Annotated in this window: 53 protein-coding genes, 4 tRNA genes and 3 pseudogenes (1 of these 60 running past the window's edge); 26 read left to right on the top strand and 34 right to left on the bottom strand. The window is 70.5% G+C overall.

What is annotated here, in order from left to right:
- A protein-coding gene (locus HF519_RS02135) for a hypothetical protein (RefSeq protein ID WP_169409905.1) crosses the window boundary here: on the top strand, nucleotides 1–299 show its 3' portion. It extends 97 nt beyond the left edge of the window; only the last 299 of its 396 coding nucleotides appear in the window; its start codon lies beyond the left edge, outside the window; its stop codon occupies nucleotides 297–299.
- Nucleotides 300–559: 260 nt separating this feature from the next.
- On the opposite strand, the gene HF519_RS02130 is transcribed toward HF519_RS02135, so the two are convergent.
- The 4 genes from HF519_RS02130 to HF519_RS02115 all read right to left on the bottom strand — a co-directional run bounded on the left by HF519_RS02130 (nucleotide 560) and on the right by HF519_RS02115 (nucleotide 1381).
- Nucleotides 560–634: transfer RNA gene (locus tag HF519_RS02130), tRNA-Val, on the bottom strand.
- Between the two features lies 1 nt (nucleotide 635).
- Nucleotides 636–707, bottom strand: a tRNA-Cys gene (locus tag HF519_RS02125).
- Nucleotides 708–773: 66 nt separating this feature from the next.
- Nucleotides 774–846: transfer RNA gene (locus tag HF519_RS02120), tRNA-Gly, on the bottom strand.
- A 103-nt stretch (nucleotides 847–949) separates the two neighbouring features.
- The gene (locus HF519_RS02115; RefSeq protein WP_169409904.1) at nucleotides 950–1381 is read right to left on the bottom strand and encodes an SsgA family sporulation/cell division regulator; all 432 of its coding nucleotides are present in this window, start codon (nucleotides 1379–1381) and stop codon (nucleotides 950–952) included.
- A 253-nt stretch (nucleotides 1382–1634) separates the two neighbouring features.
- Between HF519_RS02115 and HF519_RS02110 the strand changes: the two genes are divergently transcribed.
- From HF519_RS02110 to HF519_RS02095, 4 genes are all read left to right on the top strand, one after another.
- A complete protein-coding gene (locus HF519_RS02110; protein ID WP_169409903.1) occupies nucleotides 1635–2309 on the top strand; it encodes an RNA polymerase sigma factor in 675 nt (224 codons plus the stop codon).
- A gap of 26 nt (nucleotides 2310–2335) precedes the next feature.
- Nucleotides 2336–3163 (top strand): anti-sigma factor, encoded by an 828-nt coding sequence (locus HF519_RS02105; RefSeq protein WP_169409902.1) that lies wholly within the window; start codon nucleotides 2336–2338, stop codon nucleotides 3161–3163.
- Nucleotides 3052–3570 (top strand): TIGR02611 family protein, encoded by a 519-nt coding sequence (locus HF519_RS02100; RefSeq protein WP_312859851.1) that lies wholly within the window; start codon nucleotides 3052–3054, stop codon nucleotides 3568–3570. The genes HF519_RS02105 and HF519_RS02100 overlap by 112 nt, the downstream gene beginning before the upstream one ends.
- 24 nt (nucleotides 3571–3594) lie before the next feature.
- A tRNA-Val gene (locus tag HF519_RS02095) sits at nucleotides 3595–3666 on the top strand.
- A gap of 88 nt (nucleotides 3667–3754) precedes the next feature.
- Here HF519_RS02095 and HF519_RS32645 read toward each other — a convergent pair.
- A complete protein-coding gene (locus tag HF519_RS32645) occupies nucleotides 3755–4000 on the bottom strand; it encodes a tyrosine-type recombinase/integrase (RefSeq protein ID WP_312859844.1) in 246 nt (81 codons plus the stop codon).
- A 791-nt stretch (nucleotides 4001–4791) separates the two neighbouring features.
- On the opposite strand from HF519_RS32645, the gene HF519_RS02085 reads away from it, so the two are divergent.
- The gene (locus HF519_RS02085) at nucleotides 4792–4974 is read left to right on the top strand and encodes a helix-turn-helix domain-containing protein (protein WP_169409901.1); all 183 of its coding nucleotides are present in this window, start codon (nucleotides 4792–4794) and stop codon (nucleotides 4972–4974) included.
- A gap of 41 nt (nucleotides 4975–5015) precedes the next feature.
- On the opposite strand, the gene HF519_RS02080 is transcribed toward HF519_RS02085, so the two are convergent.
- The 15 genes and pseudogenes from HF519_RS02080 to HF519_RS02015 all read right to left on the bottom strand — a co-directional run bounded on the left by HF519_RS02080 (nucleotide 5016) and on the right by HF519_RS02015 (nucleotide 21270).
- Nucleotides 5016–5411 carry an STAS domain-containing protein gene (locus HF519_RS02080; protein WP_246242211.1) on the bottom strand — a complete coding sequence of 132 codons (396 nt, stop codon included), beginning with the start codon at nucleotides 5409–5411 and terminating at the stop codon, nucleotides 5016–5018.
- Nucleotides 5412–5579: 168 nt separating this feature from the next.
- Entirely contained in the window at nucleotides 5580–6608 is a 1029-nt protein-coding gene (locus HF519_RS02075; RefSeq protein WP_211169411.1) for a helix-turn-helix transcriptional regulator, read from the bottom strand.
- Complete coding sequence (locus HF519_RS32130; protein ID WP_281358379.1) at nucleotides 6601–6726, bottom strand: hypothetical protein; 126 nt, start codon at nucleotides 6724–6726, stop codon at nucleotides 6601–6603. The genes HF519_RS02075 and HF519_RS32130 overlap by 8 nt, the downstream gene beginning before the upstream one ends.
- A 628-nt stretch (nucleotides 6727–7354) precedes the next feature.
- Nucleotides 7355–8149: pseudogene (istB, locus tag HF519_RS02070) on the bottom strand (IS21-like element helper ATPase IstB).
- Nucleotides 8146–9684: an IS21 family transposase gene (istA, locus tag HF519_RS02065; protein WP_169409898.1), complete on the bottom strand. Its 1539-nt coding sequence runs from the start codon at nucleotides 9682–9684 to the stop codon at nucleotides 8146–8148. Before istA ends, istB begins: the two are co-directional and overlap by 4 nt.
- A 537-nt stretch (nucleotides 9685–10221) precedes the next feature.
- Entirely contained in the window at nucleotides 10222–11466 is a 1245-nt protein-coding gene (locus HF519_RS30830) for a winged helix-turn-helix transcriptional regulator (RefSeq protein ID WP_169409897.1), read from the bottom strand.
- Nucleotides 11467–11800: 334 nt separating this feature from the next.
- Nucleotides 11801–12310, bottom strand: a complete 510-nt coding sequence (locus HF519_RS02055) for a pyridoxamine 5'-phosphate oxidase family protein (RefSeq protein ID WP_169409896.1) — start codon at nucleotides 12308–12310, stop codon at nucleotides 11801–11803.
- A 64-nt stretch (nucleotides 12311–12374) separates the two neighbouring features.
- Complete coding sequence (locus tag HF519_RS02050) at nucleotides 12375–13361, bottom strand: LLM class flavin-dependent oxidoreductase (RefSeq protein ID WP_169409895.1); 987 nt, start codon at nucleotides 13359–13361, stop codon at nucleotides 12375–12377.
- A 214-nt stretch (nucleotides 13362–13575) separates the two neighbouring features.
- Nucleotides 13576–14793, bottom strand: coding sequence for a fumarylacetoacetase (fahA, locus tag HF519_RS02045; protein ID WP_169409894.1), 1218 nt, complete (start codon nucleotides 14791–14793; stop codon nucleotides 13576–13578).
- Complete coding sequence (locus HF519_RS02040; RefSeq protein ID WP_169409893.1) at nucleotides 14790–15695, bottom strand: hypothetical protein; 906 nt, start codon at nucleotides 15693–15695, stop codon at nucleotides 14790–14792. Before HF519_RS02040 ends, fahA begins: the two co-directional genes overlap by 4 nt.
- Nucleotides 15662–16879: a homogentisate 1,2-dioxygenase gene (locus tag HF519_RS02035; RefSeq protein WP_169409892.1), complete on the bottom strand. Its 1218-nt coding sequence runs from the start codon at nucleotides 16877–16879 to the stop codon at nucleotides 15662–15664. The genes HF519_RS02040 and HF519_RS02035 overlap by 34 nt, the downstream gene beginning before the upstream one ends.
- Nucleotides 16880–17059: 180 nt before the next feature.
- Nucleotides 17060–18268: an acyl-CoA dehydrogenase family protein gene (locus HF519_RS02030; protein ID WP_169409891.1), complete on the bottom strand. Its 1209-nt coding sequence runs from the start codon at nucleotides 18266–18268 to the stop codon at nucleotides 17060–17062.
- Nucleotides 18269–18624: 356 nt separating this feature from the next.
- Nucleotides 18625–19887: a cytochrome P450 gene (locus HF519_RS02025; RefSeq protein ID WP_169409890.1), complete on the bottom strand. Its 1263-nt coding sequence runs from the start codon at nucleotides 19885–19887 to the stop codon at nucleotides 18625–18627.
- A gap of 79 nt (nucleotides 19888–19966) precedes the next feature.
- On the bottom strand, nucleotides 19967–20944 hold the full coding sequence (locus HF519_RS02020) for an AraC family transcriptional regulator (RefSeq protein WP_169409889.1): 978 nt from the start codon (nucleotides 20942–20944) through the stop codon (nucleotides 19967–19969).
- Nucleotides 20926–21270 (bottom strand): FAD-dependent monooxygenase, encoded by a 345-nt coding sequence (locus HF519_RS02015; protein ID WP_169409888.1) that lies wholly within the window; start codon nucleotides 21268–21270, stop codon nucleotides 20926–20928. The genes HF519_RS02020 and HF519_RS02015 overlap by 19 nt, the downstream gene beginning before the upstream one ends.
- 18 nt (nucleotides 21271–21288) lie before the next feature.
- Between HF519_RS02015 and HF519_RS33480 the strand changes: the two are divergent.
- Together HF519_RS33480 and HF519_RS02005 are read left to right on the top strand one after the other, a co-directional pair.
- Nucleotides 21289–21611 (top strand): annotated as a pseudogene (locus tag HF519_RS33480) (DDE-type integrase/transposase/recombinase); the annotation flags it as partial.
- Nucleotides 21612–22075: 464 nt separating this feature from the next.
- Entirely contained in the window at nucleotides 22076–22540 is a 465-nt protein-coding gene (locus HF519_RS02005; protein ID WP_169409887.1) for a hypothetical protein, read from the top strand.
- A 351-nt stretch (nucleotides 22541–22891) separates the two neighbouring features.
- Here the strand turns inward: HF519_RS02005 and katG are convergent, their stop codons facing one another.
- Entirely contained in the window at nucleotides 22892–25084 is a 2193-nt protein-coding gene (gene katG / locus HF519_RS02000) for a catalase/peroxidase HPI (RefSeq protein ID WP_169409886.1), read from the bottom strand.
- A gap of 112 nt (nucleotides 25085–25196) precedes the next feature.
- On the bottom strand, nucleotides 25197–25640 hold the full coding sequence (locus HF519_RS01995) for a Fur family transcriptional regulator (RefSeq protein ID WP_169409885.1): 444 nt from the start codon (nucleotides 25638–25640) through the stop codon (nucleotides 25197–25199).
- A 1104-nt stretch (nucleotides 25641–26744) separates the two neighbouring features.
- On the opposite strand from HF519_RS01995, the gene HF519_RS30825 reads away from it, so the two are divergent.
- The 3 genes from HF519_RS30825 to HF519_RS01980 all read left to right on the top strand — a co-directional run bounded on the left by HF519_RS30825 (nucleotide 26745) and on the right by HF519_RS01980 (nucleotide 28708).
- The gene (locus HF519_RS30825; RefSeq protein ID WP_312859843.1) at nucleotides 26745–27113 is read left to right on the top strand and encodes an epoxide hydrolase N-terminal domain-containing protein; all 369 of its coding nucleotides are present in this window, start codon (nucleotides 26745–26747) and stop codon (nucleotides 27111–27113) included.
- Nucleotides 27114–27610: 497 nt separating this feature from the next.
- A complete protein-coding gene (locus HF519_RS01985; RefSeq protein ID WP_169409884.1) occupies nucleotides 27611–27820 on the top strand; it encodes a dodecin family protein in 210 nt (69 codons plus the stop codon).
- A gap of 132 nt (nucleotides 27821–27952) precedes the next feature.
- Entirely contained in the window at nucleotides 27953–28708 is a 756-nt protein-coding gene (locus HF519_RS01980) for an SDR family oxidoreductase (RefSeq protein WP_169409883.1), read from the top strand.
- 100 nt (nucleotides 28709–28808) lie between these two features.
- Here the strand turns inward: HF519_RS01980 and HF519_RS01975 are convergent, their stop codons facing one another.
- Nucleotides 28809–29111 carry a DUF3303 domain-containing protein gene (locus tag HF519_RS01975; RefSeq protein ID WP_169409882.1) on the bottom strand — a complete coding sequence of 101 codons (303 nt, stop codon included), beginning with the start codon at nucleotides 29109–29111 and terminating at the stop codon, nucleotides 28809–28811.
- A 404-nt stretch (nucleotides 29112–29515) separates the two neighbouring features.
- Between HF519_RS01975 and HF519_RS01970 the strand changes: the two genes are divergently transcribed.
- Nucleotides 29516–30721 (top strand): MarP family serine protease, encoded by a 1206-nt coding sequence (locus HF519_RS01970; RefSeq protein ID WP_169409881.1) that lies wholly within the window; start codon nucleotides 29516–29518, stop codon nucleotides 30719–30721.
- Nucleotides 30722–30809: 88 nt separating this feature from the next.
- On the opposite strand, the gene HF519_RS01965 is transcribed toward HF519_RS01970, so the two are convergent.
- The 3 genes from HF519_RS01965 to HF519_RS01955 form a co-directional block, all read right to left on the bottom strand.
- Nucleotides 30810–31109: an antibiotic biosynthesis monooxygenase family protein gene (locus HF519_RS01965; protein WP_169409880.1), complete on the bottom strand. Its 300-nt coding sequence runs from the start codon at nucleotides 31107–31109 to the stop codon at nucleotides 30810–30812.
- 259 nt (nucleotides 31110–31368) lie between these two features.
- Nucleotides 31369–32265, bottom strand: a complete 897-nt coding sequence (locus HF519_RS01960; protein ID WP_211169410.1) for an alpha/beta fold hydrolase — start codon at nucleotides 32263–32265, stop codon at nucleotides 31369–31371.
- Between the two features lie 410 nt (nucleotides 32266–32675).
- Nucleotides 32676–33170 carry a YciE/YciF ferroxidase family protein gene (locus HF519_RS01955; protein ID WP_169409878.1) on the bottom strand — a complete coding sequence of 165 codons (495 nt, stop codon included), beginning with the start codon at nucleotides 33168–33170 and terminating at the stop codon, nucleotides 32676–32678.
- Nucleotides 33171–33314: 144 nt separating this feature from the next.
- Between HF519_RS01955 and HF519_RS01950 the strand changes: the two genes are divergently transcribed.
- Nucleotides 33315–33560 (top strand): hypothetical protein, encoded by a 246-nt coding sequence (locus HF519_RS01950; RefSeq protein ID WP_169409877.1) that lies wholly within the window; start codon nucleotides 33315–33317, stop codon nucleotides 33558–33560.
- 240 nt (nucleotides 33561–33800) lie between these two features.
- Here the strand turns inward: HF519_RS01950 and HF519_RS33475 are convergent, their stop codons facing one another.
- Nucleotides 33801–34121, bottom strand: a complete 321-nt coding sequence (locus HF519_RS33475; protein WP_438826372.1) for a hypothetical protein — start codon at nucleotides 34119–34121, stop codon at nucleotides 33801–33803.
- A gap of 95 nt (nucleotides 34122–34216) precedes the next feature.
- Here HF519_RS33475 and HF519_RS01940 point away from each other — a divergent pair, with 95 nt between their 5' ends.
- From HF519_RS01940 to HF519_RS01930, 3 genes are all read left to right on the top strand, one after another.
- A complete protein-coding gene (locus HF519_RS01940) occupies nucleotides 34217–34957 on the top strand; it encodes a histidine phosphatase family protein (RefSeq protein ID WP_169409876.1) in 741 nt (246 codons plus the stop codon).
- Complete coding sequence (locus HF519_RS01935) at nucleotides 34935–35819, top strand: NAD(P)H-hydrate dehydratase (protein WP_169409875.1); 885 nt, start codon at nucleotides 34935–34937, stop codon at nucleotides 35817–35819. The genes HF519_RS01940 and HF519_RS01935 overlap by 23 nt, the downstream gene beginning before the upstream one ends.
- Before the next feature lie 522 nt (nucleotides 35820–36341).
- Entirely contained in the window at nucleotides 36342–36623 is a 282-nt protein-coding gene (locus HF519_RS01930; RefSeq protein ID WP_211169409.1) for a hypothetical protein, read from the top strand.
- A 50-nt stretch (nucleotides 36624–36673) separates the two neighbouring features.
- Here the strand turns inward: HF519_RS01930 and HF519_RS01925 are convergent, their stop codons facing one another.
- On the bottom strand, nucleotides 36674–38371 hold the full coding sequence (locus tag HF519_RS01925; RefSeq protein WP_169409873.1) for a formate--tetrahydrofolate ligase: 1698 nt from the start codon (nucleotides 38369–38371) through the stop codon (nucleotides 36674–36676).
- 137 nt (nucleotides 38372–38508) lie between these two features.
- On the opposite strand from HF519_RS01925, the gene HF519_RS01920 reads away from it, so the two are divergent.
- The gene (locus HF519_RS01920) at nucleotides 38509–39402 is read left to right on the top strand and encodes a methylenetetrahydrofolate reductase (protein ID WP_169409872.1); all 894 of its coding nucleotides are present in this window, start codon (nucleotides 38509–38511) and stop codon (nucleotides 39400–39402) included.
- Here the strand turns inward: HF519_RS01920 and HF519_RS01915 are convergent.
- Genes HF519_RS01915 through HF519_RS01895 form a run of 5 tightly spaced genes read right to left on the bottom strand, consistent with a single transcriptional unit; the run spans nucleotide 39382 to nucleotide 44379 of the window.
- A complete protein-coding gene (locus tag HF519_RS01915; protein WP_211169408.1) occupies nucleotides 39382–39966 on the bottom strand; it encodes a DUF1638 domain-containing protein in 585 nt (194 codons plus the stop codon). The two genes, HF519_RS01920 and HF519_RS01915, sit on opposite strands and share 21 nt — an antisense overlap.
- Nucleotides 39967–39991: 25 nt before the next feature.
- Complete coding sequence (locus HF519_RS01910; protein WP_169409870.1) at nucleotides 39992–41956, bottom strand: ASKHA domain-containing protein; 1965 nt, start codon at nucleotides 41954–41956, stop codon at nucleotides 39992–39994.
- Nucleotides 41957–41968: 12 nt separating this feature from the next.
- Complete coding sequence (locus HF519_RS01905; RefSeq protein WP_169409869.1) at nucleotides 41969–42826, bottom strand: dihydropteroate synthase; 858 nt, start codon at nucleotides 42824–42826, stop codon at nucleotides 41969–41971.
- Nucleotides 42795–43520, bottom strand: a complete 726-nt coding sequence (locus HF519_RS01900; RefSeq protein WP_169409868.1) for a corrinoid protein — start codon at nucleotides 43518–43520, stop codon at nucleotides 42795–42797. The genes HF519_RS01905 and HF519_RS01900 overlap by 32 nt, the downstream gene beginning before the upstream one ends.
- Entirely contained in the window at nucleotides 43510–44379 is an 870-nt protein-coding gene (locus tag HF519_RS01895; RefSeq protein WP_169409867.1) for an IclR family transcriptional regulator, read from the bottom strand. Before HF519_RS01895 ends, HF519_RS01900 begins: the two co-directional genes overlap by 11 nt.
- On the opposite strand from HF519_RS01895, the gene HF519_RS01890 reads away from it, so the two are divergent.
- The 6 genes from HF519_RS01890 (at nucleotide 44378) to HF519_RS01870 (ending at nucleotide 53379) form a co-directional block, all read left to right on the top strand.
- Nucleotides 44378–45880, top strand: a complete 1503-nt coding sequence (locus HF519_RS01890; protein ID WP_281358378.1) for a trimethylamine methyltransferase family protein — start codon at nucleotides 44378–44380, stop codon at nucleotides 45878–45880. The genes HF519_RS01895 and HF519_RS01890 overlap by 2 nt on opposite strands.
- Nucleotides 45881–46008: 128 nt before the next feature.
- Nucleotides 46009–48420, top strand: coding sequence for a GcvT family protein (locus tag HF519_RS01885; protein ID WP_169409865.1), 2412 nt, complete (start codon nucleotides 46009–46011; stop codon nucleotides 48418–48420).
- Nucleotides 48417–49622, top strand: coding sequence for a sarcosine oxidase subunit beta family protein (locus HF519_RS01880; protein ID WP_169409864.1), 1206 nt, complete (start codon nucleotides 48417–48419; stop codon nucleotides 49620–49622). The genes HF519_RS01885 and HF519_RS01880 overlap by 4 nt, the downstream gene beginning before the upstream one ends.
- A 10-nt stretch (nucleotides 49623–49632) precedes the next feature.
- On the top strand, nucleotides 49633–49911 hold the full coding sequence (locus tag HF519_RS30185; RefSeq protein WP_211169407.1) for a sarcosine oxidase subunit delta: 279 nt from the start codon (nucleotides 49633–49635) through the stop codon (nucleotides 49909–49911).
- A gap of 44 nt (nucleotides 49912–49955) precedes the next feature.
- Nucleotides 49956–52787, top strand: coding sequence for a 2Fe-2S iron-sulfur cluster-binding protein (locus HF519_RS01875; RefSeq protein WP_312859850.1), 2832 nt, complete (start codon nucleotides 49956–49958; stop codon nucleotides 52785–52787).
- Nucleotides 52780–53379 (top strand): sarcosine oxidase subunit gamma, encoded by a 600-nt coding sequence (locus HF519_RS01870; RefSeq protein ID WP_169409863.1) that lies wholly within the window; start codon nucleotides 52780–52782, stop codon nucleotides 53377–53379. Before HF519_RS01875 ends, HF519_RS01870 begins: the two co-directional genes overlap by 8 nt.
- A 472-nt stretch (nucleotides 53380–53851) precedes the next feature.
- Here HF519_RS01870 and HF519_RS01865 read toward each other — a convergent pair whose 3' ends face one another.
- A complete protein-coding gene (locus HF519_RS01865; RefSeq protein WP_169409862.1) occupies nucleotides 53852–54775 on the bottom strand; it encodes an aldose 1-epimerase family protein in 924 nt (307 codons plus the stop codon).
- Nucleotides 54776–54929: 154 nt separating this feature from the next.
- On the opposite strand from HF519_RS01865, the gene HF519_RS33175 reads away from it, so the two are divergent.
- The 3 genes and pseudogenes from HF519_RS33175 to HF519_RS33170 form a co-directional block, all read left to right on the top strand.
- On the top strand, nucleotides 54930–55214 hold the full coding sequence (locus tag HF519_RS33175) for a sigma factor (RefSeq protein ID WP_369009223.1): 285 nt from the start codon (nucleotides 54930–54932) through the stop codon (nucleotides 55212–55214).
- Nucleotides 55165–55464, top strand: coding sequence for an RNA polymerase sigma factor (locus HF519_RS01855; protein ID WP_169409861.1), 300 nt, complete (start codon nucleotides 55165–55167; stop codon nucleotides 55462–55464). The genes HF519_RS33175 and HF519_RS01855 overlap by 50 nt, the downstream gene beginning before the upstream one ends.
- 1050 nt (nucleotides 55465–56514) lie before the next feature.
- Nucleotides 56515–56645 (top strand): annotated as a pseudogene (locus HF519_RS33170) (hypothetical protein); the annotation flags it as partial.

Genomic DNA, 56645 nt, shown 5'->3' with positions numbered 1-56645 from the left:
CGGGCGAGATGCTTCGCGAGGTCGTCCGCGCGAGCCGGCACGGTGTCCTGGTCTCCACCGGTTGCCTGCTCGGGGCGACCACCTGCCGGCTGCGACCGTCCGCACCGCTGGTTCTGGTGCAGCCCTGTGACGCCGACCGCCGCCCCACCCGGCCGGCTGTGCGGATCGGCCCGCTGCGCACCGCCGCCGACGTCGCGGCGCTGGAGCGCTGGCTGCGCAGCGGCCGGTACGACCCGGCTCTGTTGCCCGCGCACCTGCTGGACGTCCACCGCCGCACGGTGAGGGCCGCGACGAACTGACGCCGTGAGGCCCGGCACGCAACTGAGACCCGGGCCGAGGGCTCGCGGCGAGGTGTTCACCCTCCGGTGCCGGCTGCCGTGGCGATGATCACTGCGCGGCTGCGTTGCAGCCCTTGCGGCTCGACGAGCGTGTCCATCGGTCCACTCTGCGGCGGGGGAGCGGCGGCGTGTCCTTCGTCTCACCCTCCAAGCACGGGGCGGAGCACACATCGAAATGCCGAAAAGGCCCCCGACCATTGCGGTCGGGGGCCTTTTCGGTGTGGTGGGCGATACTGGGATTGAACCAGTGACCTCTTCCGTGTCAAGGAAGCGCTCTCCCACTGAGCTAATCGCCCGAGGCGGAGGCGGGAATCGAACCCGCGTACAGGGCTTTGCAGGCCCTTGCCTAAGCCACTCGGCCACTCCGCCTGATCCTTCGGATGGAGCCCGAAGTTTCGAGACCTGGAGGTCCGGCGTAGACCCGAGGTTCCTCCGAGCGGACGACGGGATTCGAACCCGCGACCCTCACCTTGGCAAGGTGATGCGCTACCAGCTGCGCTACGTCCGCATGTGCACCGTGTCGGTGCGTTGTGGAGAACATTAGCGCAGGCCCCTCGGGGGCTCCAAACCGGCCCCCCTCGACACCTGCGCCAGGCCCCCCGGCGCCCGCGTCAGTCGCGGGCGCGGTCGTTGTCGAGCAGGTCGGACAGGGCGTCGTCGAAGTCGAGCCACGAGTACTCGGTGCTCGGCGGGACGGCCTCGAAGGTGCGGTCCAGGAAGTCGGCCAGCGTCGCGGCACAGGTCGTGAACACCGCGTGGCCCGACGGCGAGGTGAGCTCGAGCTCGATCCGACCTGCATCGTGTGGCACCGGCTGCACCCGGACGTCGCCGGTGCCGGCCGGGCCGAGCAGCCCGTCGGCGAGCAGGTCGCGGGCGAAGACCCAGTCGACCGCACTGCCGTGGCCGGTCCGGAACGAGGCCTGCACCGCATACGGGTCGCGGCTGGAGTACGACAGCTCCACCTTGACGGGCACGACCGGGGCATCGGGGGCGATCAATTCGAACATCGCCGGTGAGCAGATGATCGTGTGCTCGTCGCGCATCCTGCATCCTCTTTCGTGGTCCCGCGTGGTCCGTCATGCACAAAAACGAGCGTGTCGCGAAGATGTGACGGGTCGGGGGACAGACTCCGCCCGGTTGATTCCGCCGCCGGCTCCCGGGATGACCCGTAAGTGGAGGTCCGCAGGCGTGTCGCCGGCTCCGAGATCGCGGCGAGTGTGAGCAGGGTTCCAGGCTGCCACTAGCCTGAACCGGGCGCTGGAGTGCAGCGAAGACACTGATGTGAGGATCCCGCTGGTGGCCGAAGTCGCCGACGCATCGGACGCGCCGAGCAGGCGTGGGCGGACGCCGGCCGGGGCCGCGCCGGGCACGCGTGGTCACGACCCCGCCGACGAGCAACTCGTCCGCCGGATCGTCGAGGGCGACTCGACGGCCCTCGGTGCGCTGTACGACCGCCACGGCCGGCCCGCCTACTCGCTCGCGCGGCGCATCTGTGCCGACGACGGGATCGCCGAGGACGTCGTGCAGGAGGTGTTCCTCGCCTTCTGGCGTGATCCGCAGCGCTTCGACCCCGGCCGCGGTTCGTTCGGAACCTGGTTGATGACCCTGGTCCACCACAAGTCGGTGGACGCGGTCCGGCGCGAGAGCACGATCCGGCGCCGGACGGTGCCCGCGGCCGAGGACGGTGACGAGTGGTCGGCCCCGCCCGGGCCGGGCGCGGACCAGGCCGCTCTCGGCGCCGTCGTGGCCGGCCAGGTGCGCGATGCGCTCGGCCGGCTGCCGATCGAGCAGCGCCAGGCCCTCGCACTCGCCTACTACGGTGGGTACACCCAGCGCGAGGTCGCGGCGCTGACCGGAGTGCCGCTGGGCACGGTCAAATCGAGGATGTTCACAGGAGTGCAGCGGTTGCGCGGGGTGCTGGGCCCGCTGCTCGGCGAGTTCGCCACGGACCACGGCGGGGGCGCGCGGTGAACACGCCGGAATCGCGAACGTGTCCGGTGACCGAGCAGGCCATCGGATGGGCGTTGCACGCCCTGGAACCCGACGAGGAGATGCAGGTCCTCCGCCACCTGCCCTCCTGCCCCACGTGCCGGGAGGCCGTCAAGGAGGCGGAGGAGGTGCTCTCCGGGTTGGGCGGCGCGGTCGAGCAGATCGACCCGCCCGCCCGGCTCCGCGACGACCTGCTCGCCGCCGCGGCGGACACCCCGCAGCAGGCCCCGGCGCAGCGTCCGCGCCCCGGGAACGACGACCCTGAGCCCGTGGCCCCTCCGGCGCGGCCCCGCCGCACCTCGTCGCGGCCACCGACCGCCGGGCCGTCCCGGCCCGGCCGGCTCTCCACCCGAGGCCGCAAGCTGGCTGCGGTCTCCCTCGCGCTGGTCGCCGCCGTCGGCATCGGCGGACTGGCCGTGCGGACCGCCCAGCTGCAGGCCGAACGGGACGCGCAGACCGTCCAGGCGCAGAGCATCTTCGACATGGTCGCCCAGTTCGACCAGCCCGGCACCAAGCACGCCTGGCTGCACTCCGACCCGGCGGCGCCACCGGTGGCCGCGGTCCTGGTCAACGGCGAGGGCCAGAAGCTCATGACGGTCGGGCTGCCGGCGAACTCCGTCGACCGGGAGACGTACGTGTTGTGGGGGATCCCCGCCGCCGGCACACCACGGCCGATCGGCACCTTCGACGTCGTGTCGACCGCCGGTGGCCCGCACGACGTAGGATCGGCACCGGAGGTTGGTGGATTCTCCGGCTACGCGATCTCGATCGAGCCCGGCCGGACCGCTCCGACCTCGCCGTCCACGGTGGTCGCGAGCGGGCAGGTGGAGACCTGAGCAATACCAATGAGCGGCAGCGGACCGGACTCCGCGCCCGCATCCATGAGAAGCCGACGCTGCGCAGGACCTACCGCATCTGTGTCGGCATCGTCGGCACGCTCGTCCTTGCCGCGGGCATCATCGCCATCCCGTACCCCGGCCCAGGCTGGCTGATCGTCTTCGCCGGCCTGGCGATCCTGGCGAGTGAGTTCGAGTGGGCGCAACGGGTGCTGCACTACGCCCGGGGGAAGTACGACGCCTGGACCGACTGGCTGGGTCGGCAGAGCCTCCTGGTGCGCCTGACCGTCCTGGCCGCCACCGGCCTCGTCGTGATGGCGACGCTGTACCTGCTCAACGCCTTCTACCTGGTCGCCGGCTGGGTCGGACTCGAAGAGTGGACCTGGCTGCAGAGCCCGTTCTTCTGATCGTGTAGTGTCTGCGACGGCAGCGGGCGATTAGCTCAGGGGGAGAGCGCTTCGTTCACACCGAAGAGGTCACTGGTTCGATCCCAGTATCGCCCACCGCCGAACGGCCTGGTCAGAGGCTCACACAGAGCCTGACGACCAGGCCGTTCGTCGTTGTGGCGTCCCGAGAGGCAGCAGAAAGGCATCACGCGGGCACCAGCGCGCCGCCTGCGTCGTCGTCCGGGTCCTCGTCGTCGAGCGCCCGCAGGATGCGCGACGAGTCCTCGGTGCGGCGGGTGTAGAGGTCGAGTGTGGTGGACGAGCGCTCGTGGCCCATGACCCGCTGGACCATGTTCGGTGGGACCCCGTCGTCGACGAGCCAGGTGGCGTAGGAGTGGCGCAGATCATGGAAGCGCAGCCCGCCCGCCTGGTTCCGCGCGACGTGGTGCACGGCCGCGGCCTCGGTGGGCAGACCTCGGTGTGCTTGACGCCGTCGGCGTCGGTCCACTGCGCCTCGAACCCGCCGTCGACGGTGACCACGGCGCCGAGCATCCCGGCGCGGACGAGCGACGGACGCCAGATCCCGGTCCGGAACAGGGTCCGCCGCAGCGGGGCGCGGACCTCGTTGGCGAAGACCGGGGCGGAGGGCTGGGTCGGCCAGTTGACGAGGTGGGCACGGATGATCGTCCCGAGCCACCCGGGCAGCGGCACGGTGCGACGTCCGGCCCGGGGCTTCGGGTGCGGCTTGAACGACAGCAACCGTGACGCCAACCCACCGACACACCCGTCCGCCCCCGGACCCCGATGAACCCTGGACGGCCAGAACCCGACCCGACGTGCCGCCCGGCACAGCTTGAAAGCGAGCAGTGGGAAGCCACTCGGGGTTTCGAATCCCTCCGCTTCCGCCAGGCCACGGGGCCGCAGGCCGATCTTGCTCATTACGCGGGAGCGGGCTGACGGCAACCGGCCGGGACGAGGAACGAGCCGGCGGGCCGGATCGGTAGATCTGCCCATAGACGCCGACCAGGGGACGGGGCAGCCTCGCTGGTGTCGGAGCCGTTGGGCCCGGGCCGCGCCTGCACCGCTGCAGCTGCGAGCGGCTCTCGCCGTCGACGTCCCGAACTTCAGGAGGTATCGATCGTGGCATCGCGAGATACGCGCGACCGGTTGGGGTGGCCCACGAACGGACAGGTGGGCAGACACCCGGCACCGGTCCAACCGGACGAGCACTTGGCGGTGTTGATGCGTACGTTGTGGGGATATCACGGGCTGGGCTGCGACCTCGCCCGTACCGCGGTCGCTCTGGGTAAGCATCGCAGCACGGTTCGGTATCGCCTCTACCGCGTCCGCGAACTCACCGGGCTCGAACCGGAAGATCCGAGATCGGCGGAGGCGCTGCTGGAGATCGCGGGCCTGCACGCATAGCCGGGGACCCGGGTGCGTGGAGCGGGAAGCATCTGTCGTGGTTACTGCGGTTGGCCCATGGTGCGGAGCGCGCTGTCGATGTCGGGATGGATCTCGAAGAGTCGGTGCACGCTGGCGGCGGCGAGGACATGCGCCACCACAGGGTCGGTGGTAACCAGATACAGGCCGATGTCCGCATCGCCGGCGACATAGGCCAGTTCGACCAGGGCCGGCACGGCGTCGGGAGCCAGGTCGGTCAGCGCGCGCAGGTCCAGCACGACCGCCCACGGGGATGTGGCCAGCACCTCGAGGACGAACTTCTGGACCGCGGGCGCGGTGGTGTGGTCGAGGCGGCCCTGCACGTGTACGACCGGCACCGCGGGCCGGAGGTGTACGACTCGAACCAGGGAACCTCTCCCACATGGTGCCCACTCGTCGCCGTCGGCATCGGCGCCCATCTGAGCCACCTCCTCGAAGCTCCCGTCGCCGTTCGACACCCCTCACTACCTCTCGGGATTACCCGCGGTCGATGCCCTCGGCACAGCAGCACGGCCGCTCGTTCCCCGACGTCCGCCGGGGCGGGCGTGATATCGGCCGCGGGACCGCGACCCGCACCGCCGCCCTTGTCACGGCCAAATGCCGGTCAGCTCGGGCGGCACATACAGGCCCTGGCCCAGGGCGCGGACCGCGGCCAGGGCCCGGGTCCCGGCATCCAGCTTGGCCAGGATATGTTCCACGTGGGCGGCGACCGTGCGCGGCGCCACCACCAGTTCGGCGGCGATGCGCGCGTTGGTCCAGCCCTCGATGAGCAGCCCGAGGATCTGCAGCTCGCGGGGGGTCAGTCCGCGCAGGTCCGGCGCTGGGGCCAGCACCACGGCCGCCACCAGGTGGTGCGGGGACTGGGTGGGGCAGCCCAGCACGGTGACCCGCACGTGCCCGCCGGCGGGGTCCGGCCCGGCGAGTGGGCACAGGAACACGGCGTGCGCGCGGCCGTCGGCCAGCCGGGCGGCCACCGCGAGCAGCCCCGAGCCCGCGCCCAGCAGCGGGTGGGCGCCCAGCCCGGGCAGCGGCAGCGCCTGCCCGCTGCGGGTGAGCACCACCCCGGCGGTCGCGCCCCGCACCAGCCCCGCCGCCGCGGTGATCGTGCGCAGCGGGTCGACCGCATGCGCGATCATCGGGGCGAGAGTGCCGATCAGGTCGCGGGCGGCGTCGGTGGGATTCGCCGCGCTCTCCGTGTTCAGGGTCAGCTGCCCCAGGTAACGGCCGTCCGGGGCGAACAGGCCGACCCCGAGGCCCTCCCGGAACCCCGCCGGGCGCAGGTACTCCGCCCAGCCGCGCACCTCGGCGGGCGGGACGGGGAAATCGCGTAGGCGCATCGGCGGGCGCGCCCGGTCCAGGCCGAGCAGTTCGATCTCTGCGACGCTCGCCGGGCTGGTGAGGTAGGCACGCGCCGTGTCGTCGTAGCCCGGGCTCGCCAGGGGTACCATCCGGCAGCGCTCCGGGTCGAGCAGGGCGATCCAGCCGGCCTGGAACGGCACCACCGGGTACAGCGACCCCAGCAGCGCGGCCGCCCGTTCCTCGAAGCTGGCCGGCGCGGCCGCGATCCCGGCCACCTCGGCCACGACCTGCGGCCCGCCCGGGGGCAGCTCAGCCACGGCCCACCCCGGCGCGCCCGGACCGGGCCTGCTCGCCGCGGTCCCCGCCAGGTTCGCCCAGCGCCGGCCCGGCCTCGGGGAGCACCCCGGGCCTGCCGTAGTCGGTGCCTGTGTCCACGGCCTGTGTCGCCTCTGCCCTGTGACCAGGTCGGGGAGGTGGCGAGAAGCCCCGGCCGGCCTGCTGCCAGCTTGGCACGGTCGGGCTCGGACCGAATCGGTCATCCGGCGGCATGGGCAGCGCGGGTTGCTTGTGCCGAAGCAGGCCCGGAGCTGACGCAAGCGTTCATGGACGGTTGCAGTCCTGGTTGCAGTTGCTGCAGGCCCTGCCCGGCCATGCGACTTCCCTGCCGCGAATGACCTGCGTGATGCGCGCCCGTGGACCTCGGCGATCAAGCGGTCTAGACCTTGAAATCGAGAGGGCGCTTTTCACCGGCCCGCTGGCTCAGACAGCCGCTCCGCTCGGTCCCTAGGCCGTCCGGGCCGTCTCTGGGCCGTGAAAGGCCACCCGACAACGAGAAACGACGCTGACCGACGGAGAGCTATCCCCGCTGGTCAGGTCACCTGCTTGGTCTACCAGGAGATCTTGTCGATGTGAGTGCAGTTGCTGACGGGCGACGACACGAGCTATTGCTCACGGGCTTTCCACGTCTCGATGACGCTCAACCAATGCAGCGATACTCCTGCTGTCAACGGCCAAGTAGTGGTCCCCGTTGGTGGCCAGGTGAAAGTCCCCGGTCCGGGGTTGTTCAGCTGGCTTTGATGGCGGCTCCCTTCGCGTTGCGGGCTTCGCGCATGCGGTAGGAGTCGCCGCTGGTGACGACGACCTGGGCGTGGTGCAGGAGGCGGTCGAGGAGGCTGACTGCGGTGGTGTGTTCGGGCATGAACCGTCCCCATTGGTCGAAGGGCTAGTGGGAGCTGATGGCGAGGCTGCGGCGTTCGTAGGCGGCGGCGACGAGGCGGAACAGCAGTTGGGCCGCGGTGTCGTCGAGTGGGGCGAACCCGATCTCGTCGATGATGATCAGGTCGTGGCGCAGCGTGTGGTCGATGAGCCGGCCGACGGAGTTGTCGGCCAGCCCGCGGTAGAGGGCTTCGACCAGGTCGGCGGCGGTGAAGTAGCGGACCCGGTGTCCGGCCTCGACAGCCGCCGCGCCGAGCGCGACGAGCAGATGGGACTTTCCGGTCCCGGGCGGCCCGACCAGGGCCAGGTTCTCCGCGCCCCGAACCCATTCCAGGCTGGCGAGGTAGTCGAACGTGGCCTTCGGGATCGAGGAGGCGGACAGGTCGAACTCGTCGAGGGTCTTGGTGACGGGGAACCCTGCGGCTTTGCGCCGGTTGGCGATGTTGGAGGCGTCGCGGGCGGCGACCTCGGCCTCGATGAGGACCCGCAGCAGCTCCTCGGGTCGCCAGCGCTGGGTGCGGGCGGTGAGCAGCAGCTCCGGCGCCATCCGCCGCATCGCAGCGAGCTTGAGCCGTTTGAGCCCGGCCTCGAGGTCGGCGTCGAGCTCGGGGACCTTGCCCGAGATCTTGCTCGCGGTCGTCATGAGGCGTCGCCCTCGACATCGGTGGTGATCGCGTAGTCGGCCAGCGAGCGCGTCGGGACCGCGGGCAGCTCGACGACCAGGGCTGTTCCCGCCTGCTGTGGTCGGGGTGCGGCGGCGCCGGCGGCGAGGATGGAGCGGACGTCCTCGGCCCGCCACCGCCGGAACGCCGTGGCGCGGGCCAGTGCGTCGAGCAGCACCTGCTCGCCGTGGGCGTGACCGAGGCCCAGGAGCTCGCCCAGCTCGGCCCCCAGGCGAGTCGATCCAGCCGCGGCAGCACCGGTCAGGAACGCCTGCGCAGTGGGGCCGAGGGCGCAGAACGCCTTCTCGTCGACGGTCTTCGGGCGGACCGCCCTGACCGGGGCGTTGGGTCGTGGCCCGCCGTAGTGGGCGTCGATCACCGAGGCCTCACCCGGCCCGACCAGGCGATGCTCGGCCAGAACCACCCCGGCGGGCCCGTCCTTGCCGATGGTGGTGGTCAGGATGGTGAGTCGGTCGGCGTGGGTGCGGACCTCGACCCGGGTGCCGATGGCGGTGGTCGGGACCGAGTAGCGGGCGGAGCCGAACCTCACGCAGGAGAGCCGGTCGACCTTGCGCATCACCGCCGGGCCGGTGATCCGCGGCCGCAGCGACGGCAACCCGCCCAACACGGCCAGCTCGTGCTCGGCCAGACGTCGGGCCGGGACCGCGGCGATCTCGGAGTGCGTAGCCGCGTTGACCTCGGCGCACCACTGCCGAGCTGCGGCGTTGGCCACGGCCAGATCGACCGGACGTCCGTCCTGCCCGGTGTCGAGGCCAGTGACAAGACCACAGCCGATGATCAGGTCGGACTTGGCATAGCCGACGAGGTTCTCCACGATGCCCTTGGACTCCGGATCGTTGCCCTGGCAGAAGTCCGGGCGGAACCGGTAGTGGCTCGCGAAGCGCACGTAGTCCGCCGTCGGAACCACCCGGTCGGCGACCACAGCGGCTTTGAGGCAGCCCATCCGGTCGGCGAGCACGACCTTCGGGACCCCACCGATCGTCTCGAAGCACTCGGCCAGCATGTTCAGGGTGGTCTCGGCGCGTTCGTCGACCGCGAAGCGGACGAACCGCACCCTCGACCAGGCCAGCACCGCGCAGAACACGTGCAGCCCGGCGATCACGCCCCAGTCGATTACCAGGCGCTCGCCCGGGGACCACACCGCCGGACGCCGCCCGCGGTGATGATCGCGGCGCCAGTCCGCCTTCGTCGTCGCGACCAGGCGGCGGAAGTTGCGGGCCGAGCCCTCATAGCCGGCGGCGCGGGCCTCGGGCAGCAGCCGCTTCGCCGAGATCCTGCCCTTGGTCTTCTCCACTCGCCCCACGACCAGCTCGGCGACCGACTCATAGTTCCGGGACCGTGGTTTGCGTTGCGGGACAACACCTCCCGCCTCGTGACGCTCGATGACCCGACGCACGGTCTTCGGTGTCGTGGCGCAGATCGCGGCCGCGCCACGATAAGAGCCGACATCCCGATAGGCCGAAATGATGTCCATACGTTCCCTCGCAGACTTCAATGGGAGACCCCTGGGTGGTGCGGCGGCTGGCTTCGACAACCGCCACCGTCACCGCCCAGGGTCTCAACCCGGCGTACGACACGACGAGGGACCGGGGACTTCTAACTGGCCACCAGCGGGGACCTCACACGGCCACCCGCGGGGACTTTTTCATGGCCACGGACACCTGCATGCCCTGCGGCATCGAGCTGAGTCGCGACCAGATGACCTGCCCCGAGTGCGGCAGCACGTCTCGGTCGTGAGAACGACTACTACGTCCATGAGTGGCGCGACCGGGAAACCGACGAGGTCGTATGGCGAAAAGAAGGCTGGTTGAGCGACCCTGACATGCACGGCGTATCAGCTCGGCGACCTCGGCAGGAGTCGAGTGACCAACGCGGGTAGCCGCGGAGTGCCCGGGCGCGCAGGCGGGCAGACTGATTGCGCCGGGGCGCTGCGCAGTCGGGGTGTTGCCAGGTCGGCGGGGATGCCGCAGCTTGCGACGCGGTGACGGCGACTGGGGCTGGGCCGTGCAACTAGCGTGCAACTTGGCCGTGCTTACAGTATTTGCTCGTCCGCAGTACCGCGGGTGGACGAACAGCTGTTCGCGTATCTGGGAATGTGGCTGGCGTAGACCGCCAGTGTGGACCGGAAGTAGGACAGCGTCGCCGCACTGTATGGCTGGCCGGAACGGCGGAGGACACCCATGCTGCCCCAGCAGTGCCGGCCGAGGTGGATCGGCATGAACACGCCGACGTCGAGGTTCTCGCGGCTGAGCAGCGCGGCGGTGCCGGAGTACTTCGGACGGTTCGCTGACATCCGCGAGAACTGTGCCAGTTCCTTGGTGCGTGCCGCATAAACGCTCGCGTAGCTCGATTCCAGCGGCAGCCCGGGGTCCATCGCCGACTCCCACGCTCGGGACAACCCATCCTGTGCGAGCAGCCACAGACGTCCGTTCATGACCCGCAGGATCGCGGCGGCGTCGGTGGTGCCCTCCTCCACCAGCGAAGCAACGATCATCTGCGCTGCGCTCACGGCGTCCGAGCAGGTCATGGTGGCCTCGGCCAGTCGAGAGACCGAGTCGAGTAGCAGCGCCTGTTCGTTAGCCCGCACCGCTCCGGCGCCTTCATCACCTTGTTCGACAACCGGGGCCGCGAAACAGTAGCCCCGACCACGTACCGAGGTGACGAACCGCGGACGGCGGGCGTCGTCACCGAGCTGGCGGCGCAACCGCCCCACGAAGATCCGCAACGTGTTCAGGCCATCCCCGCCCGCCCAGCCCCATACCCGGCCCAGGATCTGAGCAGCTGGCACCACGCGGCCTGCGTTCCTCATCAAGTACGCCAAGAGCTTGTATTCGGTGGGCGAGAGGTTCAGCGGTCGCCCGTCCAGGGTGGCCGACTCGGCCCAGAGGTCGATGCGGAGGATCTCGGCCTGCAGGTAGCGCACGCCGGGGTCGTGGGCTGCCGAGGTGCGGCGCACCAGAGCCAGTAGGCGGGCGAAGATCTCATCATCATGATCCGAATCGGTGATGACGACGTCAGTGCCGGCATGCAGGGCGCTCACGACGCGGGACGTGGGCAGCTCCCCGACCAGGGCGACCGCGGCGGTGGTGGCCTGTCGGGCGGCGGCCAGCACGTCGCGGGTCCACGCCTCCCGCCCGGCGACGACCACCACCGCCAAGGGCTTGTGCACCGAGGCGACCCACCTCACGCGGGTCTCGTCGGTCACCAGCAGACACGGCCACCCCCTGCACTCCAGCAGGGCCTGCAGACGTTCGGTGACGCTGGCACGTTCGGACACGATGACTACCGGCCCGTGAGGCTGCACCCCGGCCGTTGCACCACACAGCGACACGCAGGCCCCCTCTGTCCGCAGCTAGCGGCTGTCCGCCTCGATCACGATTATGTCCTGCATCACACGGCGAGAGAATCTCCAACGGCCGCCACCAGGCCCTCGACCGGGGGAACCGCAGCCACGACCGAGCCCGCCCCGCAGCTCACGGCTCACTCGGTGATCACGTTCCATCCCGTCGTCTCGAGCCTCACCGCCCGTCCGGCAGCGTCGTGCGTGCTGCCGGACCGAACTGCATGCCCCCCATTCGGGCCCCTGGGGACGCCCTCTCGAGCGCGCGTTGTCAGTCGTGCAGGCCGGGCCGGCTGTCGGTCACCACCTCGGGACGGCGTACGTAACCGTAGTGTCCGGCCCGTAGCTCGGCGAGGATCGCCTCCTCCACGGTCGCCCGGTGCGCCTTGCGTTCGGAGTAGCGGTACCTCGGTCCGGCGAATTCCACATCGGGCAGGGTCTGGTCGACCACGAGGTCCACATCCACATGGATGCTGGCCATCGGGAACGGCGGGTACTGCATCTCCTCGAGCGCGACGCGGGCTGTCCCGGCGATGGAGAAGATCTCCGTGTCGCAGAAGAACAGCAGGCTTACGCGGGGGTTCTCCCGGCTGATGTTCTCGTAGTGCCGCGACCGCCGGTCAACTGCTATCGCGCAGGTCCGGGCGTCCAAGGACCGGAACCACGAGACGACCGACGTGTGGGGCCGGCCATGCCGGTCCACGGTCGTGAGCCCCCCGATCGACTGACCCTCGGTCATGCTGCGTTGACAGCCGAGCGGCATCTGGGACGTCCTCGACATCGCTATCCCCTTCTGTTCTATCGGTGCTCGCGGCGGATCTCGCGGGCTCCCCGAGCCCATCGACTCAGAGCGTCGCCGGGGCGACGTCTGCGGCGAACCGCTCGAGCGATTCGGTGCAGCGCTTGGCATTCATCGCACCGAAGTTCCCGAGCAGCATCAGGTGGTTGACGCCCACGTCGGCCAGCGCCATGACCCGCTTCGCCACGGTCTCGGGCCCGCCGATGAGGATCAGCTCGGCCGCGTTCAGGTCGTCGAAACGCCGCTTGCTGCGGCTGTAGAGCCGGGTGTCGACGTAGCGGTCCAGTGCGGGTTCGGCCTCCGCTCGGGCGGAGGCGTCGTTGACCCCGACGTAGGTGTGCAGCGCCGCGGCCACATCGGCGGGGCCCTCGTGCCCGGCCTCCTGCCGCCCCCGCTGGTACTCCTGGACGGTCTGCCGGAGTTCGTCCATGGTGCTGGCGGTGGCATAGGGGATCAGCATCAGGTTGCGGCCCTGACGCCCGACGTAGTAGGCGGCCTCTGGCCGGATCACCGCCACCCACGTGGGCGGTGGCTGCTGGATCGGCGTGATCGCGATCCGGGTGTTCTGAACGTGGTGGTAGAGACCGTGGTAGGAAAAAGGTTCGCCGGTCCATGCGCGCTCGATGATCTCGATGGCTTCATCGAACCGTGCACGCTTTTCCCAGGGGCCCAGGTTGAATCCGTCGAACTCGTGCTTCAGATAGCCAGAACCAACGCCCATCGCGAGCCGACCGTCGCTGAGCTGATCCAGCATCGCATAGTCCTGGGCGACCACCAGCGGGTTGTGGAAAGGAAGGACCGACACCGCCACACCCAGGCCGATCGTTGTTGTCCGGCCTGCCGCTGCGGCCAGCAAGGTCGTCGGGGACGATACGACACCGTACTCATGAAAGTGGTGCTCTGCGACGAAGTAATTTCTGAACCCGAGTCGCTCCGCAAGGACGATCTCATCGAGGATCTCACCGTAGAAATCACGGATCGTTCGCGGCTCGTTCGGATAGTGGTCAGTCACCGAGAATCCACTGAACTGCATTTCTGCTCCTTGAATCAGATAGTGCGTACGTTACTTTTCTCGCCATCGCGGTCCGGCTCGTCAGCGGCTCGGATCAAATGCTGAGAACCGCCACGCGACTCGACCACTGTGGCACTTGGGCAGGTCCCAACGACACCGATACGAAAGCTTTGACATATTCTCGACATCCGCCCGGGCTCGATGGCGTCTTTGTGTCGCGGCCCCGAGCCGGAGCTCATTTTGGTGGGACTGAAGCGATCGGCGGGGCAATGCGCCCGATCACCTCTCCTAGCCCGAGACGGGCCCCGTCGGGGGAGCACGCGGCACCTGTAATTCGCACGGTGTCTCCGTCGAGGAGGTAGCTACGACTGGTGCCGTCCGGCAATGTCAACGGCTCGGTCCCGGCGCGGGTGAGTTCGATGAGGGAGCCTGACGTGCCCGGGTCGGGACCGGACACGGTGCCCGAGGCAAATAGATCGCCGGTCCGCAGGCTTGCCCCGTTGGATGTCATATGCGCCAGCATCTGCGCCGGTGACCAGTACATCTGCGCGTAGGGTGGTCGCGAGACGATCTGGCCATTCAGCTCCAGTTGCAACCGAAGATCGAGGCCCCACGGTTCCGACTCGGCTAGATTGGGTAGCGGCGGTGGCTCCTGGATCGGAGTCGACACCCGCGCGCCGTCCAGGGCGCTCAGCGGCACCACCCAGGGTGAGATCGAGGTGGCGAACGACTTGCCGAGGAAGGGCCCGAGCGGGACGTACTCCCACGACTGGATGTCGCGTGCCGACCAGTCGTTGAGCAGCACCACGCCGAACACGTGCTGCGCGAAGTCTCCCACCGCGACGGGCGTGCCGAGCGCACTCGGCACCCCGACCACGAACCCGATCTCGACTTCGACGTCCAGGCGAAGGCTCGGACCGAAGCTGGGGGCCGCGTCGGGGGCCGTCCGGCGCTGACCAGTGGGGCGAACCACCGGGGTGCCGGACACGATCACGGTGCCCGCCCGCCCGTGGTAGCCGACCGGGAGATGCTTCCAGTTCGCTGGCAGCGACGGACCATCCGGGCGGAACAGTCGCCCGAGATTGCGGGCGTGGTGTTCTGATGCATAGAAGTCTGCGTAATCGGCCACCTCGATCGGCAACCTCAGCCGGACGTCTGCGATGGGGTGTAGATGCGCCCGGACAGCGCGCGCCGAGCGCGGCTCGCTCAGCAACTCGGTCACCTGTTCGCGCGTGTCCGCCCACACCGAGGGGCCACCGGCCATGAATGCATTCAGCGAGGGTGCGGTGAATACCTCCGCGCCGAGCGCACCCGCCAGGTCCAGCACGTGTTTACCGATGGCGACGCCTACCCGCCACGCCTGCGGTGTACCTGCGGGGGCGAATACGCCGTAGGGCAGGTTGGCCAGGGTGAAGTCCGAGCCCGGCGGAACGGGCACCCAGGAGGCCTTCATCGCGCCCGCTGCTGCTCGACGAGCAGCCCCATGGCGGCAGCTTCCCGCACTGGTCTCCGTGTGCTGCACGAGCCGTAGGCGACGAACGCCGAACGCACCGCGGACGCGGTTTCCGGGTCCAGACCTCGAGCCTGCCTCGCCACGTCGCCGGCACCGGCCGCCTCGAGCGCGGCAACGGCCTCGGCTGGGCCGCCGCCGCGGACGAACGCTGTTACCGCCAGTAGCAGGTTGAGGAACCCGAAGTGGGTGAACCCCGTCGCGGGGTCGACATGGCGCACGGCGCGGTGCAGCCCCGCGGTTGCCTTGATCGGCACACCGGCGGCGACCGCGGAGCCGAGTGCTCGCGCGAGAGCCGGAGCAGCTGGGAACAGTTCGGGACGGATCCCACCGCACCGGATCTTTGCACCGACCGTGCCGCAACTGGAGAGTCCGGCGATCGCTCGCACCATTGCTGGCACCTGGTCGACGGACCGGGCTTCGAGATACACCGGTACTCCCGTGGGCTCGGAGATGCACCGCACGGTTTCGACGATCTCGCCGACTGCCTGGCCTGGATCAACTGCCTTCGATGCGGACAGCGGGACCTCCAACGAGTCCAGTTCGATGGCCGGCGCGGTGGCGACGACACGGACCGACTCAGTCACTGCGTCGAGCCGGGTTCCGGCGATCAACACGACGCGGAAACGATCGGCACCGCGCAGCTCGGCGAGGAGCTCATGAAGCCGGGCGGCGGGGCAGAGAAGGCGGTCGGTGAGCATCGGCGATTGCGCGGCGAGGTCGTCGCGGTGACGAGCGACGGCGGCCGTCATCGACAGCGACGCCGGGGGGAACAGGACCGCGTCATCCACCAGGCGAGCAAGCAAACCGCTCATCGCACAGGTCCCCGACCCGCCCATGTCCACGCGTAGTCGGGGTCCTCCCCGTCCCGGCCGCCCACGCCGAGCTCGAGCGGACGGAAAGTGTCGACCATGACCGCGAGTTCGTCGAAGTACTCGGCACCGATACCGCCCTCGTAAGCATCCGGTTGCGGGCCGTGCGAATGGCCACCGGGATGCAGAGAGACTGAGCCCTGCCCGACACCCGAGCCCTTCCGCGCTTCGTAGTCTCCGCCGCAGTAGAACATGACTTCGTCGGAGTCAACATTGGAGTGATAATAAGGAACCGGAATCGACAGCGGGTGGTAGTCGACCTTGCGGGGAACGAAGTTGCAGACGACGAAGTTCTTTCCCTCGAAGACCTGGTGTACCGGCGGCGGCTGATGCACTCGACCGGTGATCGGCTCGAAGTCGGCGACGTTGAAAGTATAGGGGTACAGACAGCCGTCCCAGCCGACGACATCGAAGGGGTGTCGCGGGTAGGTGAACACCGTGCCCGCGATACCGTCATTACCTGGAGTCCGGTGCTTGACATAGACCTGGGCGTCGGCGTCACCCTCTTCAGTAGCGATGAGTAACGGCGCATCCGGTCCGTGCAAGTCACGCTCGCAGTACGGCGAATGCTCGAGGAACTGTCCATGCTTTGACAGGTAGCGCTTGGGTGGCGTGATATGGCTGCTGGCCTCGATCACGTAGGTGCGCAGAGGTTCACCTGGCTCGGGAAGCCACCGGTGCGTGGTTCCGCGCGGGATGACGACGTAATCGCCAGGCCGGGCGATCAGCGCACCGAAGATGGTTTCGACTGCTGCGCCGCCGGCCTCGATATAGACGCACTCGTCGCCGACCGCATTGCGGTACAACGGCGAATCGGCCAGCCCTACAGCGTAGGAGATTCGGACATCGGCGTTGCCCAGAATCAGACGTCGCCCGGTGACCGCGTCCACGGCCTTGACCTCGGTTTCGTCGAACAGGGCGTGCAGCCGGAAGTGTCGGGGCAGCAGTGGGACGTTCGGTGTGGTGTGCAGTCCCGATAGCTCCCAGACGCGGGCATCCACGATCGCTGACGGGATATTGTGATGGTACAGCAGCGAGGAATCGGAGCCGAAGCCTTCCTCGCCTATCAGTTCTTCGAGATACAGCGAACCGTCAGGCTGGCGGAACTGTGTATGGCGCTTCGGCGGCAGGTCGCCGACTGATCGGTAGTACGGCATCTCATTCCTCTTCTGGAGTCACCCGGTTCAAACGCGCGACCTGGTATCCATTCCCCCGGTGGCCTGAAGGTAGCCGGGAGCTGCATCCCAGCGCCTTGCCGGGGAGAGCTGCATCAGCAGGAACGGACAAGATGTGCCCGCTGGCCACTCGCCAGCGGGCAAATCTTGAGGCTCGTTATCTCATCGGAATGCGGTCATCTGCTGTTCGTCGGCCCCGAGCAGGGAGCGTCCGTAGATTTCGTGCTTGACCCCGGCCGCGTTGAACCCGTGCCGGCTGCAAGCGTTCAGATCCCGCCAGATTCGCTGCAGCGGGTTCGCCAGCGCGAAGGCCCCCGCCCCCTGGACATCGAGCAGAAGATCCACCGCTCCACGACACAACCGAACCATATTCGCCGATCGCATGATGTTGCGGTGGCGGTCCGCCGGGGCCAGGTGCTGCCCGGTTCTCGATTGCGCGTCGATCTCGTCGGCGGCGGCACGGGCCTGCAGGGTGGCGGCATCGATCATTATCGCAGCCTGAGCGATGTTGAACTGCACGGACGGGGCCCGCGTCGCATCTTGGTAAAACGTGTACGTGATGGGCTTCGGCTTGGCGGTCATGCGCTCCTGGGTAAGCTCGAGCGCAGCCTGCGCAAGGCCGAGAATCGACGGATGAACGCATGTCCAGAAGGTGGCCGCAGGGTCGCTGAGGAACATGTGCTCTTCCGGATGCGACGTCGGGTAGTTGTTGCTCAGCGGACCCGACATGTCCATCGTCAAATTGTCCGGCACGAACGCATCATCGACCACCAGGGTGTTGCTTCCGGTGCCCGACATGCCAATCACATTCCAGGTGTCCTTGATCGTGATCTCGCTCATCGGGACCAAGGCCACCGCGCTGTCCACGATGTTGTCGGCGTCATCGAGGACCGGGAAGCCCAGCAGCGCCCAACTGGCATGCATGCAGCCGGAGGTGTAGCCCCATTCGCCACTGAGTCGCACTCCACCTGGTACCCGGCGAGCCTTCCAGCCGGGCGACGGCGTGAGCGGACAACACACCACGTTGTCCGGGCTGTCTCCCCACACGGCGTCCTGCGCTTCCTGGTGCATTCCGCCGACGATCCAGTCGGTCATATTGAGAATGAAGCCGTACCACGAGGACGCCCCACAACCACTTCTGGCGAGCTCGGCAACCACGTCAAGGTAAGTACGGTGCCCTGCCTCCAGTCCGCCATAACGGCGGGGGGTGCACAGGCGCAGCATCCCCGCCTCCACTAGCGCCTTGAAGTTCTCGTCGGGCAGAGAACGCTGCTTCTCGGCCTCGTCCGCATTCTTCGCGAGCAGGGGATGGAGCGCCGTCGCTTTTTCGATGAGCTCTTCACGCAGGGTCAAGACATCGACTGGGTCCATGGGATTCCTGCCAATCATAAGAGGTTGAGGTCCGTCCGTGTCTGCAGCGGAATCTCAATGCTGTGGCGAGGGTAAAGCGCGGAACATGTCAGGAGCATGTCAAGGCGAATCCGGCTATCGCCTGTCCAGTTCCCGGGGCCGCGCAAACGTCCGGAGCCGCTGTGCGTCCGGCCGGATCAGCATCGCCTTGCCCCGGCGGCCCGTGGGTGGCCGCCACCTCTTCGACCGCGTGGCGGCGCACCGAGATTGTCGTGCGGTATGCCGGTCGAATACGGCTGGGTTAGCACGGCGTGTAGCCGACGGCCGGGACGTGCATGGTGTGCCGCCGGTGCGGAAGGGAGGGCTGCCGTGCCCGCTCAGCGGGCGTCCCAGCGCACCTGAACGGATTCAGGTCCGCGCTGCGTCGTGTTCGGCGAATAGTGCAGCGTCTGCCCCGGCACCAGCTCCAGGCCCGGCAGCCTGTTCGTCAGCTCCTCCAGCATGATCCGCATCTCGAGCTTGGCCAGGTGATTGCCCATGCAGGTGTGCACCCCGCCGCCGAAGGTCAGGTGCCGGTTGGCGTTCGGCCGGCGAACGTCGAAGGTCTCACCGTCGTCGAAGACATCCTCGTCCCGATTCGCGGAGTTCAGCGCGGTGTAGACGAGTGACCCGGCCGGCACTCTCACGCCCGAGAACTCCTTGTCCACAAGAAGCCGCTTGCGCCATGTCGGCACCCCCGTGGCGTGGCGCAGGATCTCCTCCACCGCGTTCGGGATGAGTTCGGGATCCTCACAGATCGCGCGCCACTGCTCCGGGTTCTCCAGCAACGACACGATGCCTCCCGCCATCGTGTTCGTTGTGGTCTCGTGCCCGGCCATGACGGCGTTGAGGGTCCAGCTGTCGAGCCAGAGCCGGGAGTTCTCCAGCTCGCCCTTCTCGCGCAGCAGCTTCACGGTCTCACCGATCATGTCGTCGCCCGGGTTCGCGACGGCCCTGGCCGCGATCCCCCGCGCCCACTGCCCGAACGCGGCCATCATCCGGGCAGTGTCCAGTTGGACCTGCTCGTCGGGGTTGCCCCAGATGAAGATCGCCCACGGACCACGGAAGCCCTTGACCATGCCCATCTGCTCGTCGGGTACGCCCATCATGTGCAGGATCACTGTCGCGGGGACCTCGTAGATCAGCGCGTCGACGATGTCTGCGGATCCCTCGCCGGCGATGGCGTCCAGGCGCTCGGTCACCTGACGGCGGATGAACTGCTCGAGCGGGCGGATCCGCCCGACCCGGAACGGCGGATGCGCGACGCTTCGGTGCAACCGGTGCTCGGCGCCGTCCTCGTCGACGATCGAGGGGGCGGGAACGAATCCGGACTCGTCGAGGATCCTCATTGCCTCCGGGATCGGCGTCACGTTGAGGTGGCTCAACAGCGCCGGCTGAGCGCTCACCCCCTCGGTGGCACTATGCACCCACTGACAGTCGGCATACCGGGTGAGGACGTAGGCGCCCAGCCCGGTGTGGAAGAACACCGGGCGTTCCCGGCGGGCCCGGGCCAGGAAAGCGTGCGGGGCTCCCTCGAAAGGGTCGAAGTCGTCGCCGAGCGGACAGCCGACGACGGGGCCTGCGGACTCGAGTGTGCTCATGATCACACCATTGCCTGAGGTGGACGGCGGGTCGATCCCGTGCGCGAACGGCGCTGTCCAGCTCGCGCACGTCCGCGTGTCACCGCGGTTGGCGAAGAGTGTCCGACGGAGGGACGCCGTAGGCCTGGCGGTAGCGCTCGGCGAACCGGCCCAGGTGGGCAAACCCCCACCGCAGCGCGATCTCGGCGACGCCGGTGACCGCGGGATCGGCTGCAAGCAGGTCCTGGTGGGCCCGGCGCAGGCGAACCTCGCGCACGTACCGGGTGGGTGATGTGCCCAGGGTGCGCCGGAAGCCCTGCTGCAGGGCTCGCACGCCGACACCGGCGTGGGCGGCGACGTCGGCCAGGGAGAGCACGGGCTCGGTGCTCTCCTCGATGAACGTGAGAGCCCGTGCCACGGCACGTGGGTGCGCCGGGCGGACCGGAGCGTCGAGCTCGGCACGGTAAGGATGGTCCGCGATGACCAGCAGCCCGGTCAGCAGGCTGCGGGCCAGGTGCGGGGCGATCATCGGATGCCGGGCGAGGGCGTCGGCATCGGTGACGTGGTCGGCGAGCGTCTGCAGCAGGGCAGACCACTGTCGACCGGCGTCGGATCGAAGGTCCAGCGCGGTCCGGAACGCGATCGGTCCGGCGACAGGTCGCCCCAGCAGGTCCGAGAGCTCGTGTTCCAGCGCCTTGTGCGGGATCTTCACCGCGACCATCGGGCAGGGTTCGTTCCAGCCGTGCATCACCGTGTCGCGGTCCGGGCGGTAGAGCGCGGCCGTACCCGGAGCGGCCAGTACCTCTTCCTCACCCGATGCGGTGCGCAACTGTCCGGACGTGACGACGTTGACCTGGTAGGCAGTGTCCAGCGGCCCGGTCCGAATCTCCACCTCGCTGGCGTAGCTCAGCCAGCCGAGCAGGACCGGGCCGACGCTCGCCGCCCGGACCCGCATCCGGAACCGATGAACACCGGCCAGCGGCGTGACATGGTGCGGGTAGTACAGCGCCCCGGCCACCGACCGTGCCTCGTCGATGTCGCCCCCGATGTCCGCATCGACTACCGGGGATGACGACATGGCTGATCCTCCTCGTCGAGTCTGCCGTCGCTCAGTGTGTGACATGGCGATGGCGGTGTCACCCAGGCATCGGCGAGGATGCCGGACCAGGCGAAGGGGTACTGCCGGAAGAAGTCGGTGCGGATGTCGCCCTCTGGGATGAGGAACCTCGTGCAGGTCCGTGAGCCGTCGCAGCCGATCACGAAGTCGCAGTCGAGTTGGTGCTGCTGGCCGTCGTGGGTGAACCGGATCGTCGGCCGATCGCCGGTGACGTCGTCGACGCTGGTGTCGGTGGCCTTGAAGCGGACGTCGCCCCCATCGGCGAGGCGCCGGGCGATGAGGGGCACTTGTTGCGTTCACCAAGGGTTCACCTCGCTGCTCCTCGACGCCGTCCAGCTCTGCGCGACGCCGCGGGCGGTCGGCGGTTCGTCGACGAGACCTACGTGAAGGTCGCCGGTCGGTGGATCCATCTGTATCGGGCGGTGGACCGGTTCGGACAGCTCATCCCACGGGTGCTCGATGAGCTGCTGCCCGCCGCCCGCCACGTCCTTGAGCGGTACGCCAACAACCCGATAGAAGCCGATCACGGCCGGCTCAAGTCTCCGCTGCCACAATGCGCCGTCTCAAACGACTCCACTCAGCCCGGGTGAGCAGTGCCGGGCATGCGTTCGTCCAGAATTTCCGCCGCCGCTTTCGACGAGCTTGCCCTCGCTGTCTGATCTGAGATCAAAACCCGGGGGACTGTGTTTGGCTCCCTGTCAACGCAACAGAGCCGCCTCTGCTTCTCGTGGGTTCCCCCGGGCGGAGGAGGGGGACTCATGTCAAACCGAACGTCGCCGGCTGGCGGCGCCGGTGCAGCCCGAGGCGACTCGGTTGCAGCTGGACTCGCAGCTGTGGGCTGGTCGATACCTTCAGGGCCGAGATCATCGACTTGGATGCGCAGAGCGCCGCGGTCTTCGAAGGCGACAGCGGGCCTCGGGCGCTGCTGAAAATCGGCGGGATCGGCCCGGTTGTGCCCCCGGTGTCAGGCACCAAGCTCAACGGTCCCGGCCGCCCGCGCCGATTCAGTGGGTCGTAGGACGTATGGACAGTGGACCACTCAGTACCCCGCTCGTAGCGTCGGGCCGCGATCGACCCTGCTGAGGAGAAGCCATGGCGACTACGACGAGCCACCACGTTTCGCGGATGGCCGCGGCTTGCGTGGCCATGGCGCTCGCCCTGCTCACCGTCCTGGCGGCGCCCGCCCACGCCGGCGAGGTCCGCACCGCGACGTCACCGCTGAACTACCCGTCCGCGATCAGCTCAGGCACCCTGGCGCTGCACGCGGACTTCGACACCAAGGATCCACGCGCCGCAACGACCGTCACGATCAACCTCACCGCGACACGTCCGTTCACCGGCCGGCTCGTGGCGAGCACCGGCAGCGCGACGTGTGGGTCCAACTTCGCGATCCGCTCGCTGTCCTTCACCACCGGTACGAACCGGGTCACGTCCTCGGCGACGGTGAAGCTCTCGAAGTGCTCCCGGCTGCTGGACGATGCCTCCGCGACGCTCCAGGAAACGGACGGCAACGGCTTCGTGATCGGCACCATCGGCTCGGCCTACGTCCGGCGCTGACCGATCGCCGGGACGGGGGCGAGGTCCGCGGCCCTGGTCGCTCGTCATTCGGTAAGAGCCTGGCAGCCAATCGCGCATGCCTCGCCGGGCGGAGAGGTCTTCGGGATGGCGCTCGGACACCTCGCGTGGGCGGAGCAAACCCGGAGCGAACAGCTCGGGCACGGCTGTCACCGCAATTTGCGGGCCGTCGAGGCTGTCGCCCAGGCGCTTGAGCGCGTCGCTGCCGTCGAGGCCGGCGTGGCGTCGGCATCTGCCCGCAGGGGGTTCGTCCGGTGACGGGATGGAAGGGGAAGGGGCATCCGGCCGAGGATGTCCAGGTCGGCCGGCGAGCGGCCGACCTGGACATCGGGATCAGGCGAGGTCGAACCGGTCGAGGTTCATGACCTTGTCCCACGCGGCCACGAAGTCACGCACGAACTTCTCCTTCGCGTCGGCGCACGCGTAGACCTCCGCGATGGCACGCAGCTGGGAGTTCGAGCCGAAGACGAGGTCGACGGCGGTGGCAGTCCATTTGACCTCGCCCGTGGCGCGGTCCCGACCCTCGTACACGTTCTCCGCCTCGGAGACCTTCCACTCGGTGCCCATGCTGAGCAGGTTCCTGAAGAAGTCGTTGGTCAACGTCTCGGGCCGGTCGGTGAAGACGCCGTGCTGGGTCTGCCCGGAGTTGGCGTTCAGGGCCCGCATGCCGCCGACCAGGACCGTCATCTCGGGAGCGCTGAGGTTCAGCATGTACGCCCGATCCACCAGCAGGGTCTCCGCCGGCAGCTTCACGCCGGCCCGGAGGTAGTTGCGGAATCCGTCTGCCTTCGGCTCCAGCACGGCGAACGACTCCACGTCGGTCTGCTCCTGCGAGGCGTCGGTGCGCCCCGGCGTGAACGGGACCGTGATGTCGTGTCCGGCGTCCTTCGCCGCCTTCTCGACGCCCGCGCACCCGGCCAGGACGATCAGGTCGGCGAGCGAGACCTTCTTCCCGTCGGACTGCGAGCTGTTGAAGTTCTGCTGGATCTGCTCAAGGGTCTGCAGCACCTTGTCCAGCTCGGCCGGGTTGTTGGCCTCCCAATCCTTCTGCGGCGCGAGGCGGATCCGCGCCCCGTTGGCCCCGCCACGCTTGTCGGTGCCGCGGAAGCTGGCCGCCGACGCCCAGGCGGTGGAGACCAACTGGGAGACGGACAGGCCCGACGCGAGGACCTTCTGCTTGAGGGCAGCGATGTCCGCGTCCCCGATCAGTTCGTGGTCCACCGGGGGGACGGGGTCCTGCCAGATCTGCGGCTCCGGAACCCACGGGCCGAGGTAGCGCGAGACGGGTCCCATGTCGCGGTGCAGCAGCTTGTACCACGCCTTGGCGAACGCGTCCGCGAGCTGGTCCGGGTTCTCGTAGAAGCGCTTCGTGATCGGCCCGTAGATCGGGTCCACCTTCAGCGCGATGTCCGACGTCAGCATCATCGGGGCGTGCCGCTGCGACGGGTCGTGGGCATCCGGCACCGTGCCCTGGGCCTCGGGATTCTTCGGCGTCCACTGCTTCGCGCCGGCGGGGCTCTCCGTCAGCTCCCAGTCGTACTTGTAGAGGTTCTCCAGGTACCCGTTGTCCCACTTCGTCGGCTCGTTGGTCCAGGCGCCCTCGAGTCCGCTGGTGATCGCGTGGACGCCCACGCCGGTGCCGAAGGTGTTCTTCCAGCCGAGACCCTGGTGCTCGACCGGGCAGCCCTCGGGCTCCGGGCCGACGTAGCTGGGGTCGACCGCGCCATGGCACTTGCCGAACGTGTGGCCGCCGATGATGAGCGCGGCCGTCTCCTCGTCGTTCATCGCCATCCGGCCGAAGGTTTCCCGGATGTCGCGGGCCGACGCGAGCGGGTCCGGGTTGCCGTTCGGCCCCTCCGGGTTCACATAGATCAGGCCCATCTGCACGGCGCCGAAAGGTTCGGCGAGCTCCCGGTCGCCGCTGTAGCGCTCATCTCCGAGCCACGTGTCCTCAGGGCCCCAGAAGATCTCCTCGGGCTCCCAGATGTCCTCCCGGCCGAAGGCGAAGCCGAACGTCTCGAACCCCATGTCTTCGAGGGCCACGTTGCCGGCGAGGACCAGCAGGTCGGCCCAGGAGATCTTCCGGCCGTACTTCTCCTTGACCGGCCAGAGCAGCCGGCGCGCCTTGTCGAGGCTCGCGTTGTCGGGCCAGCTGTTGAGGGGGGCGAAGCGCTGCGCACCCTGGCCGCCACCGCCCCGGCCATCGTGGATGCGGTACGTCCCCGCGGCGTGCCAACTCATCCGGATGAACAGTGGCCCGTAGTGCCCGTAGTCGGCCGGCCACCAGTCCTGCGAGGTCCTCATCACCTCGACGAGGTCGCGCTTCAGCGCTTCGACGTCGAGGGTCTTGAACTCCTCGGCGTAGTTGAAGTCCTCGCCCATCGGGTTGGACCGGGGCGAGTGCTGGTTGAGAACCTGAAGTTCCAGCTGGTTCGGCCACCAGTCCCGGTTCGACCTGGGCCGAGTCGACGTGGGAGTCGGGGAGGGGATTGCCGGGTTCTCGCTTTCGCTGACGCTCTCAGACACGTCGGTCCTTCTCCTGTCTCGCTGATTCTTCGGATGGCTGGTAGCTACTGATTGGTTGCGCTGGATCCGAGGCTGCGTTGCTCTGCTGGTGGCGAGCGCTGCGTGGTTGCAATCAGCCGCCGGACCCGGCAGAAGTTGCTGCGACACACTCAGGACATCGGCCCCAGTAGATGACCTCGGCTTCGTCGATCTCGTAGCCCGAGTCGTCGGCGGCCGTCAGGCAGGGGGTATAGCCGACCGCGCAGTCGACATCCGTGATTGCGCCGCACGACCGGCACACGACGTGGTGGTGGTTGTCCCCGACCCGCGACTCGTAACGCGCCACGGAGCCCGGCGGCTGGATGCACCGCACCAGGCCCGCGGCGGTCAACGCGTGCAACACGTCGTAGACGGCCTGGTGGGACACCTCGCCGAGATTCTCGCGAACGGCACCGATGATCGAGGCCGTGTCGGCGTGCGGATGGGCGTGCACCGCGGACAGCACCGCTACCCGCGGGCGCGTCACACGCAGACCGACCCCGCGCAGCATGCCCTCGAAGTGCGACGTCGTTGGCACGCTCCGAAGTGTGGCGCAGGTTCTTGAACCAATCAAGTATTAGTTGCCGGCACTCGACCTTATCGAGTGAATGCGGTCGTTTGTCCACAGCAATGCCAGCAGTGGAAGGCAGTCCAGTCGATCATCGGGATGCTGCTCGACCTCATGCGGAGCCTCCCGAAACGTGATCGCCACGAGTTCACCGGCTTGTTCAAGGCGGGCCCTGAAGCATCTCCTTGATGGCAGCGGCACCGGCAACGTCACCGAGCTGTCGCGCGAGCAGGGTAGCTATCGGACGGTCCGCTACACCGGTGGTGCATCTACGCGTCGCGCCGTGACGGCACCGTGGTCGTCAATGCGCAGGCGCAACCCGTAGCTCGTGGATGGGCCGGGCTCGCGCTGACGTCGATCGTCACTCACGCCGTGCATTGATTGGTGGCAGGTAGAGGCGCCTCATGCAGCGGGCCGGCACGTGCTTGGCGAGCCGGCGAACCGAGTGTCCAACTGCGTGACGACCGGGCCATCCGCGGGCACCGTGGCACGTACGTTCACGGAGGACGATCGGCTGCTGACCTGCGCGTTCTCGTCTGTCCGCTCCTTCGGCCGAGTGCTTCACGCAGAAGAGGTCACTGGTTCGATCCCAGTGCCGCCCACCACCGAACGGCCTGGTCCGAGCCTGTAGGAGGACCGGTACCCGCCCGGTGAGGCGGACCTCGTGCCCGATCCTCCTTGACCAGGGGCAAGCCAGGAGCATCTTGCGCTGAACGTGGGTGCCGGAACGGCCGGTCGGTGTAGCGAAGGCCTGGACGAGCCCGGGTCGGGAAGCCCGGCGCCACGGCGGCCTCGGATGAACAGCCCGGCTCCCGGCTCGCGTTCGGGCGCCGGCTGTGAGGCCGAGGGGCTCGACGCTGGAAGTCATCGACGGAGTCGTCGATCATCCCGGCTCCCCACGTGTCGGGAGAGGCCAGCCGGCCCTGGTGCCCCCCGAGGGCCCGGACCGGGCTGGCTCTGGTCCCAGAAGCGCCGACGGTGACGGTGCCGCTGGTACTGTTCCGGAAGCGGACCCGGCCGGATTGCGCAGGCGCACAGAAGCGACGCAGTGGCCTGAACGGGAGACGGTCACGGATGCGTCGCAAGGCCTGCAGCTCGCGACGATTCAGGAACTCGCGCGCTATTGTCGCAGATTACGACTGGCGCGAGTGCGAGGCAGAACTCAATGCCCTGCCGCAGTTCATGACCGAGATCGACGGGGTGGACATTCATTTCGTTCATGTTCGTTCGGAACATGAACATGCGTTGCCGCTCATCGTCATGCACGGATGCCCGGCTCGATCATCGAGCTGCTCGAGGTCGTCGGTCCGCTCACCGGCCGACGGCACACGGCGGCCGCGCAGAGGACGCTTTCCATCTGGTGATCCCGTCGATGCCGGGCTGCGGGTTCTCCGGCAAGCCGACCACTACCGGCTGGGACCCCGCCCGCATCGCCGAGCCTGAGTAGTGCTCATGAGGTGTCGTGGATACACGCGATTCGTCTCGCACGGCAGCGCTCCAGTGCGCGGCGATCCGCCGCCTTCCGGTCTCTCGATCGACGAAAGATGCGCGTGCGAGCACCTGGAATTCGTGTACAAGCATGCAGGTACGCAGCATGATGGGGACGCGCCTGCAGACGTTGACCGGATTGGAGGACCCACCCGTCGGCCTAGGGGCCTTCATGCTTGACCACGACGGCCGCAGTTACGAACTAATCTCACACGCCCTTGTTGCCGGACGCCCCGCAGGCGACCTCACCGGAGACGATGTCCTCGATGACGTCACGCTCTGCCGATTGACGAACACGGCGACTTCTGGGGCGAGCGCTCGACGGCCCCGCGCAGCTTTGTGTAACGCATCTCACGCCCACCGCGAGTAGGGGTGCGGGGCGTCGCGGCCTCGCGAGCTCTCGTCGGCCGGCCGTACCGCCGGGCCCACGTGCCACCAGCAGGAGCGAGCGGATGAGCGTCTACCGCGTCACCGAAGTCATCGGAGTGAGCAACGAGTCGTGGGAGGCGGCCGCGCGCAGCGCGGTCGAGACGGCTGCGGAGACAGTGCGCGAACTCCGCGTCGCCGAAGTGGTCCGCCAGGACGTCACGATCGAGAACGGCCAGATCACCGGCTACCGGGTCCGCCTGGCCATCTCGTTCAAGTACGAGTCGGGTAGCTGAGCCCGGCGGCAGGGGCTCGGCCGGGACCGGCAGGGCCCTGCTACCCGAGCAGCCGTCGGATTCCGCCGGCCGGCGGCCGACCCCCACTCTCGGGAGGCTTGCGCCGGGGCGGCCGTCGTGCAGGGTGGTGGCGTGGACGCGAACCCTCAGCAGTCGCAGGTGGCCGTCGTGACCGGCGCGGGGTCGGGCATCGGACGGACCGTGGCGCAGGCGCTGCTGAGCGCCGGGTACCGCGTGGCGCTGGCCGGGCGGCGGAAGGACGCGCTGTACGAGACGGCGGCGGACGATCCGGCCGCGCTGGTGATCCCGACCGACGTGGCCGATTCGGCGTCGGTGGCGGCACTCTTCGCCACGGCGCGCCGGGAGTGGGGCCGGGTCGACCTGCTGTTCAACAACGCCGGCACGTTCGGACCGTCCGGCACGGTCGACGAGATCGAGGTGGACGCGTGGCGGGCCACCGTCGACACCAACCTCACCGGCGCGTTCCTGTGCGCCCGCGAGGCGTTCGCGGCGATGCGGGCGCAGGAGCCGCAGGGCGGGCGCATCATCAACAACGGTTCGATCTCCGCGCACGCGCCGCGGCCGGGCAGTGCCGCATACACCGCGACCAAGCACGCGATGACGGGGCTGACCAAGTCGCTGTCGCTCGACGGGAGGCCCTACCGCATCGCCTGCGGGCAGATCGACATCGGCAACGCCGCCACCGAGATGACCGCCGGTATCGCCGGTGGCGCGCGGCAGGCCGACGGCCGCATCGTCCCCGAGCCCACGTTCGATGCCCGGCACGTGGCCGACGCCGTGCTCTACATGGCCGGGTTGCCGGTCGAGGCGAACGTGCAATTCCTGACGATCACCGCCACGACCATGCCGTTCATCGGCCGTGGTTGAGGGCAGCGGCACCTGCGGCGTTCTCACCCGAGTTTCGCGCTCGACCCTGATCCGCGGCCCGGCCGTCAGCCAGTTCCGCCTCGACCCGATGCGTGCGGCCTCAGTCGGCGCCTTCTGCGGCCTTCTGGCGGAATGATTCGACTATTGCCTCGTATGACGGCTGCTCGGCGACCGCGTGCACATCCCAGGTGAGGAGGTCCATATACGGTTGGAGCATATCTGTGAGTTCCCGCGGTTCGTCGGTCTCTATCAGCATGAATCCTGCCCCGCCGCCGGCCAAATCGTACCAACCCCGAATTCTCTCCGGATGGTTCGTGCCGGCGGCGTCCTGTTCGAGGATCCGGCGTCGCAACGCCTCGGCCGTGGTGTGCGAGTGCCACTTGAACCTGCAGTACCACAGCATGTCATTACCTCCAATTTGATCAATATCATTATTCGCCGGTTCCCGGATCCGGTCAACCCGGCTTCGAGGTGGCTCGGCGTCGGGGTGTCCGGTGTGGGAGGTCGCCGGTGCGTCCGCAGTCGAATTCGTTGTCTTCCCGCGGCTCCGGCCACTCGCTCGGTATCCGATCGAAATCCGGCAGCTTGCTGCCGCGACGACGGTCCCGCGGATCACGGGGCCGGCCAACTCCGGGAAGCCCGGGGAGTTCAGCGCAGTTCTCTCAACGAGATCGGCCAGGGTCGACGGAGTGGACCACCGGGTCCCGGACGCCCTCGTCCGGACGGTCGAGCGGCCCGGCCGGGACGAGGAGCCGGAGACCACGCCCATGATCCCCTGACCAGGGCGGAAAGGAGAAAGGTAGCCGTGTGGAGAGCGGTGGGCTCGACCTGAACGTGCTGGACGCCGTGCTCTTGGTGCTGCTCCTCTACGTGTCGGTGCGGGGGTGGCGGCTGGGGGCGGTCTCCCAGGTCACCGCGTTCGGTGGTCTCGCGCTCGGGTTGCTCGTCGGTGTGTGGGCGGCGCCGCGGATCGCCGGTCTGTTCGTCGACGGGCCGGGTCCGGGGGGCGCGTTCCTGACCCTCGCCGTGCTCCTCGTCGCGGCCCTGGTCGGCCAGGGCATCGGTGTGGGCATCGGCATGCGCCTGCACCGTGCCGTGCACGGCCTCGGGGTGGGTGTGGCCGACCGGGTCGCGGGCGTGGGGATCGGCGCTCTCGGCTTCCTGCTCGTCGTCTGGTTGCTGTCGGGCGCGCTGGCTCAGGGCCCGTTCACCGGCCTCGCGCAGCAGGTGCGCAACTCGCAGGTCGTCCGCGCCCTCGACGACGCGCTGCCGCCTCCCCCCGACGTCGTCGGCCGTATCGCCACCTACCTCGACGAACAGGGCTTTCCGCAGGTGTTCGCGGGCCCGGGCCGCGCGATCACGGCGCAGCCCGCGCCACCCGCGGCCGACGAGGCGGTGCGGGCAGCGGCCGCTGCCGGCCGGCCGAGCACGGTGCAGATCCGAGCGCTCGGCTGCGGCACCACGATCGGCGCGGGGTCGGGGTTCGTCACCCGGCCCGGGTTCATCGTCACGAACGCCCACGTGATCGCGGGCTTCGACCAGTTGCGCGTTCGTGACGCCGCGGGCGAGCACGCCGCGGTCGCGATCCACTTCGACCCCGCGCTCGACATCGCCGTCCTCTCGGCTCCGGGCGTCTCCGCGCCCGCGATCGGCTGGACCGACACCCCCGCCACGCGGGGGAGCGAGGGGTCCACCCTCGGGTTCCCCGGCGGACAGTCGCAGATGGTGGTGCGTCCGGCGACCGTGCAGGGCCGGATGGAGGCGGTGGGACGCGACATCTACGGGGAGGGCAGCGTGCGACGCGAGATCCTCGTCCTCACCGCTGCCGTGGAACGCGGGGACTCGGGCGGGCCCTTCGTCACCAGCGACGGCCTCGTCGGTGGCGTCGTCTTCGCCGCCGACCCCGGGGAGAACGGCACCGGCTACGCGCTCACCGCTGAACAGGTTCGCCCCGGTGTCGAGGGCGCGATCGCCCGCACGCAGGAGGTCGGCGTCGGCGCCTGCCGCTTCTGATGGAACGGAGGGGGCTTCCGCCCTCGTGGCGCCGGTGCCGCCCACGGCTGCACGTCGATGGCGCGGACACCGTGCCGACCCGACTTCGTCAGGCTCGCGCCTCGGCGATGACCTCGTACCAGACCATCTCGCTGCGGCCCTCCTGCAGGCCGTCCATCCGCTTGCGGGTCTCGGCGAACGTCTCGTCCTCGTGCCAGGCCTCCCAGTCGGCCCGGCTCTCCCAGGTCCCGATCACTGCCCGCTTGTTGTGCGCGTCGAGCGGGATGAGCAGTTGCCCGCCGATCCAGCCGGGCCGCCCCCGTGCGGACGACAGCCGTTCCCGCATGGCGGCATCCCACTCGGGCTCGCAGCCCGTCTTGAGCGTGACCTGCGTGACGACCGTCATCATCTGCACCACATCCCTTCGCCCGTGGGGTGGCCGGGCCACCGGCGTGTGCGGGTTACCACCGGGGGACCGCTTTCACTCGCCGTCAGGATGTGCCGGGCGACGGGTGCCGGCCGGCCGGCTCGCTGTGTTCGTCGATCGAGGACGCGGTCGCAATGGGCGCGACGGAGACCGGTCCGTGGCCGACCGCCGCATGCCCTGCCGTCGCGCGTCGCGCTCGGTCCCTTCCACATCGGCGAGCGTGCGTCGTGCTTCAGAGGCCCTAACCTCCGGCGTCCAAGAACCCCAGGATCCGCTTGTTGATCTCCGTCGGGCGTTCCACGAGCATGAAATGGCCGACGCCCTCGATCAGCTCGGACTGTGACCGCGGGCCGCAGTGCCGCGGCACCCGGTCCACCTGCTCCTGGTCCATGCCGTGGCAACCGTCCTGGGTGCCGTGCAGGTAGAGCGTCGGCTGGGTGATGTCGTAGCCCCATGCCGCCGCCTGCTCCGCCACCCACTCCGGTGAGCCGAACCGGGTGGGATCGAACTGGCCCCAGTAGTAGCCGAGCGCGGCCTGGAAGTGCGCTGGTTCGCGTATACAGTCTTTGACCTTCGGCAGGTCCTCGGTGGCGTCGTAGCCCGGGGACCAGTCCGACCAGATGTTGTCGATGAACGCGAAGTCGTCGGTCGCGATCACGTCCTCGCACACCCGCTGCATCTGGAAGTACCAGAAGTAGAAGGATCGCTTGATCTGGTCGTACTTGACGATGTTCTCGCCGAAGATCGCGAAGGGCGGGATGTTGACGATGACGCAGCGCCGCCAGCGGTCCGGCTCTTTGCCGGCCGCTCCCCACGCCCCGACCGCGCCCCAGTCGTGCGCGATGAGGATCGCGTCCGCATCGCCGCCGAGTGCCTCGTGCAACGCGATCTGATCGGTGACCATCGTGCTGGTGTGCACGTGGTGGCGGTCGTCCGGGAGTTGGGTGGGTGCGAACCCGCGGTTGAACGGCGCCACGGCCCGGAACCCGGCGTCGGCGAGCGCGGGGAGCAGGTAACGGTAGGTGTACGGCGAGTCGGGGAAGCCGTGGACGCACAGCGCGAGCGGACCGTCCCCCATCGCCAGGTACTCGAACGTCAGGTGGTTCGCCCGGACCGTGCCCCTCTCGAACTCCTGCATCGTGGGCCTCCTTCGGCCAGTTGCTCCGAGCCCATGGCCGGACCGTTGCATCGCCGTCGGGTCCGGTGCCGCCGGTAGCAGGCTGAGCTGCGCTGATCGGCTGTGTATGGGGCCCTTCGGTCACGCACGAGACCACGATGGCCCTCATCCCGGTCCGCCGGAAGCGGCCGAGAGTGGGGCATCTGCGAACGGCGGCCGGCACGTCTGCACGGCGTAACCTGCGATCGCGGCTGCCGCGCACGGGACGGTCGGTTGAGCCGTTCGCGGTCTTCCCGGGCGAAGGTGTGGCGCCGTACCATCCGCGGCCCACAGGCCGCCCGGCCGGTCCGCACGACATCGAGCTGAGACGGACTCGCCGGTGCTGGCGCCGAAGAGGTGCCGACACCGGCGAGGCCGCTGTGGCCGACCGGTCAGTGTGCGACGAGCGTCTGCTGGCTGACCTCGTGGCCGAGCCGCTCGAAATGGCCCGCCGACTCGTCCACCTGGACCAGGTTGGTCTGCAGGAGCTGTGCACACTGCGTCTGTCCCATGAGCATGGCCTTGTCGACCAGGCCCTTGTAGGACGCGCTCTGGAACGCCGCGAGCTTCAACGCGGCGCCGACGGTGTACATCTCGAACACCTCCGGCGCCGGCTGCTGCTCCATGAACTGCTGGAACTCCGACTGCATGCCGTCGACGGCCAGGCACGGCACGTCCTGCCGCGAGGCTCCCAGCGCCTGGAAGCACGCGTCCAGGTTCTTGATCTTCTGCTGGCCCTTCGTCTGCTCGTTGCGCAGCTCCTGCGCCAGGGTGCCCTCGCGGATCTGGCCCGCGATCTGACCCTTCATCCGGGTGTCCTTGTTCTCGGCGTCGTAGCAGGCGGACAGCTCGTACAGGAACAGGTCCGCGGGGTTGCTGAGTGCCACGCGCTCCTCCTCAGGGGGTCCAGGGGATGGGGGACCCAGGCGGCTACCCGCGTCGGAGCGGTCTATTCGGCAGGCGGCCGCCCGCGACGTGGGTAGCCAGGAGCCGCGACCCGCGGGCATCATGGCCCGCTGGAGGCGGCGCTCATGGTGGAGTCGAGAACCGACAGGATCCAGAAGCAGGTCGGGACGGTCGTCGAGATGCCCGTCCTGGGCTCGGTGGTCCTCCCGCCGCGCGAGAAGCTGGCCTTCTACGCCGGGCTCGGGCTGCTCGCCGTGTTCGAGATCGTGGAATGGCCGATCGCGCTGACCGTGGCTGCGGGGCATGTGCTGGCCGACCAGCAGCACTGGCGCCTCGCCCAGGGCGTGGGCGAGGCGCTCGAGGAGGTCTGAGTACTCGACGGATCCACCCGGGACGGCCGGTCCGGCGCTCACCCGACCGCTGCCGTCACTCGGCGAGGATCCCCTCCGGTATGCCCGGCGCGCCGATATCGAGCCACACCGGGCGCCAGGCGCTCAATCAGGCGGGGTGTCGATGAGGACCTGCTCCCGCATCTGCCGGGAGGTGCAACCGCACAGGGGCGTGAGTGGGCGGCCCTCGAGGTGATCGGCCAGGTTGGCGATCGCCGGCGATCAGAACGTGTGCAGCACGCCCCGGATGCTCGTGCCGGTCATCGCCTCCTCCCGGTCGAAGGGGGAGCGGGACAACGACACGATGGTCGACTCCGGGCTCTCCTCCTCGACGCCGAGCGACGGCAGTTCGGGCGCGGTGCGGTCGAGCGCGGCGATGTCCACCTGCACCTCCTCGACGAGGTCGACCAGGTAGCCGAGGCTCAGCTCGTCCTGCTTCCTGCGCAGGCCGATCCGTCCGACGAGGCGGGGCGACAGCCGGTACGCGGGCGGTCGCCTGGTAGATGCCCTCGACGGGTCGGCGGACCGGAGGGGGCGGTTCACGCTCGGCCGGCGACGGCCCTGAACGGGCCCTGTCGGCACCCACGGAGCTCTGTCGCGCCCGGTTTCCAGGCCCTGCCCGCGGGTAGCTCCTGGACATGCGCCGGAATGGCCCCGCCGCTCTGTGGCTCGTGCGACATGCCGAGAGCACCGGCAACGTCGCTCGCGAGGTGGCCGAGAGCGGTGGTGCCGAGCTGCTCGACCTGGCCGAGCGGGATGCGGACGTGCCGCTCTCCGATCTGGGACGACGGCAGGCGAGCGCGTTGGCGAAGTGGCTGGCCGGCCTGCCCGCGGACCAGCGGGCCACCGCCGCCATGTCCTCGCCGTACCGCCGGGCCCTGGACACCGCGCGCGAGGCGACGGCTGCGCTGGGGGCGGTGCCGCTGTACGTGGACGAACGGTTGCGCGACCGTGAGCTGGGCGTGCTCGATCTGCACACGAAAGCCGGCATCGAGGCCCGGCATCCGGACGAGTCGGCCCGGCGTCGCCGACTGGGGAAGTTCTACTACCGGCCGCCCGGAGGCGAGTCCTGGGCCGACGTCGCGCTGCGGTTGCGCTCGGTGCTCGGCGACGCGAGTCTCGACCTCACCGGGGATCGGGTCGTGTGGTTCACCCACGAGGCGCCGATCCTGCTCACCCGGTACATCGTCGAGGGGCTTTCCGAGGCCGAGCTGATGACGATCGCGCGCTCGACCACCCTGGCCAACTGCTCCGTGACCATCTTCGAGCGCGACGCCGCTGACGGCCTGCGGCTCGTCGTGTTCAACGCCACCGAGATGCTCGACGAGCACGGTGCCTCACCCACGACGGAGCCCGATGTCCACTCCGATCCCGCCTGATCGCCGGGTCGTCACACCGGCTTTCCTGCGCGGCTGGCCGCTGCCCGAGCCCGAGCGGGGTGACAAGAGCGCGCGTGGAACCGTCCTGGTCGTCGGGGGCAGCCGCGGGACGCCGGGCGCGCTCCTGCTCGCCGGCGTCGGTGCGCTGCGGGTCGGGGCGGGCGTCCTGCAGTTGGCCGGGCCGGAATCGGTGGCGACCGCGGTGGGGATCAACGTCCCGGAGGCCCTGGCCCTGTCGGTACCCGAGACGGACAAGGGCTCCGTCTCCGATACGGCCGTGGACTTCCTCTCCGACCTGCTCGGTTCGGCGCAGGCCGTCCTGATCGGTCCCGGTCTGTTCGGCGTCGAGGAGACCCAGCGCCTGGTCGCGCGGTTGGTCGAGAAGGTGGGCCAGGAGGCGATGGTCGTCCTCGACGCCTACGCCCTGCGCGGCCTGCGGCCGGAGACCGTGGCCCCGGTCGCCGGCCGCGTCGTCCTCACCCCCAATGTCGCGGAGGCGGCCGCGCTGCTCGAACGTGACCGCCACGAGCTCGACGACCTCGCGGAGGCGGCGCGCTCGGCCGCCGCGAAGTACGACGCTGTGGTGTCCCTCTTCGGCCACATCGCGGACCCCGACGGCCGGCTCTGGGTCGACGAGAGCGGGCACATCGGACTCGGCACGTCGGGCAGCGGCGACGTGCTGTCCGGTCTGGTGGCCGGGCTGCTGGCTCGTGGCGCTTCACCGGCGCAGGCGGCGTGCTGGGGCGCCCACGTGCACACGACGGCGGGGGAGCGGCTGGGAGCCCGGATCACGCAGCTGGGATTCCTGGCTCGGGAGATCCTGGACGAGGCTCCCCTCGTGCTCGACGAACTGCAGCCCTGATCGATCCGCGTGGACTGCCAGCGTCGATCGCGCCGGGCGCGCCCGCCGCAGACAAGACCTTGCTGCTGTAACGGGCCGTCGACGTAGCGCGACAGCTTGGTGCGAACGCTGTAACGTCCGGTGCCACATGGTGGACTCCGGTTGAGGACCGACGCCGGAGCGCACATCGTGACCAGTCCGAATCACCCTTGGATGAGTGGAGCCGGTTCCCCGCCTGCCGGCCCTCCTGTCGTGCCGACCCAGCGTCAGCCCGTCGGACCGCCCTTTGCGGCCACACCTGGTCCGCCCACCTCTGTCGGTGGCGGGCCTCGTGCCGGCGCGGCCTGGCGGCCGATCTGGATCTTCCTCGCCGGCTTGGCTGCCGGAGCAGGCATCGTCGGTGCTGCCTGGACCATCGCCGGCTCAGCCGGCGCCGACGCCGGCTCGGTGGCACGCCCTACCCCTGCCGCGGCCCCGGTCGCCCCGACTCCGACGCGCCCTCCTTCGTTCGCGTTGCGTGGGACCTTTGAGCTCACCGGGACCGTGGTCCAGGACCCCGTGTCGGGGTGCGAGGGCAGCGGAGGCTACAGCGATATCACCCTGGGTACCTCCGTGACCGTCTACGACGCATCCGGGACTGTCGTCGGCACCGGCCATCTCGGTCGGGGCTCCGCGGCCGAGGGCGGCTGCACCTTCCCCATCACCGTGCTGAACGTGCCTGGCGGATCATCCTTCTACCAGGTAGAGGTCTCGCACCGCGGAAGGATCACGGTCCAAGCCGCCGACGCCAGGGCCGGACTCGTCGGCGTGACGCTCGGGCGCTGACAACGCAGCAGATCTGCGCCTCTCGTAGCTCATCGCGCGCTCTGCGCCGGCTACGACAGGTTGACGATGTTGCCCTCGGCGTCGATGTCGATCCGGTGCGCGGCGGGCCGGGTGCCGAGTCCGGGCATGGTGCGCATGTCGCCGCAGATGGGGTAGACGAACCCGGCGCCGACCGAGGCCCGGACCTCGCGGACCGGGAGCCGCCAGCCGGTGGGGGCGCCTTTCAGCGTGGGGTCCGACGAGATCGACAGGTGGGTCTTGGCGATGCACACCGGTAACCGGCCGAAGCCGTTGCGCTCGTAGGCGTCGAGCTGGCGGGCGGCGGCGAGGTCGTAGTCGACGCCGTCGGCGCCGTATACCTGCCGGGCCACCGTCTCGATCTTGTCCCGGAGAGGGGCGTCGTCGGGGTAGAGGTACCGGAAGGCCGACGGCTCCTGTGCCGCCTCGGCGACGGCCTCGGCCAGCTCGGTGGCGCCGGCGCCACCGTCGGCGAAGTGGGTGCACACCGCGGCGCGGGCGCCCATCGATCCGGCGATCTCGGCGATGGCGGCATGTTCGGACGGGTGGTCACCAGGGAAGGCGTTGATCGCGACCACCGGGGTCACCCCGTGCAGCCCGATGTTCTCGATCTGCTTGCGCAGGTTGGCCCCGCCGGCGTGCACCTGGTCGGGGTTCTCGGCGAACAGCGCCTCGGGCAGGGGCTTGCCGGCCACGATGTGGTGCCGGCCCGAGTGCGCCTTGAGCGCGCGGACGGTGGCGACGACGACAGCGGCGTCCGGGGTGAGGCCGGACGCGCGGCACTTGATGTTGAAGAAGCGTTCGGCGCCCATGTCGGCGCCGAATCCGGCCTCGGTGACCAGGTAGTCGCCGGCGTGGATGGCGATCAGGTCGGCCACCACGGAGGAGTTGCCGTGGGCGATGTTGCCGAACGGGCCGGCGTGCACGAGGACCGGGGTGTTCTCGCACGTCTGGAGCAGGTTGGGCTTGAGGGCGTCGCGGAGGAGGGCGGCCATGGCGCCGGCGCCGCCGATGTCCTCGGCGGTGACCGGTCTGCGGTCGTCGGTGTAACCGATCACGATGCGGCCGAGTCGTCGGCGCATCTCGGACAGCGAGCGGGCCAGGGCGAGGATGGCCATCACCTCGGACGCCGCGGTGATGTCGAATCCGGTCTGGCGGGGGATGCCGTCGGTGTGGGTGCCGAGTCCGACGATGACGTTGCGCAGTACCCGGTCGTTGACGTCGAGGACGCGGCGCCAGGTGATGGCGTGCTGGTCGAGGCCGGCCTCGTTGCCCTGGAACAGGTGGTTGTCCAGGATCGCGGAGAGCAGGTTGTGGGCGGCGGTGACGGCGTGGAAGTCGCCGGTCAGGTGCAGGTTCAGCGTCTCCATCGGGACGACCTGGGAGTAGCCGCCGCCGGCGGCGCCGCCCTTGATCCCGAAGGTCGGCCCCATCGACGGCTGGCGGATGGCGACCGTGGCGCGGCGGCCGATGCGCCGCATGGCCTGCCCGAGCCCGACGGTGGTGGTGGTCTTGCCCTCGCCGAGTGGTGTGGGAGTGATCGCGGAGACCACCACGTACCGCGCGGCCGGCCGGTCGGCCAGTTCGTCGATCGCCTTCAGCTTGATCTTCGCGACGTGCTCGCCGTACGGCTCGAGCAGGTGCGGGCCGATGTCCATCTCGGCGGCGATGTCGGTCAGCGGCTTCAGGGCCGCGGAACGGGCGATCTGCAGGTCGGAGGGGAAGGTCATCAATGAGCTCCCGGGGGCGGCAGGCAGGGACGAACGGATCGCAGCGACGTGACTTCTGCCTCGATGTTGCCTATCATGCACCTGGTTGCGGAGAAAGCAACATCGAACAGCGACCCTCGATCGGGGCGAGGTGAGCGATGCGGGGCAGTCGCACGGAGCACGAGGGCGTCCTGGCGGACCTCCTGACGCGGGTGCGCTACGAGGTGATCCCCACGCCGAGCATCGAGGAGAAGGTGCTGGCGGCAGTCCCGCGGCACCTCACGGTCACCGTCACCGCCTCGCCGGCAAAGGGTCTGGAAGCGACCCTCGCGCTGACCGAGCGGCTGCGGGCACACGGCTACCGCACCGTGCCACACCTGTCCGCCCGGCTGATCCGGGACGAGGTCCACCTCGCCGAGATCGTCGACCGGATGTGCCGGGCCGGCGTCGAGGACGTCTTCGTGCCGGCCGGCGACGCGGACCCGCCCGCCGGTCGCTACGACGCCGCGCTGCCCGTCCTCGCCGAGCTGACGAGGGCCGGCCGTCCGTTCCGGCGGGTGGGCATCACCGGGTACCCGGAGAGCCATCCCGCGATCGGCGACGACCTCACCGTGCAGGCCATGTGGGACAAGCGGGTGCACGCCGGCTACATCGTGAGCAACCTGTGCTTCGACCCGGCGGCCCTCGCCACCTGGATCGCGCGGATCCGCCGACGCGGGGTCATCCTGCCCGTTCAGCTCGGTGTCGCCGGCCCCGTGGAGACCGCCAAGCTGCTCGCGACGGCCACCAGGATCGGCGTCGGCGAGTCGACCAGGTTCCTCACCACGCACACCTCGTGGTTCGCGCGGCTGGCCAGGCCGGGTGGGTACTCGCCCGAACGCCTGCTGCGGCGCACGACCCGCATGCTCGCCGGGCCCGGCTCCGGGGTGGTCGGCCTGCACCTGTTCACCTTCAACCAGGTCGCCGAGGCCGAACGGTGGCGACAGCGGCAGCTCGGCGAGCTGTGCGGGCGATCGGCGGCACATGTCGGCTCAACCCGGTCCGGCCGCTGACGCGAGCAGCCCCGCGAGGTCGCGTTCGAGGCCGGAGTCTCCGACCACGACGACCTCCAGCGGCAGCCCGATGACCGCAGCCGCCGCCTCGGCGGCCGCGCGCAGGCCGGGCGTGGGGTGCTGGGCCAGCCACATCACCCGGCGGTAGTGCCGGAAGTAGTCGTCGCGCAGCTCGGGATGGCGGTCCAGGCCCAGCTCGGCGATCACCGTGTGCGCGAACGACGCGGCGAGGAAGTCGGTCAGCACGTACGTGCCGGGCTCGTCGTCGAGCAGACGGGCCAGCCGCGGGGCGCCGGCGAACACGTCGTAGCAGTGCGCGCCGGACAGCATCGGTACGCCGAGCTCCGTGCACGCCTCACGCAGCGCCCCGTACGTGCCGCAGTCGGCGAAGCCGACCGCGACCGCCGCGTACCGGTCGCGCAGCTCACCCACCCGAGCCGACACGGCGGCCGCGATCCGCGACGGCCGGTTGTGCAGCAGCGGCGGCAGCGGGTGGACGTCCACGGGCCAGCCGCGCCGCGCCGCGATGTCGGCGACGTGCCGGGCGATCGCTCCGCACGCCACCACCGCGACGCGCGGCGGGCCCGGCTCAGGAGGGGAAGGCCAACTGGTCGATGAACCGGTCATTGAAGTCGGGGCGGTCCGAGAGCTCGACGTAGCGCACCTCCTTCAGCAGGGTCCGGGCCCCGGCGCGCTCGCGCATCGACAGCAGCGCCATCTTCGCGCCCTCGCCGGCGACGTTGCCCGCGCTCACGATCCGCAGCACCGACACCTCCGGCACCAGGCCGATGCGCACCGCGCTGGCGGGGGAGAGGTAACTGCCGAACGAGCCGGCCAGCAGCACCTGCTGCACGTCCCGGGCCGCCAGCCCCATCTCCTCGACGAGGAGTCGCCAGCCCGTGGCGATGGCGGCCTTGGCGAACTGCAGTTCGCGGATGTCGCGCTGCGAGAGGTAGACCGCGCGGGCGAGATCGCCCTCGTCCCCGGCCCAGCGCAGGACGAACACCCGTTCCTCACCGACGCTGGCCAGACGCGCGCCGAGCCGCGGCCGCCGGGACCGCACGGCGGTGCCGTCCGCCAGCCGTCCCGTGCCGTCGACCAGACCGGCGCCGACCAGGGCGGCCACCGCGTCGACGAGCCCGGAGCCGCACAGCCCGGCCGGCTCGACGTCACCGATCACCTGCAGCGAGACGTCCTCGTCGCCGATCGTGACGCCCTCGATCGCGCCCGGCGCCGCTCGCATCCCGCACCGGATCGCCGCGCCCTCGAAGGCCGGACCGGCGGGCGCGGCGGTGGCCAGCAACCGGTCGCCGTCGCTCAGTACGATCTCGCAGTTGGTGCCGACGTCGATGAACAGCCGCACCCGGCGGTCGCGGTCCATCCCGGACGCCAGCATGCCCGCGACGATGTCGCCGCCGACGTAGGCGCCCAGCGCCGGGAACAGGTAGGCGCGGGCGCCCGGGTGCACCCGCACGCCGATGTCGCGGGCCCGCACCTCGGGGAACGACCGCGCCGCCATCACGAACGGCGCCACCCCGACCGGTTCCGGGTCGATGCCCAGTGCGAGCTGGGTCATCGTGGCGTTGCCCGCCATCGCGATCTCGTAGACCTCCGCCGGCGCCACGCGGGCCTCGCGGCAGACCTCCTGGGCCAGCTCGTCGAGGGTCGCGTGCGCCCGCTCGGTGAGCCGCCCGAGCGAGTCCGGGTCGAGCATCGTCGCGCTGATCCGGGTGATCACGTCGGCGCCGAAGGGCTGCTGCGCGTTGAGCACCGAGCCGACGGCCTGTGGCGTCCCGGTCGACAGGTCGAGCAGTGTCGCCACCACGGTCGTCGTGCCCAGGTCGAAGGCGATGCCGAAGCTCCGGTCGGTGGTGTCGCCGGCCTCGACGTCGATCAGCACGTCGTCCACGACGACGGCCGTCACCCGGAAGTCCGCCACGCGCAGCACCCGCGGCAGCGCGCGGACCGTGTGCAGGTCGACGCGCAGGTCCAGGTCGTCGAGGGCGGCGAGCAGCCGCTCGAGGTCGGTCTGCTGGTCGGCGAGGGTGGGCTCGGCGAGCTCGACGAAGCGCTTCTGCACCGCCGGACGCAGGATCACCTGCCGGCCGACGCCGACCGTGGCGGCCTTCGGCCGGGTGACCAGAGGTGGCACCTCGACCCGGATGTCGGTGTTCGCCGGGGCCAGGCAGGCCAGCCGCCACCCGGCGCGTAGCTCGTCGGGACTGAACGCCCGGGGGTCCAGCCGGGAGACCGGTGGGTCGGCGCCGTCGTCGTCGACCACTCGGACCCGGCACTTCTTGCACGTGCCGTGGCCGCCGCAGGTGGAATCGATGGCGATGCCGTTCCAGCTCGCCGCGTCGAACACGGAGACCCCGGCCGGCACCCGGACCCGCCGCTCGGTGCCGCTGTCCGCGGTGAAGGAGATCGACACCCGGGCGGCCCCCGGATGCGCCCCGGGCCGGTCCCACTCGCCGGCCGGTGGATGCGCGCCCAGCAGCCCCTCGCGCAACCAGGCGTCGCGGTCGTGGTCGTGATGCTCGCCGGCGGTGCTCATCCGAAGACCCCGCTAGCCGTTCCGCTGTTTCGCGCGGTGCGCGGCGATCCACGCCGAGCCCCACTCGTCGTTGCCGAGCAGCAGGTCGGCGGCCTTGACCGCCTCGACCAGCTGCGGGGACCGCACGTCCATGATCGCGCTGGTGAGCCCGTGGGTCATCGCCATCGGCAGGAACGCGGCGCCGAGCACCGGGCGGCCGGGCATCCCGAACGAGACGTTGGACGCGCCGAGGGTCATGTTCACGCCGAACTCGTCGCGGATCAGCGAGATGGTCTCCAGCGTCTTCACCACCAGCGTCGTGTCGGCGCCGACGGGCATCGCCAGCGGGTCGACGACGATGTCGGAGATCGGGATGCCGTAGCGGCCGGTGGCCACGTCGATGATCTTGCGGGCGATCTCCAGCCGCTTGCGCGGCTCGTCGGGGATCTCGTCCTCCTCGTTGGGCAGCGCGATCACCGCGGCGCCGTAGCGGGCGACGAGCGGGAGGACCTCGTCGAGCCGCTCCTGCTCACCGGTGACCGAGTTGACCAGCGCCTTGCCCTGGTACGCGGCCAGCCCGGCCTCCAGCGCCTCGACCACCGACGAGTCGATGCACAGCGGCAGGTCGGTGAGCTCCTGCACCATCTTCACCGCGCGGGAGAGCAGGTCCGCCTCGTCGGTGAGCGGCACGCCCATGTTGACGTCGAGCACGCTCGCCCCGCCGGCGACCTGCTGCCCGACGTCGATCGCGATGCGGGACAGGTCGTCGTCGCGCAACTGCTGTTGGAAGATGGATCGGCCGGTGGGGTTGATGCGCTCCCCGATCAGGCAGAACGGCTGGTCGGGGCCGATGACGACCTCACGGGTGGCGGACCGCAGGACCGTGTGCATGGTGCTCCTGGGGTGTGTGGGGGCCGGGTCGGGCGTGGACGGCGGCCCGGCGCGCGGCGAGCAGTTCCTTGGCCCTGCGGACCGCGGTGGACGCGTCCGCCGCGTACCCGTCGGCGCCGACGGCGTCGGCGTACTCCTGGGTGACCGGAGCGCCGCCGACCATCACGATCACCGAGTCGCGCAGGCCGGCCTTCTGCAGCGCGTTGATGTTCGCCTTGAACATCGGCATCGTCGTGGTGAGGAACGCCGAGAAGCCGACGATGTCGGGCCGGTGCTCCTGCACCGCGGCGACGACCTTCTCCGGTGACACCTGCACGCCGAGATCGATCACATGGAACCCGGCGCCCTCGAGCATGATGTCGACCAGGTTCTTGCCGATGTCGTGCACGTCGCCCTTGACCGTGCTCATCAGGAACGTGCCGACGCTCGCCGCGCCGGTCTCGGCCAGCAGGGGTCGCAGCACCTCCAGCGCCCCGGCCATCGCCCGCCCGGCGACGAGCATCTCGGGCACGAAGAAGTCGCCGCGCTCGAACCGGGCACCGACCTCCTCCAACGACGGGATCAGCGCGTCGAACAGCATCGTCTCGGGCGCCATGCCGAGCTCGAGCCCGGTGCGGGTCAGCTCGAGCACCCGGGGGCCGTTGCCGACCAGCGTCTCGTCGTAGAGGCCCCGGAGGATCTCATCAGCGTTCACGGCTCGCTCCTGACAGGCCGATCGTGCGCGGTGAGGCCGCGCCTTCCTCGTGGTGGTGGCCGAGCTGCGTGGAGAGGTCGCGCACCTCCGCGACCAGCATCTCGCCGATCTTCTCGACGTCGTCGCGGGTGATCCGCGCGGTCGGCCCGGAAACCGACACCGCGGCGACCACCTCGCCGCCGACGGCCCGCACCGGCGCGCCCACGGCGACCAGGCCGGGTTCCAGCTCCTCCCAGGCCGCCGCCCAACCGCGCCCGCGGACCTCGGCCAGGTCGCGCTCGAGCTGCTCGCGGGACGCGAGGGTCGCGGGCGTGCGCGCCTCGAGCTCGCCGTCGGGCAGGGCCAGCGCGTCGAACGCCAGGAGCACCTTGCCCAGTGCCGAGGAGTGCGGCGGCACGTCGACCCCGATCCAGTTCGTGGCTCCGAGCAGGAAGCGGCTGTCGACCTGGGCGATCTGCACGACGGCGCTGCCGCGCGGGACGGCGAGGTTGACCGACTCGCCGGTGAGCTCCCCGACCCGCTCCAGCGTCGGGCGGGCCAGCTCGGCCAGGTCGTGCACGGTGCCGTGCCGCGCGGCGTACTGGGCGAACAGCGCGCCCGGGCGGAACGAGCCCCCCTGGTCGCGTTGCACCAGCCGGCTGCGCTCCAGCGCCTGCAGCAGCCGCGACGTCGTGGACTTGGCCAGGCCGAGCTCCTCGACCAGCGACGTGAAGCTGCGCGGCGACGTGGACTCGACGATCAGGGTGAGCAGGGCCGTGGCGCGGTCGACCGCCTGGCTGCCCGCGGTCCCCGTCACCTCGATCTGCTTGTCGATCTGCTTGTCCACCTGCGCCCGACCGCCCCTTGAAGGCTGTTCCATGGTGTGGAACCGTAGTCCCACGAGCGTAAGGACGGGTCGGCGGGACCGTCAAGGAGGTCAGATGTTCCGCAATGCGATGCCGCGGTACGAGATCCTCTCCGAGGAGGCGATGGCGACCCTGGACGGTGGCTGGCGGCGCATCGTCAGCGAGATCGGGGTCGAGTTCATGTCCGATCGGGCCCTCGAACTGTTCCGCCAGGCCGGCCAGAAGGTCGAGGACGCCGTCGTCCGCCTCGACCCGGACTTCCTGCTCGAACAGGTCGCGAAGGCGCCGCGGGAGTTCGACGTCCAGGCCCGCAACCCCGCCCGTTCCGTGCACATCGGCGGGGACGCGATGGCCTTCGGCAGCGTCTACGGCCCGCCGTTCGTGCGCGAGGGCGAGGTGCGCCGCGACGCCACGATGGAGGACTTCCGCAACTTCACCCGGCTCGCCCAGAGCTTTCCGGGCCTGGACTCCGCGGGCGGGGTGATCTGCGAGCCGAACGACGCGCCGCTGGACTCGCGGCACCTCGACATGACCTACGCGCTGCAGACGCTCACCGACAAGATCTACATGGGCAACGTGGTCTCCGGGGTCAACGCCCGCGACACGATCGCGATGACCGAGATCCTGTTCGGGGGCCGGGAGAGCATCGAGCGGACCCCGGCCACCATCTCGCTGATCAACTGCAACTCGCCGCTGCGCTGGGACGACCGGATGCTGGAGGCACAGTTCGAGTACACCTCGGCCGGCCAGCCCGTGGTGCTCACCCCGTTCCTGCTGATGGGCGCGATGTCGCCGGTCTCCGTCCCGGCGTCGCTGGCGCAGCAGATTGCCGAGGCGCTGAGCGGTATCGCGCTCTCGCAGCTCATCCGCCCGGGCGCGCCGCTGATCTTCGGATCGTTCCTGTCCAACATCGACATGAAGACCGGCTCGCCGTGCTTCGGTACCCCGGAGTCGGCCGTCGGGCTGCTGTGCACGGGCCAGATCGCGCGTCACTTCGGGCTGCCGGTGCGCTCCGGCGGCGGGCTCACGTCGAGTCAGACCCCGGACGCGCAGGCGGCCTACGAGGGCCTGATGACGATGCTGCCGACCTTTCTGGCCGGCATCAACTGGGTCATGCACACCGCGGGCTGGCTGGAGGGCGGGCTGGTTGCCGGTTACGAGAAGTTCGTGATCGACGTGCAGGTGCTCGACATGCTGCAGCAGGAGTTCCGCCCGCTGGAGATCGACGAGGCGTCGCTGGCGTTCGACGCCCACGACGAGGTGCGCCACGGTGGTCACTTCCTGGGTGCCGCGCACACGATGGAACGCTTCCGCACCTGCTTCTACCGCCCGTTCCTGTCCAGTTCGGACAACTACGAGCGGTGGGTGCGGGGCGGTGCCAAGGACGCGGCCGCCCGCGCCGCGGACATCTGCCGGACGACACTCGCGGAGTACGAGCCGCCGCCGCTGGACGAGGCGGTCCGCGAGGAGCTGGAGGCGTACGTGAACCGGCGCCGCCGCGAGCTGGGGGACTGACCCGTGTCTCCGACGACGCGGGAGAGCGGCGCGCTGCGGCCCGGGCGTGATCGTCATCTGCGGGACATGAGCCGCACCGGTGCAGCTCATGGCCCGGAACCGCTGATCATGGCTGGGGGAGGAGTCACGTGACCGGACCGCGCGTCGTCATCATCGGGGCGGGCGTCGTCGGCGCTGCGCTGGCCGACGAGCTCTCGGCGAAGGGCTGGGACGACATCACCGTCGTCGACCAGGGCCCGCTGCCGGCCACCGGCGGCTCGTCCTCGCACGCCCCCGGGCTGGTGTTCCAGGCCAACCCGTCCAAGACCATGACCCAGATGGCCCGCTACACGGTGGAGAAGTTCTGCGGTCTCGACGTCGACGGTGAGCCGTGCTTCCTGCAGGTCGGCGGGCTGGAGGTGGCCGTCGCAGCGGCCCGGCTGGCCGAGCTGCACCGGCGCGCGGGCTGGCTGACGTCGTGGGGGGTGCCGGCGAGCGTGCTGTCGCCGGACGAGTGCGTCGCGCTGCATCCGCTGCTCGACCGCGACCTGGTGCTGGGCGGGCTGCACACCCCGACCGACGGCATCGCCATGGCGATCCGCGCGGTGGAGGCGCAGCTGCGCCGGGCCCGGTCGCGCGGCGTGCGGCTGCTGGAGCGCCACGAGGTGGTCGGCGTCCGGCACGACGGGGAGCGGGTCACCGCGGTCGGCACCGACCGCGGCGAGATCCCCGCCGATGTGGTCGTGTGCTGTGCGGGGATCTGGGGGCCCAAGGTCGCGGCGATGGCCGGGATGGCGCTGCCGCTGACCCCGTTGGCCCACCAGCTCGTCTGGACCGGTCAGCTCGCGCCGCTGGCGGGCCAGGCGCGCGAGGCGGTGCGGCCGATCCTGCGCCATCAGGACGCCGACCTCTACCTGCGCGAGCGGGGCGACACCCTCGGGATCGGCTACTACGGCCACCGGCCGATGCCGGTCTCCGCCGACGAGATCGTGGCGGTCGACGACGCCGAGATCATGCCCTCGATGCTGCCGTTCACCGAGGAGGACTTCGCTCCGGGCTGGGCCGATGCGAAGGCCCTCGTCCCGGCGCTGCGGGAGGCCAAGGTCGAGGACGGCATGAACGGGCTGTTCTCCTTCACCCCCGACGGCATGCCGCTGATGGGGCCCTCGCGCGACGTGCGCGGCTTCTGGGTGGCCGAGGCGGTGTGGGTGACGCACTCCGCCGGCGTCGGGCGGGCCATGGCGGAGTGGCTGGTGGACGGGCACTGCTCGTCGTTCGACCTGCACGCCTGCGACGTCAACCGCTTCTGGCCGCACCAGCTCGCACCGGACTACGTGCTGGCCCGCGACTGCCAGAACTACGTCGAGGTGTACGACATCGTGCACCCGCTGCAGCCGATGGAGGACCCGCGCCCGCTGCGCACCTCGCCGTTCCACCCCCGCCAGCGCGAGCTCGGCGCGATGTTCCTGGAGGCGTCGGGCTGGGAACGTCCACAGTGGTACGAGGCCAACGCCGGGCTGGTGCAGGGCCGCGACGCGCCGGTGCCGAACGACTGGGCGGCGCGGTACTGGTCGCCGATCGTGGGTGCCGAAGCGCAGGCGACCCGCGAGTCGGTGGCGCTCTACGACATGACCGCGCTGACCCGCATCGAGGTCAGCGGACGGGGCGCGGCGGCGTTCCTGCAGTGGATCACGACCGGGAACGTGGACAAGTCGGTCGGCTCGGTCACCTACTGTCTGCTGCTCGACGCCGACGGCGGCATCCGCAGCGACATCACGGTCGCGCGGCTGGGCCGCGACCTCTTCCAGATCGGTGCGAACGGCCCGCTCGACGTCGACTGGCTGACCCGGCACGCCCCCGACGGCGTGGTGGTCCGCGACATCACCGCCGGCACGTGCTGCCTGGGGGTGTGGGGGCCGCGGGCGCGGGACCTGGTGGCGCCGCTGGCGGGGGACCTGGGGTTCCGCTACTTCCGCGGGGCCCGGACCTACCTCGGCACCGTCCCGGTCACGGCGCTGCGGCTGTCCTATGTGGGCGAGCTGGGCTGGGAGCTGTACACCACCGCCGACATGGGCCTCAAGCTCTGGGACACGCTCTGGGAGGCCGGTCGGCGGCACGGGATCCTGGCCGGTGGCCGCGGCGCGTTCGCGAGCCTGCGGCTGGAGAAGGGCTACCGCTCCTTCGGCGCGGACATGACCAACGAGCACGACCCGTGGGAGGCCGGCGTCGGCTTCGCCGTGAAGCTCGACAAGGGCGACTTCCTGGGCCGCGACGCCGTGGTCCGCCGCAAGGACCGGGTGCGCAGGCGGCTCACCTGCCTGCTGCTCGACGAGACGGTGATGGGGTCCGAGCCGGTCTACGACGGTGACCGTGCGGTCGGGTACGTGACCAGCGCCGGGCACGGTTACACGATCGGCCGTGGCATCGCCTACGCCTGGCTGCCCGCCGAGCTCGCCGAGCCGGGGCGGCAGGTGCACGTCGGCTACTTCGACCAGCGGATACCCGCGGTCGTCGCCGAGGAGCCGCTGTTCGACCCCGGCATGACCCGGCTGCGCGGGTGACACCGGTGGCAGAGCAGCTGTGGCGCGATCCGGAACCGAAGCGCGCCTACGACGTCGTGATCGTGGGCGGCGGCGGGCACGGCCTGGCGACCGCGTACTACCTGGCGCGCAACCACGGGCTCACCGACATCGCGGTGCTGGAGCGCGGCTGGCTGGCGGGCGGCAACATGGCCCGCAACACCACGATCATCCGGTCCAACTACCTGTGGGACGCCAGCGCCGGGATCTACGAGCACGCGCTGAAGCTCTGGGAGGGACTGGAGGACGACCTCGGGTACGACATCCAGTTCAGCCAGCGCGGCGTGCTCAACCTCGCGCACAGCCTGCAGGACGTGCGCGACAGCGTCCGGCGGGTGCACGCCAACCGCCTCAACGGCATCGACGCCGAGTGGCTCGACCCGCAGCAGGTCCACGAGGTCTGCCCGATCATCGACGTCTCCCCGGACGTGCGCTACCCGGTGCTCGGCGCGACGTTCCAGCCGCGGGCGGGCATCGCCAAGCACGACTACGTGGCCTGGGGATACGCGCACGCCGCGGACGCACTCGGCGTCGACCTGATCCAGGACTGCGAGGTCACCGGGATCGACGTCTCGGGCGGCCGAGCGGTCGGGGTCCGGACCACCCGCGGTCCGATCGCCGCGAACACCGTCGCGCTGTCGGCGGCCGGGCACACCTCGGTGCTGGCCGCGATGGTGGGGCTGGAGCTGCCGTTGCAGAGCCACCCGCTGCAGGCGCTGGTCTCCGAGCTGCTCGAGCCCGTGCACCCCACGGTCGTGATGTCCAACGCCGTGCACGTCTACGTCAGCCAGGCGCACAAGGGCGAGCTCGTGATGGGCGCGGGGATCGACTCCTACACCGGCTACGGCCAGCGTGGCGGCTTCCACGTCATCGAGGCGCAGATGGCCGCGGCGTGCGAGCTGTTCCCGATCTTCGCCCGGGCGCACGTGCTGCGGACCTGGGGCGGCATCGTCGACGTGAGCCCGGACGCCTCGCCGATCGTCGGGCTCTCCCCGGTGGACGGGTTGTTGCTCAACTGCGGCTGGGGCACCGGTGGTTTCAAGGCCACCCCGGGCGTGGGCTGGTGCTACGCGCACACCATCGCCCGCGGCGAGCCGCACCCGCTCAACGCCCCGTTCACCCTGGACCGGTTCACCACCGGGGCGCTCGTGGACGAGCACGGCGCCGCCGCCGTGGCGCACTGACGGAGGTCTGATGTTGCTCATCTCCTGCCCGTGGTGCGGACCGCGGGACGAGACCGAGTTCCGCTACGGCGGGGCGGCGCACGTGGCGTATCCGGCCGACCCGGCGGCGCTGTCGGACGCCGAGTGGGCCCGCTACCTGTTCATCCGCGACAACCCCAAGGGTCCGTTCGCCGAGCGCTGGAGCCACGCGGCCGGGTGCCGGCGCTGGTTCAACGCCGTCCGGGACACGGTGACCTACGAGGTTCTCGCGGTCTACCGCCCCGGCGAGCCCAGGCCGGTGCTGCCGTGACCCGGTCCACGACCCAGCCCTTCCGGCTCCCGGCAGGCGGCCGGATCGACCGCAGCCGACCGCTGTCGTTCACCTTCGACGGCCGCGAGCTCCACGGTTACCACGGCGACACCCTGGCCTCGGCGCTGCTGGCGAACGGGGTGCACCACGTCGCGACGAGCGTGGCCCTGGGACGGCCACGCGGGATCCTCTCCGCCGGCAGCGCGGAGCCGACCGCGTTCGTGCAGGTCGAGGCGCCCGTCGCGGAGCCGATGCTGCCGGCCACCGTCGTCGAACTGCACGAGGGGCTGGCGGCGCGCGGGCTGGCCGGGCGGGGCCGGTTGCCGGCGCAGCCCGACGACACACGCTACGACGCGGTGCACGCGCACTGCGACGTGCTCGTCATCGGCGCCGGACCGGCCGGGCTGGTGGCCGCCGCGGTGGCCGCTCGCTCCGGGGCGCGCGTCGTCCTCGTCGACGAGGAGCCCGAACCCGGCGGCAGCCTGCTCGGCACCACCGACGTCATCGACGGCCGCCTCGGCGCCGACTGGGCCGCCGAGGTGGCGGCCGACATCGAGGCCGCACCCGACGTGCGGGTGCTGTGCCGTACCACCGCGTTCGGCTACTACGACCACAACTACGTCGTCGCCGTCGAGCGGCGCACCGCGCACCTCGGCGCCGCGGCCCCTGCGCACGTGGCACGGGAACGGATCTGGCGGATCCGGGCGCGCCGGGTCGTGCTCGCCACCGGTGCGCACGAGCGGCACCTGGGATTCGCCGACAACGACCGCCCGGGCGTGCTGCTCGCCGGTTCCGCCCGCACCTACCTGCACCGCTACGGCGTGCTCCCGGGCCACCGCGCGGTGCTGACGACGACAGACGACTCCGCCTACACCGCCGCCGCCGACCTCGCCGACGCCGGGGTCGAGGTGGCCGCGGTGGCCGACCTGCGTCCGGGCGGGCCGGGCCCGGCCGCGCGAGCCCGCGCCGCGCGGCGGGGGATCGCGGTGCTCCCCGGTCATGGAGTCGTGGCGGTCACCGGGGAGCAGCGGGTCGCGCAGGTGTCGCTCGCCCCGGTCGCCGAGGGCGCGATCACCGGCCCGGCCCGCGACGTCCGGGCCGACCTGCTGCTGGTCTCCGGCGGCTGGAGCCCGGTGCTGCACCTCTACGGCCAGGCCGGGGGGCGGCTGCGCCACGACGCGGCCGCGGCGGCGAACCTGCCCGACGGGTGCCGGCAGGCCGTGACCGTGGCCGGGTCGGCCGGTGGTGCCCGGTCGCTCGCAGCGTGCCTGGCCGACGGCGCGCGGGCCGGCCGGAGCGCGGCGGAGGCGGCCGGCTTCGCGGCGCGGGAGCAGGTGCCCCCCACGCGCGGTGCGGACCAGGAGGCGCCGCCCGGCGCGGACTGGCTCGTGCCCGGTGTCGCGCCGCGGCACCGGTCGCACTTCGTCGACCTGCACCGCGACGTGACGATCGACGACGTGCTGGGCGCGACCGCCGTCGGGCTGCGATCGATCGAGCACGTCAAGCGCTACACGACCGCCGGCACCGGCAACGACCAGGCGAAGACCGCGGCCACGCTGGTCGCGCGGGTCGTCGCCGACGCGCTCGGGGTCGACGTGGCGAGCATCGGCACCACGTCGTACCGGGCGCCGTACGCCCCGGTGGCCTTCGCGGCCCTGGCCGGCCGCGACCGGGGGGCGCTGCACGATCCGGTCCGGGTCACCGCGCTGCACGACTGGCACGTCGAGGCCGGCGCGGAGTTCGAGAACGTGGGGCAGTGGAAGCGGCCGCGGTACTACCCCCGGCCCGGCGAGGACCCGACCGCCGCGGTGTCACGCGAGTGCCGGGCGGCCCGCGAGGACGTCGCATGCATGGACGTGTCCACCCTGGGCAAGATCGAGGTTCGTGGCCCGGATGCGGGGGTCCTGCTCGACCGGCTCTACACCAACATGATCAGCACCCTGAAGATCGGCGCGATCCGCTACGGGGTCATGTGCCGCCCGGACGGGATGGTCCTCGACGACGGCACCGTCAGCCGGCTCGCAGCGGACCGCTACCTGGTCACCACGACGACCGGCAACGCCGCCGCCGTCGGAGACTGGATGGAGGAGTGGCTGCAGACGGAGTGGCCGGAGCTGCGCGTGTACTGCACGTCGGTCACCGAGCAGTGGGCGACGGTCGCGCTGGTCGGGCCGCGCTCGCGTGCGGTGCTCGCCGGCCTGGCGCCGGGCCTCGCCGTCGCCGCCGCGGACTTCCCGTTCATGACCTGGCGCGAGACGGTCGTGGCCGGCATCCCGGCGCTGGTCTGCCGGATCAGCTTCTCCGGTGAGCTGGCCTACGAGATCAACGTCAGCGCGTGGCAGGGGCTCGCGCTGTGGGAGGCGGTGCAGTCCGCCGGGGGAACGCGGAGGATCACGCCGTACGGCACCGAGACCATGCACGTGCTGCGGGCGGAGAAGGGCTACCCGATCGTCGGCCAGGACACCGACGGCACGGTCACGCCGCAGGACCTCGGCATGGGGTGGGTGGTGTCGAAGAAGAAGACGGACTTCCTCGGCAAGCGGTCGTTCTCCCGCCCGGACACCGCTCGTGGCGACCGTAAGCACCTCGTCGGGCTGCTGCCCGAGGACCCCGAGGTGCTGCTGCCCGAGGGTGGCCAGGTGATCGCCGAGGCGCGGGTACCCCGGCCGCCGGTCCGCGCGCTCGGCCACGTCACGTCGAGCTACCGCAGCGCCGCGCTCGGCCGGACCTTCGCGCTGGCGCTGATCGCCGGCGGCCGCGACCGGATCGGCGGGCGCCTGCACGTGCCGCTGGACGGATCCGGCGGCCCGGTGGTTCCGGTGACGGTCACCGCACCCGTGCTCTACGACCCGGAGGGGGCGCGCCGCGATGGCTGAGACCAGCACCCGCCGCAGCCCCCTGGCCGGCCACGCCGACCGGTTGGCGGCGGCGACGCTGCGATCCGCAGGAGCGCTGCGGATCGAGGAGCAGCCGTTCCGGACGCACCTCGACCTGCGGCTGGACCCCAGCGGGCCGGGAGCGGGCGCGTTCGCCGGCGTGGTCGGCGTCGCGCTGCCGGTCGAACCCGGGACCACCGCGGCGGGAACCGGCGTGGAGGCCCTCTGGCTCGGGCCGGACGAGTGGCTGCTCGTCGGCCCGCCCGGCACCGATGGCGAGCTCGCCGCGCGGGTGCACGCCGCCGTCGGCGACGAGCCGGTGTCGGTGGTCGACGTGTCGGCGCAGCACGCGACGCTGCTGCTCGCCGGGCCGCGGGCACGCGACGTCCTGGCCCACGGCTGCTCGATCGACCTGCATCCGCGGGTGTTCGGCGCCGGGCACTGCGCGCAGACCATGCTCGCCCGCGCGCCGGTGGTGCTGGTGGCCGACGGCCCGGACGCGATCCGGGTGATCGTGCGTTCGTCCTTCGCCCGCTACCTCGCGGACTGGTTGCTCGACGCGGCCACGGAGCACATCGCAGCGGGGGCGTGATCAGGCGACCCCGGGGCCGTCCCGGTCGCAGCATCAGGTCGAAAGTGGCCGACGGGCGCGGGCTGCAGCAGTCGTGGCGACGCCGCGCCGGAGCACCGGGCTGCCGTGCCGGGCGGCCGGTGCCGGTGCGGCGAGCTCCCCAGTCGCCGCCGGCTCCGCATCGCCGTCCCCCCGTCGTAGAGGACGGCGACGCGGATGCTCCGTCCGTGGCCCGTCGGCCACCACGGACGTTCTATCGCACCGGGCCGCCCCGCGGGGGCTCGCGGCGGCGATCCTCAGGTAGTTGTCAGGTAGCTGTCAGGTGGGGCGGCCGGCGCCGCGTCCACGGGGGCCCGGCCCGCTTCAGGGGTGCCGCTGCTTCCGCTGCTGTCCGGCACGCTCTCGCAGCGCGAGACCGGTGCGGTGCTGCACCTGTCGCTGAACACCGTGAAGACCCACAGCAGGCTGAACGCCCGGTCCGCCGGGCCGGCGGTCAGAGTCGGCGTGGGAGTGGGCGCAGCCCCCAGCTCCCCGTCCACGACTCCTCCGGGCCCAGGGTGATCAGGCCCAGCCCGGAGTTGAGCGCGTCCGGCGGGCAGGTCATCGGTTCCACCGCGACGGCCCGGCCGCGGCCCGGGTGGTCGTCCGGGGTGAAGACCTGCACCCAGCCGAACGCGGGGTCGGCCCAGAGCTCCAGCCCCCCGTCCGGCCCGGTCAGCCGGTGCCGGACCCGGGTGTCCCCCGCTGCGGGGGCGCAGTCACCGAAGGCGGTGTCCAGGACGCGGCCACGCAGCGGCCGGCCGGACCGGAAGTCGTCGGCCCCCGTCACCGGGGTGGGCGGTCCCGACGGCAGCTGCCGGTCGTCGAGCGCCAGCCGCGTGCCTGCGGCGAGGGTCAGCACGAGGTCGTCGGTGGCGGTGTCGCCGACCCGCAGGTAGGGGTGCGCACCGACGCCGAACGGCACCGGCTCCACGCCCCGGTTGCGCACGCTGTGGGTCACGGCGAGCCCGTCGTCGTCCACGGCATACCGGACGGTGGTGTGCAGCGGCACCGGCCACCCCGGCTGCGGCACCACGACCGCGTCGAGAGTGATCGCGCCACGGGTCTGTCCGACGGGCCGCCACCGGACGTGCCGGAGCAGGCCGTGGATGGCGTTCCCGGCGCGCGGCTCGGTCAGGGCCAGCTGCTGGGGTGTCCCGCCCCAGGCCCAGCGACCGTCCCGGACCCGGTTCGGCCACGGCACCAGGACCGCGCCCGAACCCCGGGGAGGCCGCTCGCCGGCATCGAACGTCTCGCAGTAGGCCCGACCGTCCATCTCGAAGGCCCGCAGCACCGCCCCGACCTCGGTCACGACGGCCCGGGCGCGGTCGCCGGCGATCTCGAACTGTTCCCCGGTCGGCGGCATCGGCTCGTTCACACCGCCAGACAATTCCCGGCGTCCGTCGCTACGACAACCGGGCCCCGCCCCGGACCAAGATCTCGACATCACCCTCGACACCGCGCTCGGCACCACCGACCGCGCCCTGGTCGCGGCGTTGCGCCACCGGGACGAGGACGCGCATCTCGACCTGGTGCGCCGCTACACGCCACTGATGCTGCGCGTCGCCCGGCAGTACGTCACGCGGCAGACGACGGCCGAGGACCTCCTGCAGGGCACCTGGGCGGCGGTGCTGCGCACAACGTCGACCGGTTCGAAGGTCGCTCGACGTTCAAGACCTGGCTGCTGCGGATCCTGGTCAACACCGCCCGCACCCGTCGGTACCGGGAGCGCGCAGGACGGTGCCGGGGTCCGCCCCGCCCGCAAACGTGAAGTTGTGGGACGTGGTGCTGAGCACCGGCCCTGCTGCCACCGCTGATCCGGAACGTCGGGCGCTGCCGAGCGAGGCCTGGGACGTCGTCGACCGGGCGCTGGACGTCCTGCCGGGCCGGCAGCGAACCTTCGTGGTGCTGCGTGCGGTGCACGGCCGGAGCGCTGACGACGTGTGTGCCGCGCTCGGTGTGTCCGCCGGCAACCAGCGCGTGCTGCTGCGCCGGGGCCGGGGACGACGGCGCGACCTGCTCGTGGACTACGTCCACCCGCGTTCGCGCCGCCACGCCGGGGCCTGAGCCCGATCTCGGGCGGACATGCCTTACTCCGTGGTGGTCCATCGGTCAACGGGCCCAAAGTCCTTCGAACGCGCCCCGACCGACACTCCGGCCGGGAGACGGGTTCTGGCACGGTTCCGGGTGGGCCCGCTGGCGTGGGGGAGCGGCCGGGTTCCCGTTGCGGTCGGCTCCGGAAGGGCACGTCCGGAGCCGACCGCGCTACGCGCTCGCCTCCGGCGATCAGGTCGGTCACCGCACGACGGGGAGTCGGCGCCACCGGCGCGCCGGAGCCCACCCGTAGCACGGCTTGCGGCACCCGGTGGGCCCCGAGCATCCGCCGCGCCGTCTCACGGGCCGCCACCACCCGGGTGATCTGGGCAGGAACCGGTGGACAGGCCCGCCGTGGACCCGTCGCCCTCGGCGCCCGACATCTCCATGAGCACACGATCTCGCGGGCCCCGGTGTCCGGACCATGGTCGAAGGTCCCGCCCCTGGTGCTCTGCGTGGCGTCGGCGAGAGGTCACGTTCGTGCCGAATTTCCGGTCGGAATAGGCCACCCCGCGAGAAGTGGCGGGGACCTTGGACCCATTGTGCGTGAATTCCCGATTGTTCTCGGTCCATCGCGTCCGCCCGGCCGGCAATCGAGGGGTCGGGGTGTTGTCAAGGTGGCGATGGAGGGTTATCTTCGGTCGCATCGTTTGAGCGATGAAATAGTGGGCTCGAGCCGGCGGTCCTCAGGGCACAGGGGGCGCAGCCGGGCGGTTGCCGAAGTGGGACGCCAGGTAACCAGGGGCTGGGCCTGCGACAAAGGAATGTAAAAGGCGCGCGTTCCGTGCGTACGGGACGGGAGCTGATCCGAGGGGGGAGTTCAGGCAGCTCCGGGTGTATCCGGCGATTTCAGCATTGGATGCTCCGGCATGCCGGTCGTCATGACGCAATCTCTTCGGTTCGCCCGGTCTCGCCTTCCCCGTGCTGTCTGAACGAGTGCGCTAATGGAGGCGCAATCCGCGTCTCGAAAAGAGAGGGGATCGGAAATGGCATCGAAGTTGCTGAAGGCACTCAACTTGGCAGGCTGGCGCGGCCACCGAGGCCTGCCGCGGGGCCAAGCCGGACAAGACCGCGTGGGACGAGGTGGCGGCCGCCTACAGCGCCGCCATCTCCCCCATCGGCGACGCCCGGGGTTCCGCGGCGTACCGCAAGCA

The organism is Pseudonocardia bannensis, from assembly GCF_012911875.1.
In the GTDB taxonomy this organism is placed as follows: Bacteria; Actinomycetota; Actinomycetes; order Mycobacteriales; family Pseudonocardiaceae; genus Pseudonocardia; species Pseudonocardia bannensis.
The sequence above is the reverse complement of the archived record's forward strand: the minus strand, read 5'-3'. Positions and strand labels throughout refer to the sequence as shown.

Bases quoted from the DNA above. Each gene is read 5' to 3' on its own strand.
- HF519_RS01960 (WP_211169410.1), bottom strand. From the start codon at position 32,265: ATGCAGGAGTTCGAGAGGGGCACGGTCCGGGCGAACCACCTGACGTTC.
- HF519_RS01950 (WP_169409877.1), top strand. From the start codon at position 33,315: ATGGTGGAGTCGAGAACCGACAGGATCCAGAAGCAGGTCGGGACGGTC.
- HF519_RS01910 (WP_169409870.1), bottom strand. From the start codon at position 41,956: ATGAGCACCGCCGGCGAGCATCACGACCACGACCGCGACGCCTGGTTG.
- HF519_RS02085 (WP_169409901.1), top strand. From the start codon at position 4,792: ATGCGTACGTTGTGGGGATATCACGGGCTGGGCTGCGACCTCGCCCGT.
- HF519_RS01925 (WP_169409873.1), bottom strand. From the start codon at position 38,371: ATGACCTTCCCCTCCGACCTGCAGATCGCCCGTTCCGCGGCCCTGAAG.
- HF519_RS01975 (WP_169409882.1), bottom strand. From the start codon at position 29,111: ATGCTGTGGTACTGCAGGTTCAAGTGGCACTCGCACACCACGGCCGAG.
- HF519_RS01985 (WP_169409884.1), top strand. From the start codon at position 27,611: ATGAGCGTCTACCGCGTCACCGAAGTCATCGGAGTGAGCAACGAGTCG.
- HF519_RS01890 (WP_281358378.1), top strand. From the start codon at position 44,378: ATGGTGTGGAACCGTAGTCCCACGAGCGTAAGGACGGGTCGGCGGGAC.
- HF519_RS02050 (WP_169409895.1), bottom strand. From the start codon at position 13,361: ATGCAGTTCAGTGGATTCTCGGTGACTGACCACTATCCGAACGAGCCG.
- HF519_RS02035 (WP_169409892.1), bottom strand. From the start codon at position 16,879: ATGCCGTACTACCGATCAGTCGGCGACCTGCCGCCGAAGCGCCATACA.
- HF519_RS01920 (WP_169409872.1), top strand. From the start codon at position 38,509: ATGCGGGGCAGTCGCACGGAGCACGAGGGCGTCCTGGCGGACCTCCTG.
- fahA (WP_169409894.1), bottom strand. From the start codon at position 14,793: ATGAAGGCCTCCTGGGTGCCCGTTCCGCCGGGCTCGGACTTCACCCTG.
- HF519_RS01965 (WP_169409880.1), bottom strand. From the start codon at position 31,109: ATGATGACGGTCGTCACGCAGGTCACGCTCAAGACGGGCTGCGAGCCC.
- HF519_RS01905 (WP_169409869.1), bottom strand. From the start codon at position 42,826: ATGCACACGGTCCTGCGGTCCGCCACCCGTGAGGTCGTCATCGGCCCC.
- HF519_RS02025 (WP_169409890.1), bottom strand. From the start codon at position 19,887: ATGAGCACACTCGAGTCCGCAGGCCCCGTCGTCGGCTGTCCGCTCGGC.
- HF519_RS02030 (WP_169409891.1), bottom strand. From the start codon at position 18,268: ATGGACCCAGTCGATGTCTTGACCCTGCGTGAAGAGCTCATCGAAAAA.
- HF519_RS30185 (WP_211169407.1), top strand. From the start codon at position 49,633: ATGTTGCTCATCTCCTGCCCGTGGTGCGGACCGCGGGACGAGACCGAG.
- HF519_RS01895 (WP_169409867.1), bottom strand. From the start codon at position 44,379: ATGGAACAGCCTTCAAGGGGCGGTCGGGCGCAGGTGGACAAGCAGATC.
- HF519_RS02115 (WP_169409904.1), bottom strand. From the start codon at position 1,381: ATGCGCGACGAGCACACGATCATCTGCTCACCGGCGATGTTCGAATTG.
- HF519_RS30825 (WP_312859843.1), top strand. From the start codon at position 26,745: ATGCGTCGCAAGGCCTGCAGCTCGCGACGATTCAGGAACTCGCGCGCT.
- HF519_RS02005 (WP_169409887.1), top strand. From the start codon at position 22,076: ATGGCGACTACGACGAGCCACCACGTTTCGCGGATGGCCGCGGCTTGC.
- HF519_RS01935 (WP_169409875.1), top strand. From the start codon at position 34,935: ATGTCCACTCCGATCCCGCCTGATCGCCGGGTCGTCACACCGGCTTTC.
- HF519_RS02080 (WP_246242211.1), bottom strand. From the start codon at position 5,411: ATGGGCGCCGATGCCGACGGCGACGAGTGGGCACCATGTGGGAGAGGT.
- HF519_RS02020 (WP_169409889.1), bottom strand. From the start codon at position 20,944: ATGTCGTCATCCCCGGTAGTCGATGCGGACATCGGGGGCGACATCGAC.
- HF519_RS01940 (WP_169409876.1), top strand. From the start codon at position 34,217: ATGCGCCGGAATGGCCCCGCCGCTCTGTGGCTCGTGCGACATGCCGAG.
- HF519_RS02055 (WP_169409896.1), bottom strand. From the start codon at position 12,310: ATGTCGAGGACGTCCCAGATGCCGCTCGGCTGTCAACGCAGCATGACC.
- HF519_RS01870 (WP_169409863.1), top strand. From the start codon at position 52,780: ATGGCTGAGACCAGCACCCGCCGCAGCCCCCTGGCCGGCCACGCCGAC.